The organism is Mesorhizobium sp. C399B, assembly GCF_030323185.1.
Classification (GTDB): Bacteria; Pseudomonadota; Alphaproteobacteria; order Rhizobiales; family Rhizobiaceae; genus Mesorhizobium.
The window spans coordinates 2,585,342-2,641,412 of the sequence record NZ_CP100472.1 but is presented as its reverse complement, the minus strand read 5'-3'; the positions used below and the strand labels follow the sequence as shown (position 1 = coordinate 2,641,412).

Below are 56,071 nucleotides of genomic sequence, written 5' to 3'. Positions count from 1 at the left end.
TCGGGGTGGGCAGAAACCGACATCGCCGTCAGCTTTTGCCGAAAAGGAGATAAGGATGGGCGAACTCCGTCCCAAGCCCGCCTTGTCATAAACAAAACCCGGGCGCATCGGCCCGGGTTGTATGACAACGGGAGGACTGCGCTCAGGCGGCCTGTTCGAGGCTCGCCGTCCATCGTCCCAGCGCCGCCAGATGGTTCATGTGGGCACGATGGGTGAAGGCGGCCTGGCCGGAGGCGACGTTCGATGCCTTGCCGCTCCAGGCCTTTTGTGGGGCGGCCTGCAAGGCGCGGCCATAGGAGAAGGTCAGCTTCCACGGATGCGGCCCGATGGCGTTGATGGCGTTGAGGTTGGCGGTCGCCTCCTCGTCCGACTGCCCGCCCGAAAGGAAGGCGATGCCCGGCACCGCTGCCGGTACGGTTTCGCGGAACAGTTTTATGGTCTTTTCCGCGACCTCTTCGGGGCTGCTCACCTTGCCCGACTTCCTGCCGGCCAGCACCATGTTCGGCTTCAGGATGGTGCCTTCCAGCACAACGCGCGCCGCATGCAGCTCGTCATAGAGCTTGATCAGCGTTGCCTTCGAGATGTCGTAGCAGGTGTCGATGTCGTGCGCGCCGTCCATCAGCACTTCCGGCTCGACGATCGGCACGATGCCGGCCTCCTGGCACAGTGCGGCATAGCGGGCCAGCGCATGGGCGTTGGAGCCAATCGAATTGACCGAGGGCACGCCCTTGCCGGTGTCGATGTCGATCACCGCGCGCCATTTGGCGAAGCGGGCGCCGAGCTTGTAATAATCCGCGAGCCGTTCGCGCAGGCCGTCGAGGCCTTCGGTAACGGTATCGCCGGGAAAGCCGGCCAGCGGCTTGGCGCCGGCATCGACCTTGATGCCGGGGATGGCGCCCGCCGCCTTGATGATGTCGACCAGAGGCGTGCCGTCGGCAGCCTTCTGACGGATGGTCTCGTCGTAGAGAATGACGCCGGAGATGTACTTCGTCATCGCGTCCGTGGCGCGGAACATCATCTCGCGGTAGTCGCGGCGGCTGTCGGCCGTCGATTCGACGCCGATGACGTCGAAGCGCTTCTTGATGGTGCCGGAGCTCTCATCGGCGGCCAGCAGGCCCTTGCCGCCGGCCACCATCGCGGCGGCAATGTCTTCGAGACGTTCGCTCATTTTGCTTCTCCTTGACGGCGTTGTTCCGCGCTTAACGGAACTCTACCGCCAAAGGAATGGCATCGGAAAGCTCGAATCGGTTGAAAGTTCCTGGCGTCCGTTTTTGTGCCCCCCAATCCGGTCAGGCTTGTTTCTTCAGCACGTCGACGCCGGGCAGCGGCTTGCCTTCCATCCATTCGAGGAAAGCGCCGCCGGCGGTCGAGACATAGGTGAAATCGTCGGCGACGCCGGCATGGTTGAGGGCGGCCACCGTGTCCCCGCCACCGGCGACCGAGACCAGCTTGCCGGCCCTGGTGCGGGACGCCGCGTGCTTTGCCGCAGCCACCGTGGCGTGGTCGAAAGGCTCGATCTCGAAGGCGCCGAGCGGGCCGTTCCAGACCAGCGTCGCGGCGCGGTCGATCCATTCACCGATCGTCTTCACGGTCTTTTCGCCGACATCGAGGATCATGCCGTCAGCCGGGACATCCGAAATGGCAACGGTCTCGCTGGCCGCACCCGCCTTGAATTCCTTGGCGACGACACCGTCGACAGGCAGGATGATGGCGCAGCCGGCCTCGGCGGCCTCGATCATGATCTGCTTGGCGGTCGCGGCAAGGTCATGCTCGCACAGCGACTTGCCGACAGCGGTGCCACGCGCGGCGAGAAAAGTGTTGGCCATGCCGCCGCCGATCACCAGCGCGTCGACCTTCTTCACCAGGTTCATCAACAGGTCGATCTTGGTCGACACCTTGGCGCCGCCGACAATGGCGACGACAGGGCGGACCGGATTGCCGAGCCCCTTCTCCAGCGCCTCGAGCTCGGCCTGCATGGTGCGGCCGGCATAGGACGGCAACAGCCGCGCCAGGCCTTCGGTCGAGGAGTGCGCCCGGTGGGCGGCGGAAAAGGCGTCATTGACGAAGATGTCGCCATTGGCGGCGAGCCGCTCTGTGAAATCAGGATCGTTCTTCTCCTCGGTCTTGTGGAAGCGGGTGTTTTCCAGCAGCAGCACATCGCCCTTGTTCATGGCGGCGACCGCACTGCCCGCCGTGTCGCCGACGCAATCGCTGGCAAAGCCGACCGGGCGGCCAAGCACCTCCGCGGTAGCCTTGGCGATCGGCCTCAGCGAGAATTCGGGCGAGGGACCATCCTTCGGGCGGCCGAAATGCGCGAGCAGGATGACCTTGGCGCCCTTGCCGGACAGTTCGGCGATGGTCGGTGCGATGCGTTCGATTCGGGTGGCGTCGGTGACCTTGCCATCGGCGACGGGAACGTTGAGGTCGACGCGCACCAGCACGCGCTTGCCGCTGATATTGCCGATATCGTCGAGTGTCTTGAAGGCGGCCATGCGGGTTCCTTTCCGTGGAAAATCGCCGGGACCATACCTCGCATCGATGACGATGCAAGGCTTGAGCCGGGGTGCGAGCTAAATTTTGAGATCAAGGCGAAGGCTGTCGTGATGATGCGGGACGTCAGCGTGAACCGATCGCTTGTCAGCCTTCTGTCGTTATCTTTTCCGCCGTCGGCTCAAGGGCCTTCTCATTGGCTGTCGCCTCTGCAGTCTGCGTCTCGGTCGGCTTGCGCCAGTTGCGGATGAAGGCGGAGACACGATCGCCGATCTCGCCGGCGCTCAGGAACACCGGAACCCGCGCCACCGGCGCGGTCGGCTCGAAGGAGAGGCCGAGACCGGTGATCTTGCCCTTGTCGTCGACGTCGCGGACGATCAATTCGATCGGGCCGATCAGCACCCGGTCGGCATATTCGGCATGGCCGCCAAGCCTTGCCGTCACCAGCGCGCCGACGGTGAGCTTCTGCTCGGCTTCGCTCAATCCCGGTGTGTATGCGGCCTCGAGCTCTGCGGCCGAGCGGGCGGGATCGACGGCGAAGGCGCCGAAGAAGTCGGCATCCTCGGGGTCGACTACGGCGCGGCTGGCAAACAGCTTGTCAAGCAGGCGCGGATAGCGGTCGGGCACGAAGATATAAACCTGGTCGCCGGCCGCGAGCCGGCCCATGTCCTGGAAACGCATCGAGCGGCCGTCGCGCAGCACCAACGAGGGCCGTGCCCAGCGCGGGATACGCTCGCCGCGCGCCACCGGGCTGCCGGGCGCCACGCGGTAGGCGAGCAGTTCGTGATGGGCGGAGCCCGGCAGTTCGAGTTCGACCTTGTCGAGCGGCCCGAGCCTCGCCGGCACGATCAGGCCGAGCCGGCGCGCCAGCGGACCGACCGACCAGCCCTGCACCACCAGCGATACCAGCACGATGATGAAGGCGACGTTGAAGATGGTGCGGCCGTTCTCCAGTCCGCCGAGCAGCGGGGTGATGGCAAGCAGGATGGACACGGCGCCGCGCAGGCCGACCCAGGAGACGAACGCGATCTCGGGACGCGGCAGGCGGAACGGAATCAGGCAGAGCCAGACGGCGACAGGGCGCGCGACAAACATCAGGAATAGGCCGAGCAGCACCGCCGGCACCATGATCGCCGGAAACTGCGAGGGTGTCGCGAACAGGCCGAGGATCAGGAACATGATGATCTGTGCCAGCCACGACATGCCGTCCTGGAAGCGCTTCAGGATGGTGACGGCGCGGATGTCGGAGTTGCCGGCAATGAGCCCGGCGAGATAGACCGCCAGGAAGCCCGAGCCCCCAATGGCGCCGGCCGCGGCGAACACCATCAGTGACAGGGTCAGCACGAAGATCGGCAGCAAGCCATGGTCAAGGTTGAGCCGGTCGACGAGGCGCACGATGCCGAGCCCGCCAAGCACGCCGACGACGGCGCCGAGCCCCATATTGAGCAGGAAGCCGAGGATCAGGTCGGTGACCAGCACATGGGTCTCGGGATTGGCGTGGGCGGCGATGATCTCGACCAGCGTGATGGTCAGGAAGATGGCGATCGGGTCGTTGGTGCCGGATTCGACTTCCAGTGTCGCGCGCACGCGTTCGCGCAGATTGATCTCGCCGGCGCGTAGCAGGAAGAAGACGGCCGCCGCATCGGTCGAGGCGACCGCGGCGCCGAGCAGGAAGGATTCCAGCCAGCTGAGGTCGAGCAGGTAATAGGCGGCGGCGCCGAACAGGCCAGTGGTCAGGATTACGCCGAAGGTCGCCAGCGACACCGCCGGTCCGGCCGCCTGGCGCAGCGCGTTGAGCGGCGTGCCGAAACCGGAATCGAACAGGATGACCGCCAGCGCCAGCGAGCCGGCAAAATATGCCACGCGCGCATTGTCGAATTCGATACCGAGACCATCGACGCCGCTGGCGAGGCCGATGCAGAGGAAGAGCAGCAGCAAAGGGGCGCCGAAGCGGAAGGCGATCAGGCTCGAGAACGCTGCGGCGACGACTAGCGCTGTGCCGACCAGCGTGACGAGATAGATCGCATGCTCCATCCGTGATTTGCCCCTCGAATTCCTCTTTCTACCGATTCACGGGAGAGTGGGGCGAAGGCATGGCCGGTGCAAGGCGCAAGGATGGCTTTTTGCCTTATGCCGCTGATTTTCCGGCGTTTGGCGGCTCGGCGCGCCTTGCCCGGCGCGCTGACGAAAAACGCCCGGGCACAGCCGGGCGTTCGAAGCTGCGAGACGATGCCTTCAGATCAGGCGATGGTCTTGCCAAAGGCGACCGAGGTGTCGGCCATGCGGTTGGAGAAGCCCCACTCATTGTCGTACCAGGACAGCACCGAAACGAAGTTGCCGTCCATGACCTTGGTCTGGTCGAGCGCCAGGATCGACGAGCGCGGATCGTGGTTGAAGTCGATCGACACATTCGGATGATGGGTGACGCCGAGAATGCCCTTCAGCTTGCCGTTGGAGGCGGCGATCACCGCTTCGTTTATCTCCTGCACGGTGGTGGCGCGCTTGGCGATGAACTTGAAGTCGACGACCGAGACGTTGGGGGTCGGCACGCGGATCGAGATGCCGTCGAGCTTGCCCTTGAGGTCGGGCAGCACCAGGCCGATCGCCTTGGCCGCACCGGTCGAGGTCGGGATCTGCGACAGGGCAGCCGCGCGGCCGCGGTAGAGATCCTTGTGCATGGTGTCCAGCGTCGGCTGGTCGCCGGTGTAGGAGTGGATCGTCGTCATCATGCCCTTTTCGATGCCGACGGTCTCGTGCAGCACTGCGGCGAGCGGCGCCAGGCAGTTGGTGGTGCAGGACGCATTCGAAATGACGATGTGGTCCTTGGTCAGCTTGTCGTGGTTGATGCCGTAGACGACGGTGAGGTCAGCACCTTCGGCAGGCGCGGAGACGACGACGCGCTTGGCGCCGGCGGTCAAATGCGCGGCAGCCTTGTCGCGGGCGGTGAAGATGCCGGTGCATTCGAGCGCGATGTCGATGCCGAGCTCCTTCCACGGCAGCTGCGCCGGGTCCTTGATCGCGGTGACCTTGAAGGTCTCCTTGCCGACGGTGATCTGGTCGCCCGAGACCGACACTTCGTGCGGGAAGCGGCCGTGCACGCTGTCATAGCGCAGCAGATGCGCGTTGGTCTCGACCGGGCCGAGATCGTTGACGGCGACGACGTCGATGTCCTTGCGGCCGGATTCATGGATGGCGCGCAGGATGTTGCGGCCGATGCGGCCAAATCCGTTGATGGCAACTCTGACGGTCATTTTACTCTCCCTGGGAGCTGGAGGCGGCAGATGGGTCCGCAGCTTCATAGCGGCGGATGGCACAAGAATCCAGCCGCAGAAGGCCGAATTTAAATCGATTAGGTTGGTCCAGCCCCGCGAATCCGCCTTGGAGGTGCGCGGGACTGACCCTGATCTTACTTGCCGTGCAGGCGGGCTTCCGCGGCCTTGGCCGCGGCTTCGGCGGTGATGCCGAAATGCGGGTAGAGCTGCTCGATGGTGCCGGAAGCGCCGAAGCCGGTCATGCCGATGAAGATGCCGTCGGAGCCGATCAGGTGATCCCAGCCCTGGCGGATGCCGGCCTCGATCGCCATCTTGATCGGCGCGTTGCCGATCGTCTCCTTGCGGTAGGCGTCGCTCTGCTGGTCGAACAGTTCGAAGCAAGGCACCGAGACGACGCGGGTCGGGTGCCCATGCTTTTCAAGCAAATCACGGGCGCCGAGCGCGATCTCGACCTCGGAGCCGGTCGCGAAGATCGTCACCGCCGCTTCGCCGCTCGCCGCGGCCAGTTCATAGGCGCCCTGGCTCGAGAGGTTCCTGGCCGAGTGCTCGGTGCGCACCGTCGGCAGGTTCTGGCGGGTCAGCGCCAGGGTGGACGGGGTCTTTTCCGATTCAATGGCAATCTGCCAGCATTCGGCGGTTTCCACCGCGTCGGCCGGACGGAAGACATTGTGGTTGGGGATGGCGCGGAGCGCCGCCAGGTGCTCGACCGGCTGGTGGGTCGGGCCGTCTTCGCCCAAACCGATCGAATCATGGGTCATGACGAAGATCGAGCGGATGCCCATCAGCGACGCCAGCCGCATCGACGGACGGGCATAGTCAGAGAAGCACATGAAGGTGCCACCGTAGGCGATGAGGCCGCCATGCAGCGTCAGGCCGTTGAGGGCGGCCGCCATGCCATGCTCGCGGATGCCGTAGTGGACATAGCGCTGGCCGTAATCGTCCGGCGTGATGTTCTTGGTCTGGCTGGTCTTGGTGTTGTTGGAGCCCGTCAGGTCGGCAGAGCCGCCGATGGTTTCCGGCACCGCGCCGTTGATGACTTCCAGCGCCATTTCTGACGATTTGCGGGTGGCGACCTTCGGCTTGTCGGCCGACAGCTTCTTCCTGTAGTCGGCAATGACGGCATCGAAATTCGACGGCAGCTTGCCGGCGAGGCGGCGCTCGAACTCGGCCTTCAGCTCGGGCTTGGCCTTGGCGAGCCGGCCTTCCCAGTCGGTGCGCGGCTTGACGCCGGCCTTGCCGGCGGTGCGCCAGGCGTCGAGAATGTCGGCCGGAATTTCGAAGGGCGGCGAGTCCCAGTTGAAGAATTTCCGCGCGCCTGCGATCTCGTCGGCGCCGAGCGGCGAACCGTGCGCCTTGTTGGTGCCGGCCTTGGTCGGGGCGCCGAAGCCGATGGTCGTCTTGCAGGCGATCATCGTCGGCTTGTCGGAATGGCGGGCGGCTTCGATGGCGTAGGCGATCGCCTCGGGGTCGGTGCCGTCAATGTGGCTGGCATTCCAGCCCGAGGCCTGGAAGCGGGCGACCTGGTCGGTGTTGTCTGCAAGCGAAACCGGACCGTCGATCGAGATGTTGTTGTTGTCCCAGAAGACGATCAGCTTGTTGAGCTTGAGGTGGCCGGCCAGCGCGATGGCTTCCTGGGAAACACCTTCCATCAGGCAGCCGTCGCCGGCCAGCACATAGGTGTAGTGGTCGACGAGGTCGTTGCCGAAGGCGGCGTTCATGATGCGCTCGCCGAGCGCGAAGCCGACCGAATTGGCGAGACCCTGGCCGAGCGGGCCGGTCGTCGTCTCGATGCCGGTGGCATGGCCGTATTCGGGATGGCCGGCAGTCTTGGAACCCAGCTGGCGGAAATGCTTGATCTGGTCGAGGGTCATGTCCTCGTAACCGGTCAGATGCAGCAGCGAGTAGAGCAGCATAGAACCGTGGCCGGCCGACAGGATGAAGCGGTCTCGGTCCGGCCAATGGGGGTTCTTCGGATCATATTTCAGAAAGCGGGTGAACAGCACTGTGGCGATGTCGGCGCAGCCCATGGGCAGGCCGGGATGGCCGGACTGGGACTTCTCGACGGCGTCCATGGAGAGAAAACGGATCGCATTGGCCATCCGGTCATGTTGTTCACGCGACGTCATGGTACCTCCGGGGTGGGGATTTGTGGGCTTGGCAGAGCCCAGGAAAGAGTGCGCGACACATAGCAGCCACGGGCTTTTAGTCAACAAATCGGCTGCACATTTGCCGGTCTTGTGATGGCTTTGAGACCTTATGGGGCGACCTACATTAGCGTTAGCGGGGGACAGTCGCGAGAGCTTTGTTGACGTTGCCTTCACCCGGTGCCTAATGTTTCCTTGTTAACGCGTTCTGAACGCGAAGCGATTCGGTGATGGGCAGGGCACAGGACGAAGGCCATGACCGGCGAAACCACACTCAAGGAAGTCATCCACAGGCTGGGCAAGGCCATCGAGGGGCTGGAAAACGCCGTCGCGGCCAAGCTCGAGCACGAGCGCGACTATTCCGAAGCCGAGGCTGAGGTGCAGCGCATGAACGCCGACCGTTCACGGCTGGCGCAGGAACTCGACAATTCCGAAGCCCGCGCCGAACGGCTGGAAGATGCCAACAAGGAAGTTTCGCGCCGCTTGGTGACCGCCATGGAAACCATCCGCGCGGTGCTGGACAGGTAGGAGCTGCAGGCCATGGCACAGGTCACGGTTTCCATCGACGGCAAGCAGTATCGCATGGCTTGCGACGAGGGTCAGGAAGAGCACCTGATCGACCTCGCCGAGCGGTTCGACCGTTATGTCTCGCATCTGAAGGATTCGTTCGGCGAGATCGGCGACCAGCGGCTGACGGTGATGGCCGGCATCATGGTGATGGACGAGCTTTCGGAGCTGCAGAAGCGGGTCAAGGGCATGGAGGCCGAAGTGCAGACGCTGCGCAAGACGCGCGACGAAGCGCTGACCAAGGCCGACAAGAACGACACCGTGCTGACCAGCGCGCTCGGCGCGCTCGCCCAGCGCATGGAAGACCTGGCCACGTCGCTGGCGGTCAACAAGGCCTGAGCCTTTCCCGCACAAACGAAAGATTGTCGGCCCAACGTCGGTCCGTAGAACGAAAGTGCTCGTTCCGTCGCCAATAATAGTTTCCTATTGTCCTGCAGCCGCGATTTTTGCGCTAAGATGCGGCAATGCCGGAGCGTTGACGCCGTCCACGGCCGCTCCTGACGAAATCTGTTGCTGGGGAATAATGCCATGAGCCTTCGTATCAACGACATCGCGCCTGACTTCACCGCCGAGACCACGCAAGGGCCGATCAAGTTTCATGACTGGATCGGCGACGGCTGGGCGATCCTGTTCAGCCATCCGAAGAATTTCACCCCGGTCTGCACCACCGAGCTGGGCACGATGGCGGGGCTCGAAGGCGAGTTCAAGAAGCGCAACGTCAAGGTCATCGGCATTTCCGTCGATCCCGTTGCGAGCCACGACAAGTGGCAGGCCGACATCAAGACGGCGACCGGCCAGACGGTGAACTACCCGCTGATCGGCGACAAGGATCTCAAGGTGGCCAAGCTTTATGACATGCTGCCGGCGGGCGCCGGCGAGACGTCGGAAGGCCGCACGCCGGCCGACAACGCCACGGTGCGCTCGGTCTATGTCGTCGGGCCGGACAAGAAGATCAAGCTGGTGCTGACTTACCCAATGACGACGGGCCGCAACTTCGACGAGATCCTGCGCGCGGTCGATTCCATGCAGCTGACCGCCAAGCACCAGGTGGCGACGCCGGCCAACTGGAAGCAGGGCGAGGATGTGATCATCACCGCCGCGGTTTCGAACGAAGATGCGGTCAAGCGTTTTGGCGCTTTCGAGACGATCCTGCCCTATCTCAGGAAGACCAAGCAGCCGTCAGCCTAGGTTTTGCTCCGTCGGAGCTATTTCGGGCTTCAGTCCTATTTGTGGCAAGGCGTGCTTGACCGGCGCGCTTTGCCAGATGACCATGCTCTTGTTCAGTCCCGACGGAGAAAACGGTTCCTGTCGGGCAAGGGGCAGGGGAGCCGGATATTGGACATCGCTTCGGCCAAACCTGAGGTCGCCGGCTTCTACGACAAGCCGACCGGCGCCATCCAGTATGTCGTCACCGACCCGGTGACGAGACGCTGCGCCGTCATCGACCCGATCCTCGACTTCGACGAAAAATCCGGCGCGACGGCGACGAAGAATGCCGACGCCTTGCTGGATTTTATCCGCGAAAACGGGCTGGAGCTCGAGTGGATCCTGGACACCCATCCGCATGCCGATCATTTCTCGGCGGCGCACTATCTCAAGGAAAGGACCGGCGCGCCGACGGCGATCGGCGACAGGATCATCGAAGTCCAGGCGCTGTGGAAGGCGATCTACAACTGGCCGGATTTCCCCGCAGACGGCTCGCAGTGGGACCGGCTGTTTGGGGAAGGCGAAACGTTCCTGATCGGCAACCTGCCGGTCAAGGTGCTGTTCTCGCCCGGCCACACGCTGGCCTCGATCACCTATGTCATCGGCGACGCAGCCTTCGTCCACGACACGCTGTTCATGCCCGACAGCGGCTCGGCAAGGACGGACTTTCCCGGCGGCAGTGCCGCGCGGCTGTGGCATTCGATTGAGGGCATTCTGGCGCTGCCGGACGATACGCGCGTGTTCGTCGGCCACGACTATCAGGCCGGCGGGCGCGAGCCGTACTGGGAGAGCACGGTCGCCGAGCAGAGGGCAAAGAATATCCACCTCGTTGCGGCGCGCAGCGAAGCCGAGTTCGTCGACTTGCGCGAAGCGCGCGACAAGACACTGCCGATGCCGCGGCTGATCCTGCATGCGCTGCAGGTCAACATGAATGGTGGACGGCTGCCGGAACCGGAGGCCAACGGCCGAAGGTATCTCAAGTTTCCGCTGGATGGGCTGTAGATCGGTTCATGCTGTTGGCGCCGTCGCCGAAGCTGCCAACCTCCCCACTTGAGGGGGAGATGCCCGGCAGGGCAGAGGGGGGTGCTGTCCCGCCGACCTTTGCTGTGTGCTCGAACAATTCCAGGTTGGGGATAGTTAAAATCGCAAGCTGCGATCCGTCACGCCCCCCTCTGTCCTGCCGGATATCTCCTCAAGGGGGGAGATCAGCTGTTGCCCGACTTTCGCTAACCGCCGACGGACGACAAAACAAAAAAGGCGGCGCCGGTTTCCCGACGCCGCCTTCTGTTCCTTAGCCGAACCCGGCTTTACGCCGCGGGCTGCGCCTCGATCGTGCGCAGCGCCTGCATCTGGCGCTTGGCGGCGGCCTTGACCGCGTCCTGCACCTTCTCGAAGGCGCGCACCTCGATCTGGCGCACGCGCTCGCGGCTGATGTCGAACTCGGACGACAGCTCTTCCAGCGTCAGTGGCTCCTCGGCGAGGCGGCGTGCCTCGAAGATGCGCCGCTCACGATCGTTCAGCACGGCCAAAGCACCCGACAGCATGCCGCGGCGGTTTTCCAGCTCGTCCTGTTCGATCAGCATGTCTTCCTGGCTTTCGTGGTCATCGACCAGCCAGTCCTGCCATTCGCCGGATTCACCTTCGCTGGCGCGGATCGGCGCGTTCAGCGACGCGTCGCCCGACAGGCGGCGGTTCATCGACACGACTTCGGCTTCCGACACGTTCAGCCGGGTGGCGATCTCGGTGATCTGGTCGGGCTTGAGGTCGCCATCGTCCAGCGCCTGGATCTTGCCCTTCACCTTGCGCAGGTTGAAGAACAGGCGCTTCTGATTGGCGGTCGTGCCCATCTTGACCAGGCTCCACGAGCGCAGGATGTACTCCTGGATCGAGGCCTTGATCCACCACATGGCGTAGGTCGCGAGGCGGAAGCCACGCTCGGGTTCGAATTTCTTGACGGCCTGCATCAGGCCGACATTGCCTTCCGAGATCACTTCGCCGATCGGCAGGCCGTAGCCGCGATAGCCCATGGCGATCTTGGCAACGAGCCGAAGGTGGCTGGTGACGAGCTTGTGCGCAGCGCTGGTGTCTTCATGCTCGGCGTAGCGCTTGGCGAGCATGTACTCTTCCTGCGGCTGAAGCATGGGAAAGCGGCGGATTTCTTCCAGGTAGCGGCTGAGGCCGCCTTCGCCGGAAACAATACTGGGTAGTGACTGGGCCATGATTGCGCCCCCTCTCTATTGGAGTGATGCCCCCGAAACGCGGCGGGCATGTGACGCGAGCACCGAAAGGCTCGCCCGCGGCAACTGATTTATATAGGAACAAAACCAGAAAAGACAGGCATTTGTTCAACACGAAACAGTGTGTCACGCTGAAGTGAACAATGCCGCTCAGGTTTTAGCTGGCTTGTTTAGACGCAATTCCGGACGGAAAACCGTTTCACACTTTTCCTGGAATTGCTCGGGTTCAGAGCTTGCGGAAGCCGCCGACGAGTTCCTCCATGTCCCCCGGTATCGGCGCCTCGAACCTCATCGATAAATGGGTAGCCGGGTGCCGAAATGCAAGAAGCCAGGCATGCAAAGCTTGCCTGGAAAATGCCTTGACCTGACCCTTCAGCAGTTCGGGCAGCCGGTTGGCCTTGGTGCGGAAGGCCTGGCCGTAATCGGGGTCACCGATGACGGGATGGCCGATATGAGCCATGTGAACGCGGATCTGGTGGGTGCGGCCGGTTTCCAGCCGGCATTCGACCAGGCTGGCGGTGGCGAACGCCTGCTGGCCCTCGCCGAAACGCTCCTTGACGGTGAAATGGGTCACGGCGCGGCGGGCATCGTCACGGCCTTCCGGCACGACGGCGCGGCGCACGCGGTCGGCAGCACGGCCAAGCGGCGCGTCGACCGTTCCGGTCGGCCGTGGAGGGATGCCCCAAACCAGCGCCAAATAAGCACGTTCGAGGTCGCCGGTGCGGCCGTGGTCGGCAAAGGCCTCCGACAGCGCCTTGTGGGCGCGGTCGGTCTTAGCCACCACCATGACGCCGCTGGTTTCCTTGTCCAGCCGATGGACGATGCCCGGCCGCCTGACGCCGCCAATGCCTGAAAGACTGTCGCCGCAGTGGTGGATCAGGGCATTGACCAGCGTGCCGGTCCAGTTGCCGGCGCCGGGATGGACGACGAGGCCGGCCGGCTTGTTGATGACGATCAGCTCGTCGTCCTCATAAAGCACGTCGAGCGCGATGGGCTCGCCTTGCGGTTCGGCCGGTTCGGGCTTGGGCATGACGACCGATACGCGCTCGCCGGCACTCATTTTGCGCTTGGTCTCGTCGACCGGCTTGCCGTCGATCGAAACGGCACCTTGCCGGATCAGCATCTGCACCCGGCTGCGCGACATGTCAGGCCCGAGGGCGCTCGCCAGCCACTGGTCGAGGCGCTGGCCGGCCGCTTCCGCGCCGGCTTCGAGCACGGTCGGCGCCGCCTCTATGAATTGTCCAGCCTCTATCAATTCAGGGGTCTCTTCGCTATGAGCGCTCATCGAAAAAAGTTCCGGAAAGTTCTGCCATGGCCCGGCCCGTTGCCGATGAAGAAGAAAAGCCGCTCGATCCCGAGATCGAAAAGGTGCGCGGCAGGCTCATCCGTTTCATGGCCATCAATCTCGGCCTGCTTTTGCTGGCCCTTATGGTGGTGATCGCGGCCATTGTCTACAAATCGCGCAAAGCGCCGCCCGCGAACCCGCCGCTCGCCAACGACATTCCAGTTCCGCCCGGCGAGCCGCTCGTGGCCGACATAGTGCTCCCGGTCGGAGCCAAGGTGATCAGCCAGGCTCTGTCGGGCAATCGCATTTCGATCGACGCCGAGATCAGCGACGGCAGCCGCACCATCTTCGTCTACGACATCGCCGAGCGCCGTATCATCGGCCGCTTCGCCATCCGCAACAAATGAGCGGGCCGAAACAATGACCGGGTTTGCCGACCATCGCCGCATCGCAACCATCACGCTCGTCGTCGCCGACTATGACGAGGCGATCGCCTGGTATGTCGGCAAGCTTGGCTTTGTCCTCTGCGACGACATCGAGCTCGGCGACGGCAAGCGCTGGGTGACGGTAACGCCGGCGGTCGGGCAAGGGCCCCGGCTGCTTCTGGCGGAAGCGTTGGACGATGTGCAGAAGAGCCGCGTCGGCGACCAGACCGGAGGCCGCGTGGTTTTGTTTCTCGAAACCGATGATTTTGCCAGGGACCATGCGACGATGCTGGAAAACGGCGTCGAGTTCCACGAAACGCCACGCCATGAGCCTTACGGCACCGTGGCGGTTTTCGCCGACCTCTATGGCAATCTGTGGGACCTGATCGAGCCGAAACGCTAGGTCCACGAACCGACATTGCACAGAAGCGGTCCGGCCGTTCGAAGCCAGTTGCTTTTTCCAAACCGTCAGCCTATATCGCCGGTTCTTGAACGCGCCCATCGTCTAGCGGTCAGGACACCGCCCTCTCACGGCGGGAACAGGGGTTCGATTCCCCTTGGGCGTACCAAGCAACGACTTTCCTTCCGCATCATCGAAAATTTCGGGCAGCAGCCGCGCGGATCGCGTGTGACCGCGAGGGTCGGCGGCATCAGCGAAATTCGGCAAGTCCGCGCACCCGAATACACCCAATTTAAGTCAGGCCGCGACGCTTGAAAGCGTAGCGATCTCTGTTACTTGCGGTGCGGGGATAGCATCTGCGGCAACGCGGATTTGGTTGGGCATAGCAAGTATGAGTTCGGCAAAAATGATATGCTCGCGCTGTCACGGCAGCGGGCAGGTTTTCGATTGCTTGAAATGGCGTGAGTCGAAAGGGCATTGCTGCCCGCAAGGTACGCATCGGGCCGGCTGTCCCGGGCAGACCATGGCATGCGCCGAATGCGCGGGCCTGGGCACGCTGGCGGAGGCCGAACTTAGAGCCGTCGCTTAGCCAAGATTCGACAACCTTGAGCGCTTGGCTCTCCACGCATCGTTAGCTATCGTCGCTTCTGGCGCGGCGCTGCCAATTGCACTAGCATCATTGTACGAAGCCTTTCCAAAGGGCTCGTTACGGCGCGCAAAACGCCGGGGAACAGATAGGGGGAAACGCCGCCAGGCATGCACATCGGCCACGCGCATGGCGTGCGGCGATGGTATGAGGTGGCGGGATCCAAGCTCGCCCCGGAAGGCGAGGGGTCGGCGAGGAGGAGACCGATGCAGAAACTGCAGTCGCAGGGCGTCCATCACATCACGCTCGTCGGCGCCGGCCGCCAGACCTCGATCGATTTCTGGGAGGGCGTGCTCGGCATGCCGTTCATTTTCGAGCAGCCCAACCTCGACAAGCCAAGCGAAAGCCATCTTTATTTCGATCCCGGCGACGGCAGGCTGATCACCGTCTTCACCGACGAGAGCCGCACGCCGGTCAAGCGGCGCACGCCGACCGAACCGGGCTGCGTCCATCATATTGCGTTCTCGGTGTCGCGCGTGACCTTCCTGCAGGCGGTCGCTCGGCTCGATGAGCGCGCCATCAAGCACAGCGGCGTCAAGGATCGCGGCTTCATGGATTCGATCTATTTCGAGGATCCGCTCGGCCTCTTGATCGAACTCGCCTCCTATCGCTTCGATCCGCCGGCAGGTTTCACCCATGCCGACGTGCTGATGCAGGCGCACAAGCTGCGCGTTGCGCGCGGCGACTACAACATCGCCGAAGTACACCTTGCCGACGCGATCCAGACGCTGGTCGAATGGTCGCGCGCGACCTTGTCAGACGACCGGACGCCGAAGAATCCATACCGACGGCCAGCAAAAGGGGAGGACCACAATGGCAAAGACAGTTAAGAGCGCTGGCAAACCAGCGGCCAAGCCAGCAGTAAAAGAGGCAGTGAAGCCGGCGGCAAAAGCGGCCGTAAAGGCCGCGCCGAAGGCAGCCGCAAAGCCGGCCGCGAAAACCGCGACGAGGCCGGCTGCCAAGAAATCCGCGCCGAAGGCCAAGGCGGCGAAAAAACCGGCGCTGAAGCTCTCGATGCTGAAGCCAAGCGTCAACAACATGACCGTTCGGGTGTTTGCCCGTGCGGCCGGGTTCGACGCCGCCGAGACCGACGCCTGGGGCCATACCCGGTCGCCGGAATATATGGCGCGCAATCCGGCGCATCTGACGCCGATGATCGAGGACAAGGGGCTGCCGCGCGGCGTGCTGTGGGAGAGCTGCGCCATCATGCAGTATCTCGCCAACAAGCACGGGCTGGAGAAATTCTATCCCAAGGCGCCGGCCAAGCGGGCGATGGTCGACAGCGCCATGTTCTACCTGATCGGCACGCTCTACCCGTATGTGGCGCGCGCCACCTATCCGGCGCTGGGTTTCCCGCACTATGCCGGCGAGGTCGGCCATAGCGACGCCCATCCGGAGAAGAAGTCCGAGGCGCAGAAGGCCGCCATGGCGGCAATTGCCGAGCCGCTGGAGGTGTTTCACTCCTTCTTCAGGGACGGCAAGCCGTTCATCGGCGGCAAGCACCCGTCGATCGCCGACATACGCCTGGCATCGACGCTGGAGTTCCTGGCCGTCATCGACTATGCGCTGCCCAAATGGGCCATGGAGTATGTCGCTGCGATGGAGAAGAAACTCGGCCAGGCCTATGCCGAGCCGGCCGGCGACGTGCGCGGCTACATTGCGTATGTGAAGTCGCAGGCCAACGCGCAACGCTAAGGATTCATTAACCAAAACGCTGTCTATTGAAGGCACCGCGCGACCACGGATGTACTGGCGCAAGGGTGAAGGGAAAGGTCGGCGCAATGCCGGCCTTTTGCTTTTCGCCGATGCGCCATCAGGCGCGTCTCATGCTGTAAGACATCAGGCATATTGCCATCGTCTGCTTCGACCCTACCATCATGGTCGGCGGACGACACACGAGGAGCTTTATGAAGGGCGTAGCGAGAGTGTTTGCGATTGCCGGTGTTGTGTTGGCCGGAGGCTACCCCTCCGATGCCGCGCCGCTCGACACGATGGCGGAGGTCGGCGATGCCATCCAGGCGTGCTGGACGCCGCCGGCGGGTGTTGGAAATGCCAGCGTCACCTTGAGCTTCAGCTTCAAGCGCGACGGCACGCTGATTGGTCCGCCGCGGCCGACGGCGATCAAGGTCGATGGCGATGCCGATACCAGGAAATCATTCGTCGACGCCGCAACTACTGCCCTGCAAAAGTGCTTGCCGTTGAGCTTCTCGCCGACGCTGGCGCAAGGCGTCGCGGGCAATGTCTTCACCGTGCAATTCGCTTCGCCCAAGCGGTAGGCGAGCGGGCGAGCGTTTCACGCGTTTCACAGAAACGGCGACCCGCTCTCTCGTTGTCTTGACGCAATTCCCAAGGGAAAGCGCTACGCGCTTTTCCCGGAAAAACGGCTCACACTTTTGCTGAAATTGCTCTGATCAGTTGTGCGGGCGTCTGATATCGACATGCCGCTGCAGTTCCGGCGTCTCGAAGACGTAGTCGGCCCAGGCGGATTCCGGAATCTGTCCGGCCAGATAGCATTCCAGCAGCAGGCTCTGTTCGGGATCGAGCGCTCTCGGCGCCCGCTCATGGTCCAGCCCCAGCGAGTGGAACAGGTTCCTGGTCAGGCCAGAGACAGTGAAGTGAATAGACATCTTCGGTCTCCTTTGCCCGACACAACGCGAGACACCGGAGAAAGGTTTCATCCGCAAGGGCCGATAACGCGGGATCGATGATTGCGGCGGCCTGGGTCGCCCGAGCCTGGCTACGTCTCAATCTTGAAACAAAAGTGTAATAGCGAATTTACAGGAACCTGCATAATACACTTGGCATAAAATACCTGGCGGTTGCTGGCGTCTCTTGAATTAGACTTGCCTCACGCATTGAGGCTCAATCGGCTGGAGCGGCGATCGGCTCCACAGGGGTACAAGGACCAGGTGTGGCCGATGATGCGTTTGTGGCTTGTCGTGACCTTTGCACTGGTGTCGGTAGCGGCAAGCGTCCTCGGCATTTCGGCTTCCCTTGCCGATCCATGCGCCGCGCTCAGGAGCCAGCTGGCACCGTCCGGCCGCAGCGGCGGGATCAGCCCCGAGCTTGCGCAGCTGCGTCGCCAGCTTGCGGCGATCCAGGGGCTGGAGAGGCAACGCCGGTGCACGGCGCAAAGTGCGGTGGGGGGCTTCTTCAATGCTTGCGCCGACCTCGCCAAAAGCCGCACACAGGTGCAACGCCAGATCGCCGGCGCCGCGATTTCGCGCCGGGATACGTCCGGACTGCAGGCCAGGCTCGTCGCGCTCGGCTGCACGCCCGCCGCCGGGCAACAAAGACAGCGTCCGGCTGGCGCCATGATCGGCAGCAATTCGATGCTGTTTTGCGTTCGTCTCTCCGACGGCTATTTCTTCCCGGCGCCGAAATCGCAGTTCGTGAAAGGCGGCGATGTCAAGGAGATGGTCGACCAGTGCCGCTACATCTGCGACGATGCCGGCGTCGACCTGTACACGCTCAGTGACCCAAGCCTTGAAACCGAAGAGATGGTCGCGCTCGATACGCGCACATGCTACAAGGACCTGCCGACGGCCTTCAAATATCGCGGTGATGCGAACTTCAGGGCCTGCGACCTCAAGCGCTATCACCGGCGCGTTGCCGAGCTGAGAGCGCGCACGGTGACGCCAGCCAATATGGCCAACGCGATCATTCCTTTGCCGTCAGCGAAGCCGGATCTTGGCACCGTGGCGCAAATTCCCCAGCCTGGCGCAGACGCTGCAGAGGCCAGGGGCGCCGCCCAGCGACAGTCGGTCGAGCTATTGGCAGGCTCGCGGCCGGTCAGGGTGGTCGGGCCGGCTTTCTTCCCGGCGGAGTAACCTGCGCCTAGAGCGTTTCACCGTTTCACCGAAACGGCGAACCGCTCTATGTCTTTGTTTTACGCAATTCCGGACGGAAAACCGTTTCACACTTTTCCTGGAATTGCTCTAGTACCAGCTATTCGCAAACCATCCTGTAGCGTTTGCCTGGTTCGCTGACATTCTTGCAGGTGAGCGGATTGGCCGGTTCGGAAGCCATGCTGGGCGGGCTGGACCTGACGTGCCGCCTTGGCGCAGCTATTTGTGTTGTGTGCCTGCGTGCCGCGGGCCGGTAGGGCTCCTGCGGCGGCGGCGTCGGAAACACACCGGCTGCCGCCTGCATCCGGCTGGCCTCAGTCTGCGACGGATCGCGATCCCAGACCCGCCTGATATCGAGCGGCTTCGGGATCACCACCGTGCCGTCATAGCTGCGTGCGCAGCCGCTGCCCGCAAGCAGCGCCAGGCACAGGAAACAAGGCACGATCCAACCGGTCATCAGCAACACCCCCGCCGACTTATAGCCCGGCCGGGGTTCCGCCGACAACCGGCGGAATACCGCAGGGCAATGTGGCTCTGGCCGCAGTCTGGATTGGTTATGGTTAGCGGATCATTAATGCTTCTCGGGCACATTCCGCCGGCGAACCGCTGAGGGGGTTCGGCCTTGGCTTTCGGGGTGGGAACGGGATGGCTGACGGGACTGTTGGAACACGCGGCGGACGCGGTTCCCGAAAAGGGGTGGTGAACGGCGAGGATACGTCCGTCGGGGGTTCGCCCGAAGCGCTGCGCGAACTGGTCGGGGCCGGCGCCGACTGGGTCTGGGAGACCGACGCCGAGCTGCGCTTTTCCTGGCTTTCGGAGAACTACCAGGCCGCCACCGGCATCGATCCCGCCAGCATTCTTGGCCGTTTCCGCTTCGATTTCCTCAAGCAGATGGTGCACGGCAATCGACACGCCGCCGCGCATCTGGAGGATCTGCAGGCGCATCGGCCGTTTCGCGACTTTGTTTATGAGTTGAAGGGCGGCCGTCCCGGCTGCCGCTGGGTTTCGATCACCGGTTCCCCGCGGTTCGACGGCGAAGGCGAATTTATCGGCTATCGCGGCATCGGCCGCAACGTCACGGCACTGGCCGGTGCGCTGGACGAACTGCGGCAGGACGAGAGCGATCCGCCGGCCGGCGAGGCTACGCAGCACCTCGCCGATCTCGAGCGGACAATGGATGCCATGCATATGGGCGTCGTGGTGCTTGACGCGAAGTTCGACACGCTCATCGTCAACAAGGCCTATCGCGAGCTCTCCAGGATTCCCGACGGCGCCGTCACGGTCGGCGCGCCGTTCAGCCTGTTGATGGAACTCAACCGCCGCAACGGCATCTACGGCGATCTCGATGGACAGCAGTGGCAGCACTACCTCGCCACCCGAATCGAGGAGATCAGCGCCGGCTCGGTTGCGCCACGCGAATTTCTCCATGCCAATGGCAGGACGATGATGTTCTCCGTGACGGCATTGTCCGGCGGCAAGCGGCTGTTGACCTACTACGACGTCTCCGAGCTCAAGCGTCGCGACGCAGAGATCGAGAGTGCCAACGCCAAAATTACGGAGACCTTCGCCAATCTTCGCACGATGGTCGACCAGATGCCGATCGGCGTGCTCGTCCTTGATGCGGACATGCGCGCGGAGGTGATCAACCGCGCCTTCTATGATTTCTGGGAAATCGATCCCCGACGCGCCGGCATCGGCTGCGGCTTCCGCGAACTGATGCAGGCCAGCCGCGATATGGACCCGTACGGTGCTGACGATGCCGAATGGCAGGGCCACATCGCCGAGCGCGAAGCAGAAATCTCGGCCGGCCTGGTGGGCTCCAGGCAATTGCCACGCAATGACGGCCGTACGCTGATTGCATCGCTGGCGCCGCTCGCCGGCGGCAAAAGGCTGATCTCCTATGTCGACGTCACCAACATGAAAGATCGCGAGGCTGAACTCGCCCTAGCGCTGGAGAAATCGCGGCTGGCCGAGGCGGTGATCAACGGCGTCAAGGATCCGATCTTCGTCAAGGACGACAATCTGCGTTTCGTCTTCGTCAATGAGGCGTTTTCGGCACTGTTCGGACAGAGCCCGCAAGCGATGCTGGGCAGGCCCGGCGGCGACTTCCTCAAGCAAAAGGACGCCGCCCAATTCGAAGACAGCGAACGCGCCGTGCTGGCGACCGGCACGCCCTACGAGGTCGAGGAGACTTTCGACGCCGAGGGCGCCAGCCGCTCGCGCATCGTGCGCAAGAACCGCGTCGGCATGCCCAGCGGCCGCAACTATGTCGCCGGTTTCCTGTTCGACATCTCCGACATGAAGCGCCGCGAGACCGAAGCCGAGGACGCCCGCAAGAACCTCACCACGGTGCTGGAGTCGCTGCCGGCGGCCGTCATCATCTATGACCGCGACGACAAGTTCGTCTTTGCAAACCGCAAGCTGCAGGACACGCTGCCGGAGCTGAAACCGGCATGGCAGCCCGGCCGCAGCTTCCGCGAGGCCCTGGAACTCGGACATTCGGTCGGCTATTTCCGATCGAGCGGCGATCGAGAAATCGATAGGCTCTATGAAGGCGACCCCGATGTCTGGCTCAATGCCATCCTCGCCCGCTATCGCCTGCCCAACTCGTCCTATGAGCGCCTCAATGCGGACGGCCGCTGGTATCAGGTCTACGATATGCGCACCGAGGACGGCACCTTCATCGGCGTGCGCGTCGACATCTCGGAGATCAAGAGCCGCGAAAAGGCGCTGCAGGAAAGCATGCGCCAGATCGACCTGTTCCGCCACGTCATGGACGAACTGCCGGTCGCCGCCTTCATCAAGGCGCAGGATCTGAGCATGGAATTCGTCAACAAGGCCTGGTGCGCGCTGACCGGCATCCCCAAGGAGGAAGTCATCGGCCGGACCGATCTCCAGCTTTTCGGCATCGACGACGCCGAAACCTACACCCATGACGACACCGAGGTCGTCGTCACCGGCCGCGGCCGCGAGATCGAGGAGCCCGTTACCCATCGCGACGGCACGGTGCGGCAATTGATGACGCGCAAGAGCCGGCTGGTGGCGCTCGATGGGTCGGTGCACCTTGTCGGCTCCAGCACCGACATCACCGACGTCAAGGCGCGCGAGCAGGCGCTGGAAGAGAGCATGCGCGAGAACGAGGTGTTCCGCAATCTCATCGACAACGTGCCGGTGTCGATCTACGCCAAGCGCTCCGACCTCAGGCAGTTCTACGTCAACAAGGGCTGGTGCGACCTCACCGGCCTCCGCAGGGAAGACGCGATCGGCAAGACGGACATCGAGATTTTCGGCGAAGACGGCGAAGCCTTCGTCAACAGCGATCTCGCCGTGCTGCGCACAGGCGATACACAGGAGATCGAGGAAACGGTGACGCTTGCCGACGGCAGCGTGCGCCACCAGTTCGCCCGCAAGGGCGCGATGATCGCGTCCGACGGTTCGCTCTATCTGATTGGGTCGACCACCGACATCACCGAACTGAAGCTGCGCGAGGCCGAACTGCGCGAGGCGCGCCAGCGCGCCGTGCTGGCCGACCGCGCCAAGTCGGAATTCCTGGCCAATATGAGCCACGAGATCCGCACGCCGATGAACGGCGTACTCGGCATGGCCGAGTTGCTGGCCAAATCCGACCTCGATCCCAAGCAGAAGACGTTCACCGATATCATCGTCAAGTCGGGTAACGCGCTCTTGACCATCATCAACGACATACTGGACTTCTCCAAGATCGATGCCGGACAGCTGGTGCTCGACCCTGCGCCCTTCAACCTGCCCGAAGCAATCGAGGATGTGGCGACGCTGATATCGACGCGCGCCAAGGAGAAGGACCTCGAGCTCATCGTGCGCGTCGAGCCGGGCCTGGAAAGCCTGTTCGTCGGCGATGTCGGTCGCATGAGGCAGATCGTCACCAATCTGGTCGGCAACGCGGTGAAGTTTACCGACGAAGGCCACGTGCTGGTCGACGTGACCGGACAAAGGGGGCCGACGGGGACAAAGCTTACCGTTTCGGTCACCGACACCGGCATCGGCATTCCGCAGCAGAAACTGAAGCTCGTCTTCGAAAAATTCAGTCAGGCCGACACCTCGTCGACCAGACGCCACGAAGGCACAGGGCTCGGGCTCGCCATCACCTCGCGGCTGGTCGAGTTGATGGGCGGCGAGATCGGTGTCGAGAGCGCCGAAGGCAAGGGCTCGACCTTCTGGTTCACCGTGACATTGCCCAGGGCCGAGGAACAGACCGGACGGCGGATCATGCCGGTCGACGTGACCGGCTCACGGGTGCTGATCGTCGACGACAATGCCGTCAACCGATCGATCCTGAGCGAGCAGATGGCGTCATGGACCTTCGATTCCTGCGCCGCCGAAAGCGGACCCGAAGGGCTCAAGGTGCTGGTCGCCGCGGCAGCCTACGGCGTGCCGGTCGATTGCGTCGTGCTCGATTATCAGATGCCGGGGATGAGCGGCGCCGAGATGGCGCGCGTCGTGCGCAACACCGCAGGGCTGGCCGACACGCCGATCATCATGCTGACCTCGGTCGACCAGTCGCTCGCCAACACCAGCTATCGCGATCTCGGCATCGACGCCCAGCTGATCAAGCCGGCGCGTTCCTCGGTGCTTCTGGAAACGCTGGTCGCCACCATCCAGCGGCACCATCACAATATCACGGACGGCCGTGTGCTGCCGGCGGCAAGCAGCGGTTCCGGCGGCGGCAGGAACGAACCGTCGCCGGCAAAGCCGCCGCTCGCTGCATCGGAACGCGCCTTGCTGCAACCGCCGCCGGTTCGTGCCCGCGCCCGGGCCGCCGGGGATGAACGCCGGCTCGACATTCTCGTTGCCGAGGACAATGAGGTGAACCAGATGGTGTTCACCCAGATAATCGGCGAAACCGGCTACAGTTTCGAAATCGTCGGCAACGGCCGCAAGGCGCTCGACGCCTTCGGCCGGCTTAATCCGCGCATGATCCTGATGGACGTCTCGATGCCGGAGATGAACGGGCTCGAGGCCACCGCCGCAATTCGCCGGCTGGAAGAACATACGGGTATGCATATCCCGATCGTCGGCGTCACCGCGCATGCCTTGAAGGGCGACCGTGAGCGCTGCCTGGAAGCCGGCATGGACGACTATCTGCCCAAGCCGATCAGCCCCAGGGCGCTGCTCGAAAAGGTCGAGCGCTGGGTCGGCATATCAGGCGAAGCCCAACGAGACGCTGGATAGCAACCTGCGGCGCCGCCGGGATTCGGCCGCGCCGCAACAGCCAAGGATATGGTGCGATCGCACCATATCAAAGCTGGCGCCCAGTCAGGACAATGGTCGCAACGAAACCGCTCATTCAGTTACGGGCGGGAGCAAGCGACCGCCGACAAGAAACAGCGTCGAATCTACCCCAACGGACCTGTTTTTGGCGATGGCTCGGCCAAGATTCGCTCTGGTCACGGGCAACGCGCTCCCGTCCGGTTTTTCTTTCTCGGCATCGCGGCCTGCGGTGTGCCGGGACTTGATGCCAGCACGAATTGCGCAAGCGTCTGATTCCAGCGGCAACTTCCATTCCCACAAACCGGCTTAAAGGGTGCGGCCCACAAGACGTCTGTGCGACGTTACCGGGCTGACACGAAACTGTCATGCGACTGTAATAATCGAAGGCTATTGGCCTCAGCGGGCGCCGGTTTGAAGAGGGCGCCAAGAGACCATCTTCCGAACAGGAGCAGGCCACATGAAGAAATTCCTCGTTACGGCATTGGCCGTGGCGGTAGCGTTCGCCGCATCGTCCGGTGTCGCCGCTGCGCGTGACCAGATCCAGGTCGCCGGTTCGTCGACCGTGCTGCCTTACGCCAAGATCGTCTCCGAGCAGTTCGGCGAAACCTTCACCAACTTCAAGACCCCGGTGGTCGAGTCCGGCGGCAGCGGCGCCGGCATCAAGGAGTTCTGCAAGGGCGTCGGCGAAGACACGATCGATATCGCCAACTCCTCGCGCCCGATCAAGAAGGACGAGCTGAAGTCCTGCGCCGACGCCGGCGTCAAGGACGTCCAGGAAGTCCGCATCGGCTATGACGGCATCGTCTTTGCCACCGACATCAAGGGTCCGGACTGGGCGCTGGTTCCCGCCGACATCTACAAGGCGCTCGCCGCCAAGCTGGTGGTCGACGGCAAGCTGGTCGACAACCCGAACACCAAGTGGAACCAGGTCAATCCGAAGCTGCCCGACTGGGATATCGCCGCCTATATCCCGGGTGAGAAGCACGGCACCCGTGAAGTGTTCGAGACCAAGCTGCTCGACGCCGGCTGCGACAAGGCCGCTTTGAAGGCTGCCGGCATCGCCGACGACAAGGAAATCGGCAAGACCTGCATCGCCATCCGCAAGGACGGCAAGGCTGTCGACATCGATGGCGACTACACCGAGACGCTGGCCCGCATCGACTCCAACAAGACCGGCGTTGGCGTGTTCGGCCTCGCCTTCTACGAGAACAATGCCGACAAGCTGAAGGTCGCTACCGTGGAAGGCATCGTGCCTTCGACGCAGACCATCGCCGATGGCACGTACCCCGTGTCGCGGCCGTTGTTCTTCTACGTCAAGAAGGCGCATCTGGGCGTCGTTCCCGGCCTCAAGGAATATGTCGAGTTCTTCCTTGATGACCAGATGATCGGCCCGGAAAGCCCGCTCGCCCAGTACGGCCTGGTTTCCGCTCCCGACGCCGAACGTCAGGGCCAGCGCGACGCCTTCGCCGCCGGAAAGACGATGTAATCAACCGACCGGATCAGGGCGCGGACCAAATCCGCGCCCTGATTTCGCCGCTTGCCGCAACGGTGGCGGCGATCTGAATTTTCCCTGGGGTGGGTGATGTCGTCCTTGCTCGTACTCGCCATAGTCATCGCCATAGGCGTGGTCGCTTTTGTGATCGGCCGCCAGCGCGCAGCGGCGCAGGATACCGGCAAGGTCAAGCCGCATTCGCGCGCGCATTATCATGGCTGGTGGGCCTTTCTGCTCGCGGTCCTGCCTGCCGTCCTGCTGCTCGCCGTCTGGGATATCGGCTCTTCCTTCTATCTCGACCGGCACATCCATGCCGCTTTGCCCGAGCGCACCGCCGACACAAAGGTGGCCAGCGAAGCGCTCGACGCCAGCCTGGTGAAGAGCCTGGCCAAGGGCCTGCGCCGGCTCGATGGCGATACCGCACTTCCCGCTACTTTCGCCGAATTGCAGCCGCTGCTCGCCGCCAAGGGCGTGGCACTGGCCAGCGACACCCAGGACTATATGATCCCGATCGCGGTCGAGGCGAACCAGGTCCAGGACCGGCTCGGCCTGTTCGGCGCCGTGCTGACCTTCGCGCTGTCGGTCGCCGGCGCCTTCTATGCGCTGAGGCAGATCGCGCCGCGCGCCAGGGCGCGCAACAATGTCGAGAAGCTGATGCTGTGGGGGCTGCTTGCGGCCTCGACCATCGCCATCCTGACCACGGTCGGCATCGTGCTGTCGATGCTGTTCCAGACGATCACCTTCTTCGAGAGCGTATCGCCGATGAGCTTCTTCTTCGGCACGGTGTGGGATCCGCGTTTCGCCGCCGCCGGTTCCGGCGGCAGCCAGGGTCAGTTCGGCCTGATCCCGCTACTCGCCGGCACGCTCTACATCGCCGCCGTCGCGCTTCTGGTCGCAGTGCCGGTCGGGCTGATGTCGGCGGTCTACATGTCCGAATATGCCTCGCGCGGTGTGCGCTCGGTGGTCAAGCCGGCGTTGGAACTGCTGGCCGGCATTCCGACCATCGTCTACGGCATCTTCGCCGTTGTCACGCTCGGACCGTTCTTGCGCGACCTGTCGGCGGCACTCACCGGCGGCTCGCCCTTCATCCAGGGCCAGAGCATCTTCACCGCCGGTCTGGTGATGGGCGTCATGCTGATCCCGGTCGTGTCCTCTTTGTCCGACGACATCATCACCGCGGTGCCGCGCGCAATGCGTGACGGCTCGCTCGGCCTCGGCGCCACCCGCTCCGAGACGATCAAGCGGGTGATCCTGCCGGCGGCACTGCCCGGCATCGTCGGCGCCATCCTGTTGACGGCGTCGCGCGCCATCGGCGAGACGATGATCGTCGTGCTGGCGGCGGGCGTCGCCGCCAATCTGACGGCCAATCCGTTCGAGGCGATGACGACCATCACCGTCAAGATCGTCAACCAGCTGACCGGCGACCTCGAGTTCAACTCGCCGCAGACGCTGGTCGCCTTCGCGCTCGGCCTGACGCTGTTCGCGCTGACGCTGGTGATGAACATCGTCGCCCTCTACATCGTGCGCAAGTACCGGGAGCAGTACGAATGACCGACATCCCCCTGGACACGATGGCGGGCGCCGTCGCGCGACCGCGCCGCGACATCGGGCTGAAGGCGCGCTATGCCGCCGAACGCCGGTTCCGCATCTATGGCGTGATTGCGATCTCGGTGGGCCTGGCGTTCCTGGCCATCATGCTGATCACCATCGTCTCGAAAGGCTACACCGCCTTCTGGCAGACGACGGTGACGCTGCCGGTCACCTTCGACGAGAAGGTGATCGATCCCTCCGGCAAGCGCGCGACCGACCCTACCGTGCTGATCAAGGCGAACTATCCCAAGCTCGCCGAAAACGCGCTGGTGGCCAAGCTCGGCATCGATCCGGCCAACAAGCCGATGATGCTGAAGCTCAAGGGCTTCCTGTCGGAAGGCGCCCGCGTCCAGCTGCGCGACATCGTCTCCGCCGATCCGTCGGTGATCGGCAGGACGCGTGACGTCGACATCCTGGCTGCCGCGAACCTCGACTCGGCCTTCAAGGGCCAGATCGACCTCGGCGTCGATGAAGCGCGCCGCAAGGTGTCCAACCAGCAGATCGACTGGATGAACAAGCTTAAAGCCGACGGCGTGATGGCCGAGCATTTCAACACCGGCCTGTTCACCTATGGCGCCTCCAGCCGGCCCGAAACGTCGGGCATGGGCGTGGCGATCATCGGCTCGTTCTACATGATGGTGATCGTGCTGTTGCTGGCGCTGCCGATCGGCGTCGCCGCCTCCATCTATCTGGAGGAGTTCGCCAAGAAGAACCGCTTTACGGACCTGATCGAAGTCAACATCAACAATCTCGCGGCGGTGCCGTCGATCGTCTTCGGTCTGCTTGGCCTTGCCGTGTTCATCAACTTCCTCGGCATGCCGCGCTCGGCTTCCTTCGTCGGCGGCCTGGTGCTGACCTTGATGACATTGCCGACCATAATCATCGCCACGCGCGCCGCCCTCGCCGCGGTGCCGCCGTCTATCCGCTCGGCGGCCCTAGGTCTCGGCGCCTCCAAGATGCAGATGGTGTTCCATCACATCCTGCCGCTTGCCGCCCCAGGCATCCTTACCGGCACCATCATCGGCCTGGCGCGTGCGCTCGGCGAGACAGCACCGCTGCTCTTGATCGGCATGGTCGCTTTCGTCGCCGATTATCCGACGACGCCTTTCGATCCGGCGACCGCGCTGCCGGTTCAGATCTATATGTGGGCAAACGAGGCTGAGCGCGCTTTTGTCGAGCGCATGTCCGGCGCCATCATCATCCTGCTCGTCTTCCTCATGGCCATGAACATCACCGCGATCGTGCTCCGGCGCCGGTTCGAGCGGCGCTGGTAGAAAAAAGGCAATTTGGTATGAACATCATGACCGAACAGTCCCTTGAGAATGCAGTGGGCGACAAAATGAACGCCAAGTCGAACGAAGTCATCAAGATGCGCGGCGACAAGGTCGGCGTGTTCTATGGCGAGAAGCAGGCGTTGTTCGACGTCAATCTCGACGTCCGCCAGAACCAGGTGACGGCGCTGATCGGCCCGTCCGGCTGCGGCAAGTCGACCTTCCTGCGCTGCCTCAACCGCATGAACGACACCATCGATTCGGCGCGGGTGACCGGCAAGATCACGCTCGATGAAGACGACATCTACGACAAGAACATCGATGTCGTCGAACTGCGCGCCCGCGTCGGCATGGTGTTCCAGAAACCCAACCCGTTCCCGAAGTCGATCTACGAGAACGTCGCCTACGGCCCGCGCATCCATGGGCTGGCCAAGCGCAAGTCCGACATGGACCAGATCGTCGAGCAGAGCCTGAAGAAGGCTGCGATCTGGAACGAGGTCAAGGACCGCCTGCAGGAGCCCGGCACCGGCCTGTCCGGCGGCCAGCAGCAGCGCCTGTGCATCGCGCGCGCCATCGCCGTGTCGCCGGAGGTGATCCTGATGGACGAGCCCTGCTCGGCGCTCGATCCGATCGCCACCGCCCGTGTCGAGGAGCTGATCGACGAACTGCGCCAGAACTACACGATCGTCATCGTCACCCATTCGATGCAGCAGGCGGCGCGCGTCTCGCAGCGCACGGCGATGTTCCATCTCGGCTATCTCGTCGAGGAGGGCGCCACCGACAAGATGTTCACCAACCCCGACGACAAGCGCACCCAGGACTACATTACCGGCCGCTTCGGCTGAGCCGTCCGGCGGGTGAATTTTCAGGCACGAGGACCAAGATCATGGGTGAACATACCGTCGCCTCCTTCGATGAAGAGCTCGGGCAGATCAGCAAGCTGATCCGCGACATGGGCGATCTGGCAGGCTCGATGGTCAGCGGCTCGACCAGGGCGCTGCTCAATTCGGACAATGCGCTGGCACAGCGTGTCGTTTCCGACGACGCCATCATGGATGCGCGCCAGCGCGAACTGGACGACCGCGCCATCACGCTGATCGCCAAGCGCCAGCCGATGGCCAACGATCTGCGCGCCGTGGTCGGCTCGATCCGCATGGCGGGCGACCTCGAGCGCATCGGCGATCTCGCCAAGAACATCGCCAAACGCGTCGGCACCGTGGGCTTGAGCGTCACGCCGCGCGACCTCTCGCACTCCATCGATGCCATGGCGCAACTGGTGCTGATCCAGGTGCAAGGCGTCGTCGAGGAATATGCCGCCACCGATGCGGCAGCTCTTGCAAAACTCAGGAATGACGACGAGCGCATCGACGTCAAATACACGTCCGTGTTTCGTGAGCTTTTGACCTACATGATGGAAGACCCTCGCAACATCACCGCCTGCACGCATCTCTTGTTCTGCGCCAAGAATCTTGAGCGCATCGGCGATCATGTCACCAACATCGCCGAAAATGCGTATTATGTGCTGACCGGCCAGCAATTGCCCGCCAATCGTCCGAAGCAGGACGAGACGGCGATGGCCACGCCGGCCTGATGAGGGTGAACTGCCTATGATCGCGCCACGCATCATGGTCGTGGAGGACGAGGAGCCGCTAGGCGTGCTCCTCCGCTACAACCTCGAATCCGAAGGCTATCAGGTCGAGGTGGTGACACGCGGGGACGAGGCCGAGATCCGCCTGCAGGAAAACGTGCCCGATCTCCTGGTGCTCGACTGGATGGTGCCGGCTGTCTCCGGCATCGAGCTCTGCCGGCGGCTTAGAGTGCGGCCCGAAACCGAGCGGCTGCCGATCATCATGCTGACCGCGCGCGGTGAGGAAAGCGATCGCGTGCGCGGCCTGTCCACCGGCGCCGACGACTATCTGGTCAAGCCATTCTCGACGCCGGAGTTCATGGCGCGCGTGAAGGCGCTGCTGCGCCGGGCCAAGCCGGAAGTGCTGTCCAGCGTGCTCAAGGTCGGCGACATCGTGCTCGACCGCGAGTCGCACCGTGTCTACCGCAAGAAGAGCGAGATCAGGCTCGGACCGACCGAGTTCCGGCTGCTCGAATTCATGATGCGCCATCCCGGCCGCGTGTTCTCGCGCAGCCAACTGCTCGACAATGTCTGGGGCGAGACGATCTATATCGACGAGCGAACCGTCGACGTCCATGTCGGGCGCTTACGCAAAGCGGTCAACAACGGCCGCATGCCGGATGTCATCCGTACCATTCGCGGCGCCGGCTACGCGATCAGGGAAGACTAGGATGCTGCGCGTCGCGCCGTTGCCGGCCATTCAGGCGACATGCTTGCCGGATTTGGCCTGAATGCCCGGCGCGAAAATCTCCTGATCGACGAAGCCGAGCGCGCGCATGGCACAGCCTTCGCGGATCAGCGGCAGCTCGTTGGGCTCGGTGTCGAAGGAGATCGATTTCGAGTGCTGGCCGCCGGCGGTCTGGGCGATCGCTTCGCGCAATGCCGGCTCGATCAGGTCGAAGGCGGCGGCGCTGACGCCGACCATGGCGACGGGTGCCGGATCGATCAGCGCAAACAGGCTGCCGAGGCCGAAGCCGAGCGCCTCGCCGGCCTTGCGATAGGCTTCGCGCTCCGGGCCGTCGGTTTCGCGGGCGCGCGCGGCGAGTGCGCGCATATCAGCGTCGCTGATATCGACCGGCTCGGCATCCTCGCCCATCATTTTGGCGCTGCGCCAGATGGCGTAGTTTCCGGCATAGGCTTCCACGCAGCCGCGCCGCCCGCAGCGGCAGAGCGCGCCGCCCGGACGGTGGATCATGTGGCCGAACTCGCCGCCCGAGGAATGGGTGCCGGTGAACAGTTCGCCTTTCAGCACCAGGCCCATGCCGATGCCGTGCGATAAGAGGATGGCGATAAAATTGTCGCGGTAGCGCTCGGGCTGGCGCCATTGCAGCGCCACCGCCATCATGTTGCAATCGTTCTCCATGGTGGCAGGAATGCCGAATTCCGCTTCCAACATGTCGGCGAAGGCAATGTCGGTCAGTGGCGTGATCGGCGACCACAGCATGGCGCGCGCCTGCGAATCGGTGATGCCCTGGATGCCCATGGCAATGCGGGCGATGCTCTGGACATCGAGGTCGGGATCCTCAAGCCGCCGCCGGACGATTGCTACGCATTCGCCAATCAGCTCGTCGCGCGGCTTGGTCAGCGTGTCCAGCCGGCGCTGTTCCTCGGCGACGACGTGGCCGGCATAGTCGATGACGGTGACGGACAGGAAATTGAGCGACAGCACGACGGTCATCACCGCCGCCGCTTCCGGGTTGAGACCAAGGCCCACCTGCGGCCGGCCGCGTTTCAGTGCGCCGGTCTCGCCAGGTTTGCCTTCAATCAGGATGCCTTCTTGAATCAGATCAGACGAGATTGCCGATATGGTCGAGTGGCTGAGGCCGGTGGTCGCCGCAATCTCGGTCCGCGACGGCTGGCCGGCCCGGCGCACGGCTGAAATCACCATCGCACGGTTGCGACGGCGCAGATCGTCGTGGCGGATTCCAACCGACATTTGTTTCCTCCCGGCCTCCTCGCGCCTCATGATAGTGAAGGCGTTCGACGGCACCAGCCAAATATTGGCAGACGCCGGCAGCCCTGTCATTGTTTATTGCGGACCTCGAAAAAATTCGGCACGGCCATCAGAATCCATCAGAATCGATGTTGACAGCGCGTTATCATTGAACCAGTATTTTTTCGAGGCTCGAAAAAATAGCGCCTCTGTGTGCCGGCCCTCGGGCCAGTTTTGTCGCGCCGCACGCGGCGCAGGGAGGATTATGATGAACAGATTTGCAGCCGCCATGCTGGCGGGTGTCGCCATGTCGCTGGCGCTGATGTCGGTCGCGCAGGCGAAGGACAAGGTCATCGGCGTGTCGTGGTCGAACTTCCAGGAAGAGCGCTGGAAGACCGACGAGGCGGCGATGAAAACGGCGATCGAAGCCGCCGGCGACAAGTACATTTCGGCCGACGCGCAGTCCAATCCCGGCAAGCAGCTGACCGACGTCGAAAGCCTGATCTCGCAGGGCGCCAACTCGCTGATCATCCTGGCGCAGGACGCCTCGGCCATCGGCCCGGCGGTGCAGAAGGCGCTGGACGAAGGCATTCCGGTCGTCGGCTATGATCGCCTGATCGAGAACAAGGACGTCTTCTACCTGACCTTCGACAACAAGGAAGTCGGCCGCATGCAGGCCCGCGAAGTGTTCAAGGCGAAGCCCGAAGGCAACTATGTCTTCATCAAGGGCTCGGGCTCGGATCCGAATGCCGATTTCCTGTTCTCGGGCTCGATGGAAGTGCTCAAGGAAGCCATCGACTCGGGCAAGATCAAGAATGTCGGCGAGGCCTATACCGATGGCTGGCTGCCGGCCAACGCCCAGAAGAACATGGAACAGTTCCTGACCGCCAATGACAACAAGGTCGATGCCGTGGTTGCGGCCAATGACGGCACCGCCGGCGGCGTTGTCGCCGCGCTGACGGCGCAGGGCCTTGCCGGAACGGTTCCGGTCTCGGGCCAGGACGGCGACCATGCCGCCCTGAACCGCATCGCGCTCGGCACGCAGACGGTGTCGGTGTGGAAAGACGCGCGCGAACTCGGCAAGAACGCCGCCGAGATCGCCTCGCAGCTTGCCGATGGCAAGAAGACGGGCGACATTGCCGGCGCCAAGGACTTCACCACGCCTGGCGGCAACACCGTCAAGTCGCTGTTCCTGACCCCCGTCGCGATCACCAAGGACAACCTCAACGTCGTCATCGACGCCGGCTGGATCAAGAAGGACGAAGTCTGCACAGGCGTCGCCGCCGGCAGCGTCGCGGCTTGCAACTGATCTCGACGACTTGAAGAAATGAGGCGCCGCGGCTGTCAAGCCGCGGCGTTTTCTCTACGAGAATTGTGTGTTTCCGCCATCGGCGGCAAACTTCTAGGCTGTGGTCCGGCATCCGCGCCAGACGGCAAGCCGCTGGAGGACATCATGACCGACACGACCTCAAATCCGCAGGCCGATACGGCACGAGCGTCTGAACTCGGCGCGGTCGCCCGGTTCCTGAAAGCGACCGAGCTCGACACGCGCATGCTCGGCATGGTCGGCGCGCTGCTGGTCATCTGGGTCGGCATACATATCCTGTCGGGCGGGCTTTTCCTGACGCCGCGCAATCTTTGGAACCTGTCGGTGCAGACGTCCTCGGTCGCGATCATGGCGACCGGCATGGTACTGGTCATCGTCATGCGCAACATCGACCTTTCGGTGGGCTCCGTCGAAGGCGTGATCGGCATGATCATGGGCGTGGCACAGGCCGAATTCCTGATTCGCGTCATCGGCTTCCAGCTTGGAAACCCCTGGCTCTGGGTCGTCGCGCTTGCCGCCGGCGTGGTGCTTGGTCTGCTGATCGGCGCGTTCCAGGGCTTCATCATCGCCTATATGCAGGTTCCGGCCTTCATCGTGACGCTTGGTGGCCTGCTGGTCTGGCGTGGCATGGCATGGCTCATCACCAGCGGGCGCACGGTCGCGCCACTCGACGCCACCTTCCAGCTGATGGGCGGCGGACCACGCGGCTCGATTGGCGCCGCTGCCAGCTGGATCGTCGGCATCGTCGCCTGCGCGGCGGTCGCCTTCGCGCTGCTCAACGGTCGCTCACAGCGCAAGCGCTTCAGCTTTCCACTGCGCCCCGTCTGGGCCGAGACCCTGCTTGGCGTGGTCACTTGCGCGGCCATCCTCGGCGCCGTGTGGATCGCCAATTCCTATCCATGGCCGATCGGCATCGTGCGCCAGTACGCACAGCAGAACGGCATCACCGTTCCCGAAGGCGGGCTGTTCATCGCGCATGGCATCGCCATACCGGTGCTGATGGCGGTGATTGTCGGCATCATCATGACGTTCATCACCAAGCGCACGCGTTTCGGCCGCTATGTCTTCGCCATCGGGGGCAATCCGGAGGCAGCGGAACTCGCCGGCATCAACACGCGCTGGGTGACCATGAAGGTGTTCATGATCATGGGTGTGCTGGCTGCAATCAGCGCGGCGATCTCGTCGGCCCGTCTCAATGCGTCAACCAATGCGCTGGGCACACTGGACGAGCTTTTGGTGATCGCGGCCGCTGTCATCGGCGGCACGTCGCTCGCGGGCGGCGCCGGAACGGTGATGGGCGCCATGCTCGGCGCGCTACTGATGCAGTCGCTGCAATCCGGCATGGTGCTGCTCGGCATCGACTCGCCGCTGCAGAGCATTGTCGTTGGCGCTGTCCTGGTCATCGCCGTCTGGCTCGACACCGTCTACCGCAAGCGCGTCTAGGGAGGAACGATTATGGAAAAAACTGCTCCCACCGGTACGCCACTGATCGACATGCGCAACATCTCGATCGCGTTCGGTGGCATTCGCGCCGTCGACGATGCGTCCATCGATCTTTTCCCGGGCGAAGTGGTGGCGCTGCTTGGCCACAACGGCGCCGGTAAGTCGACGCTGATCAAGATCCTGTCGGGCGCCTACAAGCGCGATGCCGGCCAGATCTTGGTCAACGGCCAGGAGGCCTCGATCTCCAATCCGCGCGACGCCAAGAAATACGGCATCGAAACGATCTACCAGACGCTTGCGCTGGCCGACAATGTCGACGCTGCCGCCAACCTCTTCCTCGGCCGCGAACTGATGACCGCGTGGGGGACACTCGACGATGTCGCCATGGAGGCCGAGGCGCGCAAGGTGATGGGCCGGCTCAATCCGCGCTTCCAGCGCTTCAAGGAGCCCGTGATCAAGCTATCGGGCGGCCAGCGCCAGTCGGTGGCGATCGCACGCGCCATCCTGTTCAACGCCCGCATCCTGATCATGGACGAACCGACGGCCGCGCTTGGGCCGCAGGAGACGGCGCAGGTCGGCGAACTGGTAAAGCAGCTCAAGGCCGACGGCATCGGCATTTTCCTGATCAGCCACGACATTCACGACGTGTTCGAGCTTGCCGACCGGGTCTGCGTAATGAAGAACGGCCAGGTCGTCGGCACCGCGCTCACCACCGATGTGACGCAGGACGAAGTGCTCGGCATGATCATCCTGGGAAAGTGCCCGCCCGGCGCCATTCCCGGTCCGGGTGCGCTGAAGATCGCGGCCTGAGACCACGCTATCGTCAGCTGTCATGTTCACTGATGCTCGAGATCGATAAGCCGGCTAAATATGCATGATATGCCAGCTGTCATTATGGCTTGGCCGCGCCATTGTCTTGCCGCGGCGACTTGCCCATAAAGGTCCCGAACCGTCCATGGGCCTGCGTTGAAGAAGTTTTTCCCGATCCTTGCCTTCATTGCCGTTGCACTGATCAGCCTGACGATGGCGGGCTTCGCCTATTTCGCGACCCAGGAAGCGGCGCGCATCAAGTTCGAGGCGACGGCCGACGACGCGCTCAACCGCATCGAAAGCCGTATCGATCTGCATCTGTCACTGCTGCGCTCGACGCAGGCGCTGTTCGACGCCCGCAATGGCGAGATTTCAGGTAGCGAATTCAAGGCCTTCTTCAGCGCCCTCGATGTCGATAACAATTTCGCCGGCCTGCGCGGCATCGGCTATCTCAGGCTGGCCAAGACCGGTGACGAAGCGGCGGTCGAGCGCGACATGTTGCGCGACCGCGGCGCCGCCCACACGGTCTATCCGGACACGACACAGCCATGGCGCACGCCCGTCGTGCTGTTCGAGCCGCTCGACCCTGCCAACGAATCCACCATCGGCTACGACATGTTCACCGAGCCGGTGCGGCGCGAGGCGATCGAAAAAGCGATGGCCGATGACGCACAGCACGCAAGCGGTCTGGTCCAGCTCGGCCAGGACACTGGCGCGGCGCAGACCTTTACCGGTTTCCTGGTCTTCGTCAGGCTCAATGTCGAAACCGCGCCGGATGGTATCAATGCGTCCAGATCATCGACATCAGGCCTTCTCTACGCGGCCTTCCGCGCCCGCGACCTGTTCCAGACCGCGCTCAGCCGCACGCCTTTGCTGCCGGTCAACACCGCGGTCTATGACGGCACGGCCGACGCCGACAATCTTCTGTTCCAGTCGGAAACGCCGCCGGTTGCGAGCTTTGGCGACAGGCTGTTGGTGACGCGCAAGATCATCGTCGCCGGTCGGCCGTGGACGGTGCTGTTTCGGCCGACAAGTGCATTTTCGCAACCGTCCTCGCGCGCCATTCCGGTCATGCTCGGGCTGTTCGGCCTGCTTCTGGCGGGGGCCATCGCGTTGGTGGCGCGCTACCAGGAGCGCGCCTACGACGCCAAGTCGCTGCTGCATGAAACGACGGAAAAAAGCCTGCTCGAAAAGGATTTGATGCTGCAGGAGATGAAGCATCGGATCAAGAATTCGATCACGCGGGTGCTGGCGATTGCGCGCCAGACGGCAGCGCAAGCAACCGACGTGAAGGAGTTCTCAACTTCCTTCTCAGCCCGCCTGCAGGCAATGGCGGCTTCCCAGGATATGCTGACGCGTTCGCGCTGGCAGAAGGCCGATCTTGGCGACCTGCTGCGCATCGAGCTCGGCCAGGTGTTCGGCAAGGAGCTTCCGGAAGGGATATTGTCAGGGCCTCAGGTGCTGCTCGACGAGAGGACGACGCAGGCGCTTGGCCTGACCTTTCACGAACTGGCGACGAATGCGCTGAAATATGGCGAGGCCGGCAATTCCCTGGGTGCGCTCAAGGTCGACTGGTCGTTCGAGGGGCGCGGGTCCGAGCGGATGCTGGTTCTGAACTGGCGCGAGGCCGGGCAGAAGGAACTCGAAGCGCCGGCGAAGACCGGCTTCGGCACCAAGCTGATCGACCTCAATGTCACGCGCGAATTGCGCGGCACGATTGCCCGAGATTTTCGCATCGATGGGCTTACGGTGGAAATCAGGATCCCGCAGCCTGATGCAGTCAAACAAACGGAGACCGGCTGACCGGTCTCCGTCGCGATTGTCTGACGCTTTTGAAGCGGATCAGCAGCGAGCGGTGTAGAGCCGGCCGCGATTGTCGCGATACTGGCAATAGCCGTTGCGCAGGTTGCGCACCAGCAGGCCGGAACCGGCGCCAACGGCTGCGCCGATCAGCGCACCCTTGCCGCCGCCGATCAGTCCGCCGGCCAAAGCACCGACACCGGCGCCGACACCGACATCCTGCTCGGTCGTGCTGCAGCCGCTGACGGCGACCACCGTAACCATGGCAATAATCAATTTCCGCATAGAATCTCTCCTCACTTTTGTCCTCACTTTAGTAAGCTCCAGCCGCTATTTAGCACGAAACAGCAGCCTTTGCCCGCTCGATCTTATTGTTGGCTAAGAGAGTCTTTTTCGCGGCGCGTGGCGTTCGACGCGACCACGACACTGGAAATCTGCAAAGACGCGTCGAGGGTGCCGTCCGGGCGCACGTTCCAGACGATCTGGTCGTAATCATCCTCCAGCGCGGGGTCGACCGTAAGACATTTGGCAACGACGTGCTCGGCCTGACCCTGCACGTCGCCGGCAGCGAATGGACGTTCTGCCGTGCATGCTTCGGCGGTTTCGAAAACACTGACCGGCACCGGCAGTTCACGACATTCGGTCATGTTGTTCGAACAGCCAATTACCAAAAGCAAAGCGGCGATGTGTTCCACGGCGATACGTCCTCTCGCCATAAGAACGGTCCACAGCCGTCAAAGTTCCTGTGCCGAAAGGGGCGTTAATAATTGGTCGGCTACGAGCTGGACAGCTTCTGAGCCAGGCTGCTTGGGAGCAGCGTGAACCTGAGCATCTGGCTCAGGCCAATTGCGACGCCACGATCAGCACAACAGCGGCGACGAGCGCGACAGCGGCGACGCGAAGCAAGGGATGCCAGGCGTGCTGCAAAGGCGAGGCTGAAGCGTCAGGATCCTGAAAGCCGCTCATGGACACCCGGGCGGCCTGCTCCAGCCTGTTCATATCGGCAACCGTCATGATCATTCCTCCCATACTCGCGTTGCAGGCTGCGGCCGAAACATCGGTTGAATCGGTCAAGATCCAGCAATCTCTGGGAACCACAGCATCGGATTTTATGGTGAACAGCCGGTTAAGGAATCCCGCCGCTCATTCGGTTTCGAAATTGCCGTGCGGAACGACGAGGCGATATTCGAGGCGGTCACTGGTGATCTCCAGCGTCGCCGTGCCGTTCAGCGATGCCGGCACGACACGTTCGAGGGCAACGCTGCCGAAGCGTTTCTCGGTGCGCCTGTTATCATTGGCGACAATGGCCTCGACCCAGGTCAGCGACAAAGCCGGCTTGTCTGCGGCCTCTGCGACGTTCGACAGATCGGCGGTTACCTCGACAAAGCCGTCCGGCCGCGCCAGGGCGCCGTAGCTGAATGAATTGACGGCGAGTTCGTGCATTGCCAGTCCAATATGAATGGCCGCGTTGGGATTGAGGTAGGGGTTGACGCCATTGAAGCGCAGGCTCTGCGCGGGATCGGCGCCGTAGCGAACGACCTGGCCGCGGATAAGCTCGCGAAGTGCTGCACCCCGCCAGTTCGACGACGTTACCAGATCCTGGGAGGAAGCCAGTGACTGCAGGCGGCCGCGAAAGCGCTTCAGGAAATCGTCGGGTGTCTCGGAATAGCGGCCGGTCTGGGTGGCAATACTCTGGATGATGGCCAACAGGTTCTTGGAGCGGTGGCTGACTTCGCGCAACAGCGTCTTCAGCGTCTGTTCGCGGCGTTTCTGCTCGGTGGTTTCCACCATCGTGGTGACGACGCCCTGCACGTCGCCGCGATGGCCCCGATCGGCATCGACCCATACCTGGAACCAGCGCATGCCATCACCGGTGGGAACACTCAGTTCAAGGCGTTCCGGATTGCCGGAAGCGATCACATTGCTTTTGGCGGCGGCGATTTGCTCAGCTTGCGCCGGTGGCAACGCGCCGTTGCTGTCGGCTGTGTCGGAAACCCACGGCGCACGCATGTTGCGGGCCCATACAGTCTTCAATTCACGATCCTGATAGAGGACGGAAATGCCGGCATTGTGCAGAGCGTGAAGCAAGGCCCGGCCAAGCTGCATTCCGCTTTCAGCCGGGTGCAGTGCGATCACCTCGTCGCCCTGTCCGCTCTCGCCTCCGCCAATGGAACGCATCAATCACCTGTCCACCTGATCAGGACCGAACGATTCACTTGGACTCAGTTCCTGAGTAGGTCCCCAGAAAAGGTCCGCCGGACGATGTCCCGTTGGAGGACATCGCCCGGCGGTGGCTGGAAACCGTTTGAGGGGTGCGGCTTCCAGTGTTCTTCGCCCGCTCCTACGATGCCCGTCTGAACAGGCCGGCCAGAAGCGAAATGACGAGGAAGGCGAGAAAGATGAAGAACAATATTTGCGCGATACCGGCCGAGGTACCGGCGATGCCGCCGAAACCAAGCGCGCCGGCGATGATCGCCACGACGAGAAATACGAGCGCCCAGTAGAGCATGATCTGTCTCCTTCCGATACTGGATCAAGAACGTGAGTGATTGCTGTTTGTTCCACCATTTGCCGAAAAAGAAGGTCTTTGGAAGAGGCCCGGACGCGAATTGATTCGCGCGCGTGAGCGCGATACGGCGCGACGGGCAGCCGCCGATCGCCGGGTTAGGCGATCGCCAGTGCCGCCAACGCTGCGAGGCGGCGAAAAGTTGGAGATTGAAGGCCCTACTTCACGCGGCGGCCTTGGCCTGCCGGTCGAAGAACAGCGCTTGGCTGATCAGCGCCTTGACCATGTCGGGATTGAACGGCTTGGTGACGAGGAAGGCCGGTTCAGGCCGCTCGCCGGTCAGCAGACGTTCGGGGAAGGCGGTGATGAAGATTACCGGCACCGAAGTCGACGACAGGATTTCGTTGACCGCATCGATACCCGAGCTGCCATCGGCAAGCTGAATGTCGGCCAGCACCATCTTCGGCCTTGTCTTGCCGAACATCGCCACCGCCTCGGTATGGGTGCGCGCGGTTCCGACCACGTGGTGGCCGAGGCTCTCGACCATTTCCTCGATGTCCATGGCGATCAGCGGCTCGTCCTCGATGATCAGCACATCGGTCGCCACCTGGCGAGAGATCTCGTTGCTCGCCTGGGCAAGCAGTTCGGAGAATTCCTTGGCGTCGACATCGAGAATTTCAGCTGCCTCGTCTTCACCGAAGCCTTCGACCGCGACCAGCAGGAAAGCCTGGCGTGGCCGTGGCGCAATGGCGTTCAGATTGGCGGCGGCGCGCTGCTCCCATGCCGATTGCGCCTGCTCCTGCGGAACGCGGATGGCAATGGAGGTGAACAGTTTGGCGAATACCTTGTAGAGCGCGATGCGGTCGCTTGACGCTTGCGGGAAGATGTCGACGTCGGCGATGATGGCTTCGAGCATCGCGGCGACCAGCGCATCGCCACTCTCCTGCGATCCGGATACGGCGCGTGAAAAGCGGCGCAGGAACGGCAGGTGCGGAGCGATGGTTGCGGAAAGGCTCATGGTAGACGTCTCCCTCAGATGACGTGATTGCATAGATTGCAGGTCAAGCTGATTGCAAGCCCCAACACCCAAACGCGGGTTTTGCGAAAAAGTTCCGACACTTGTGGAACGAAACTGCACGGGCGACGTTTGTGGTGCGATGGGCAACCAGACGAGGGGGCCGCTTTGCGTTGTGTAATGGGGCGGCTCGGGGCGGCTGGATTTAAGGGCGAAATGAAGGACATGAATAAAGAAACGCTGGCTGGCGCCGCTGACAGGCGCCGGGCCAATTCCGGCGACCCGCTCGGGGCGAATTCGGAAATTGGCCGTAAACTCAAACAGTATTATGACGAGCTGGTCTCGGACAATGTGCCGGATCGCTTTGCCCAGTTGCTCAGCCAACTGGAAAAGGCCGAACCCGCACAGAAGAAGGACTGAGGCATGGCAGCTGTCTCACAAGGGTTCAAGACCGACCTGCTCGGCTCGATCCCGAGCCTGCGGGCTTTTGCCGTGTCGCTGACGCAGAATGCCGACAAGGCCGACGATCTCGTGCAGGAGACGCTGGTCAAGGCTTGGGACAAGCATGAGAGCTTTCAGCCCGGCACCAATCTCAAGGCATGGCTGTTCACCATCCTGCGCAACGAGTTCTATTCCCAGATGCGCAAGCGCGGCCGCGAGGTGCAGGACAGCGACGGCATCATGACGGCCAGGCTTGCCGTTCATCCGGCTCAGCACGGCCAGCTTGACCTCAAGGATTTCCGCGGCGCGCTCGAGCAACTCCCCGAGGACCAGCGCGAAGCCATCATCCTCATCGGCGCTTCAGGCTTTTCCTATGAAGAGGCCGCCGAAATCTGCGGCTGTGCGGTCGGAACGATCAAGAGCCGGGTCAGCCGGGCCCGCACGCGGTTGCAGGAGATCCTCAAAATCTCCGGCGAAGACGAATACGGGCCGGACGCGATCTCGTCCCAGGTGACGGGTTCAAACGCTGCCTGACGGCGGAGGCCCCGTTTGCGGGCCTGGGCTCTCTACACATACGCATCGAAGATATCTCAGACTGGCGCGCGGCCGCAGGCCGCCGCCAGAGCCTCGACGAGATCGGTCCCCGAATAGGGCTTGGTGACCAGGCGGATGCCGGGAAAAGACCCTTTGATCTCATCGGGGTCCGAATAGCCGGAGGCAAAGACAAACGGCAGGCCCGATTGGCGCAGCCGCGCGGCGAAATCGAGTGTGGACGTTCCGCCCAGCATGAGGTCCACGATAGCGGCGTCGAACTCGCCAACGACCTTCTGCTCATCGATCTCGGCCAGAGCGCGGGCAATCACTACGTCGTTCGCGCCATGGTCGCGGCAAAGCTGCTCGACATCCATGGCGATCAGGAATTCATCCTCCAAGACAAGAATTCGCAATCCCTCAAGCAATGGCGGCACTTGGCAATCTCTCCTCAATTCTTGCAGCATCGGGTACCGTGACTCCAGTCAACCGCATCGTGGACCTTGGGGGATCGGTCAGGCCTTAATCCGAAAAGTTCGCCCACCGGCTCTACTCCACAAGCGAGCTTCGAATTCGCCTCAGTGGAGTGTAGCGAGTCATGATCGCTATTTGCCATCCTGTCATTTAAAAAAGACATGCCATCGGCAGCGGAACCGCGGCCTTGCAAAGGCGTAGCACTCAGTCTCTGGCAAGAGACTTTCGAAAGAGGGATCGAAATGTCTGGCCAGAATGGTCGTTCGTTTTCCAGCCGTCAGTACCCATGCGAGATCTGCCCGCTTCGGCCATTGCCGGTGTTCCGGGAATTCGAGAAGCAGGAGCTTGCCTATGTCAGCATGTTCAAGAAGGGCGAACTGGCCGTCGACAAGGGCGCCACAGTGCTGGTCGAAGGCAGCCAAAGTGCTCATCTCTACACCGTGCTTTCGGGCTGGGCCTTCCGCTACAAACTATTGTCGGACGGCAGGCGCCAGATCCTGAACTACTCCATGCCCGGCGATCTTATCGGGCTGCAGGGCAGCCTGATGGGCGAAATGCAGCACTCGGTCGAGGCGCTGTCGCCCATGCTGTTGTGCGTCTTCGAGCGTGAAAACCTGCACGAGCTCTACCGCAACCATCCGGGCCTTGCTTACGACATTACCTGGCTGGCGTCGCGCGAGGAGCGCATGCTGGACGAGAACCTGCTCAGCGTCGGTCGGCGCACGGCGGTCGAGCGCACCGCCTATCTCATTGCCTTCATCGCCAGCCGCGCGGCGGCAGTCGGGCTCAACGGCAAGGCGCCGGTGCAAATCCCGATTACCCAGCAGCATGTCGCCGATACGCTCGGCCTGTCGCTGGTCCACACCAACAAGACGATCCGCAAGCTCATCGATCGCAAGCTGATCGCTTGGCGCGACGGCGGTTGCGAAGTGATCGACGGGGAGGGGCTGAAGGATCTCGCGCGCTGGGAGGGCCTAAGCGAAGGCCGTCGGCCGCTGATCTGACAGGCAGGCCTCCATCTGGGGCTGGACTCGCACTTGCAAACACCCTTTCATGGATACGGTCTCCGATTTCGGAACCATGATGTGTGTCGGGCGTTTGAAGCCAAGCAAACGCAAGGAGTTTAGAATGGCAACTGCCGCAGGAAAAACCGCCAACGAAAGTCAGACGAACGCCGACCTCGAGGCCGACATTCGGCAGTTGAAGGCGGATATCGAAAAATTGACCAAGCAATTGGCCAAGACCGGCGAACATGGTTACGGCACGGCGCGGCGCGCTGCTGCCGAAGGCGTCGACCAGTTGCGCGCGCAGGGCGAAGCCGTCTTCGACAGCCTGCGTGGCAACGCCAAGGATCTTGAGGCCCAGATCACGGCCAATGTGCGCGAGAAGCCGGTAACTTCACTGGCGATCGCGGCCGGCGTCGGCTTCCTGTTTGCGCTTCTTGCCCGGCGCTAGTTTCGACAGAGATGGGCATGCTGGCACCGCTTATCTCGGCCTTGGCCTCGGGTGAAGCCATTGCCGCCATGCGCCGCGCGCGCACGGCGGCAATCGTCTATGGGCTCGCCGCCGTGGCTGCCCTGTGCGGCCTCGGGTTTCTCCTGGGGGCGGCCTACATCTGGGCGGCTGACCGTTACGGCTCGATGGCCGCCTGTCTCGGCTTCGCGGCCGGTTTCCTGGTAACGGCCGGGCTTATCGTGCTCATTCATCAACTTGCGGCCGGAACGCGTGCGCGCCGACGTGCGCGAAGGCGCAATGCCGACCTGAAGGCGCTCGGTATCACCGCGGCGCTTGCCGTGCTGCCGGCCTTGCTCAAGGGGAAAGGCGGGAAGGGCGTCATTCTCGGCCCGATGATCGCGCTCGCGGCCTATGCCATCTACCGCGAGAACGTCAAACCGGATCCGGGCGATCCAGACAGCGAAGCCGACTAAAGCGCGTCGCGCTGATACGCTGTTCCCGGGAAAACCGCTTCGCACTTCTGAAATTGCTTTAAGCCGGCAGATCTTCAAGCGGCATCGATATTTCGGCGAACACGCCTTCGCTGCGGAATTCGTGGGTCACTTCGCTCGATAAAACCTTGGCGAGGCTGCGGCGGATCAGGATAGAGCCGAAGCCCTGGCGTTCCGGCGGGTCGACTTTCGGCCCGCCGCTTTCGCTCCAGGTCAGCACAAGGCGGCGCGCGCCTTTCTTGCCCGCCGCCTTCCAGTCGACATCGACCTTCCCCGAGCCAACCGACAGCGATCCGTATTGCAGCGCGTTGCTGGCCAGTTCGTGCATGATCAAACCGAGCCCCACCGCCTGGTCGGGCGAAAGCAGCAGCTCCGGACCGGAGATCACGATGCGCGGCCGTTCTGCCGAATCGAACGGCTTCACCTCGATCTGCATCAGTTCGCGAATACCGATGCCGCGCCATTCGCGATCCGACAGCAGGTTATGGGCAGCGCCCAGCGCCTGCAGCCTGGCGCCGAAGGCTTCCAGGAATTCGCTTGGGCGGCGAGCGTGGCGAACGGTCTGTGTGGCCAGCGCCTGCACGGTCGCCAGCGTGTTCTTGACCCGATGGTTGAGCTCGCGCAGCAGCAGCCTTTGCCGGTCCTCGCCGAGCTTGCGTTCCGAGATGTCGTAGTTGACGCCAAAGATAAGCGTCGGCTTGCCTTCGCCGTCGCGCTCGATGACGCGGCCGCGGGTGACTATCCAGCGCGGCGGATCGAAGCCTTTGACCCGGTATTCGCCGAAATAGTCGTCGCTGCCGGTCAGGGCATCGCGAAAGCGCGTCTCGGTCTGGTAGACGTCGCGCGGGTCGATGGCGGCCAAAATGTCGCGCGCCCGCAGCCGGTTCGAACGCGGCAGGTTGAACAGCTCCGACAAACGCACGTCGCATTCGATCATGTCGGTGCGGATATCCCAGGCCCAACTGGCGAGCGAGGCGGCATCGAGCGCTATGGCTCGGCGCTTTTCCTCCTGCGCCAAAGCAGCCGTGGCAATGGCGCCGCTGCGGGTGGCGTCCTTGAGGGTAAACAGGCTGGCGGCGAGGCTGGCCAGCGATTTCAAATGATCGAGCGCGGCAGCGGACGGAAATTCATGCGGCTCCCGGTCGAGCACGCACACCGTGCCGACGCGCGCGCCGGCGACCACCATCGGCGCGCCGACATAAAAGCGGACATGGTGTTCGCCGGTGACCAGCGGGTTGCGGGAGAAGCGAGGGTCGATGCTGGCATCCGGCACCACCATGGGCTCGTCGCCGGCGGCAATGGTATGGGCGCAGAACGATATGTCGGTCGCGTTTTCGGTCTCGTCGAAGCCGACACAGGATTTGAACCACTGTCGTTCGGTGTCGAGCAGCGTGACGAGCGCGATCGGCGCCTGCATCACGGCTGCGGCAAGGCCGGTGATGCGATCGAAGTCGGGATCGGAGTCGGTGTCGATCGCGTCAAGCCTATGCAGTACGGCAAGCCGCTCCGGCGCCGCCACGGCGCGGCGGACCTCAACCGGCAAACCAGCCTGCTTCGCCACCTTGCTATCCACCAAGCCCCCTCGCTTGCAGGCCCCACCTGCGGTGGCGCGCATCTCGCGCGGCCGTCGTCGCGCGCCGGAACTTTTGTAGCAAGCAATCGTTACCCCACCATGCTTCGCTGGCGATGGTTTTATCCACCATCCCGGTTGCGCGACAGGAACGCCGCCAATGACCAAGATCGCCCCTGAAAACAAAGCCCGTCAGGGGCGCTGGGGTTGGCACGGCCTGCGCATATTGGTCGCCGGGTTGCTCCTGGCTTTCATTGCTTGGGGAGCGGCCGAGATTTATGGCCAAAAGATCGATCCAGATACCCCTGAAAGCCAGGGGCAGCCCACCGGCCAGAGCGCGCCGGCCAACCAGAGCGCGCCAGCCGGCGAGGGGCAGTCGGGCGGCTAGGGTTTTCCGCGTCATTCGTAATCGCATCAGGCGGCCTTCGCCTGGGCGGCTTGCGCCGGAACCAGGACGTTCAGTGCGCCAGGGTGGATCTGGATTGTCGTTTCGCGCTCCAGCTTGACCAGTTCGCCGTCGATGACGGCGCCGAATTTCTTGCTCCCGGTATGGATCGTCACGATTGCCTTGTCGGCCTGATGAGTTTCGACATGATCGCTGTCGCGCCACCTGCCTCGAGCCATGTCGAAGAGCGCCCTGACCAGCTCGCCACGCTGCCGCGCCACGGTTACATAGATGCCGAGCACGCCGCCGGCAGGATTGTCGGCATAAGGCAGATGGCCTTCGCCAAACAGATTGTTGGAAATGCCGATGCCGCTGATGCGGGTCACGATCTCGGCTTCGCCGACCGTCAATGTCACCTTCATGGCGGGAGGATTGTTGATCGTCGTCCAAGCGGCCTTGGCCGAAGCGCGAATCTTTCCCAAGCGCGAGGCGAATTCCATATTGTCGCGCAGCTTTACCATCCTGGCGTGCAGGCCGATCGAGAACTGATGCACGAACGGCCGGCCATTCGCGCTCGCGATATCGACCGCCATGATCTCGCCGTCGGCAAAGGACTTCAGCGCGCCATCGATGGTCTGCGGAATTCCAAGGCCGCGGGCGAACAGGTTCATTGTTCCTGCAGGCAGGACGGCCAGCGCCTTCTTGCCATTCATCAGCCGCCCCGCGGCGGCCGAAATGGTGCCGTCGCCGCCACCGGCCAGCACGACGTCGATGTCGCGCCGCGCGGCGACCTTATCGAGCGCCGCGACAATCTCTTTGCCGGCGACGATGTCGATATCGATGGAGTGACCAGCCGCCTCGAGCGTCTGGCGCATGCGGTCCGTTAGCGCGGAAAGATCGGTGGTCCGCAAGGTGCCGCCGTCCCGGTTCAGCACCGCTGCAAATCGCATGCCCCGCTCCGTATTCTTTTTTAAAGGCCGGAATGCCAGCCGCAGGCTGAAACGGGCAAGCTTGGCAAAGGTTCCATCGGCCGGGCGGGAATGTCGGGCGATTCCGCGGACTTGCCCAGGGTATTTCGATGCTCCCGTTTTTTCGGAACAAGCGCCTTGTCACAACGTTGTGATCCCATTGGAGGCGCCGCCTTCGGTCTCCCGGCAAGTGGTTTGCCGATTGCGGCGCGCATGAGATCACGCAAGAGGAGACTTAATCATGATCCGCACACTGTTCGCGACGACTGCACTCGCAACGCTGATCGCTACCGGTGCGTTTGCGCAGTCAACGACGACCCCGGCGACGACCCCAGCGCCGGCTGAAGCCCCTGCCACCATCGCGCCGGCGCCGCAACAGGCCGACGGCGCGCTGATGACCAATATCATCGGCGAGTCCGTGTACAATGGCACCGGCGACGATGCGCAGAAGATCGGTGACGTCAGCGACGTCGTCCTCGATGAAAACGGCCAGGCGAAATCCGCCATTATCGGCGTTGGCGGCTTCCTCGGCATAGGCAGCAAGAACGTCGCCTTCGACTACGGCAAGTTGCAATGGGTCGAGAGGAATGGTGACCGCTGGCTCGTCGCCGAGACGACGAAAGAAGCGTTGACGGCGCTGCCCGACTTCGACCGTAAGCCCTACGATCCGGCCTCGGCGCCTGCTTCCACGGCGCAGAACGACCCGCAGAAGCCGGTTGATCTCAACGCCGCGCCGTCAGATCCGGCGGTGAAACGCGCTGACGGCAATCTCGCAACCAACATCATCGGCGAGAATGTCTACAATGGCACTGGCGACGATGCCCAGAATATCGGCGACGTCAACGACATCGTGCTGACCAAGGATGGCAAGGCGCAGTCGCTGGTGATCGGCGTCGGCGGCTTCCTCGGTATGGGTGAAAAGAACGTCACCTATGATTTCGCCAAGGCGCGGTGGGCCGAAAAGAACGGCGATCGCTGGCTGGTGGCGCAGACGACCAAGGAGGAACTGCAGGCGCAGCCTGATTTCGACCGGAAGCCCTATGATCCGGCGCCCGTGACGACAACCTCCGACGCGACGCAGCCGACTGCTCCGGCTGCCCCGACGGCCGTTGCACCGGCTGACAATGCTCAGCCAGCGGACAAGACCGCGGAAGCTCCGGCCGGGACAAAGGCTACCGATCCGACGCAAACGGCAGCGATCGACAAGTCCACATTGACCGAAATGCCGGTCGGTAACATCAGAGGCGACGACCTGAAGGGCACCACCGTCTATGGCGCCAACGACGCCAAGGTCGGCGAGATCGGCGACGTCGTGCTCACGCCCGACAGCAAGCCGGATGCCGTCATCATCGATGTCGGCGGCTTTCTAGGCATCGGCGCCAAGGAGGTCGCGGTCGGCATGGACAAGCTCAAATTCATGACCGACAAGGACGGGAACAAATATCTCTACACCAACTTCACCAAGGAGCAGCTGCAGGCGCAGGCCGCCTATGACAAGGGCAGCTATGCTGAGAAGCGCGACCAGCAGCGGATGGTGGTACAGTAAGGGAATAGGCAGTAGGGATTAGGCAGTAGGCGAAAAACCAAGCGACTAGGCATCAGGCCGCCGGAAACATTCTGCTGCCTGCTGCCTGCTGCCTGCTGCCTACTGCCTGCCCACATACCCCACCACCCCCTGGCCCGTCAGCTCTGCAAGCGCCAGCGACTGGTCGAGATGCTCGGCGCGCCAGGCAAGCAGCCGCTCGGCAAATTCAAGCCGCACGCTGAGATAGGCCGGGTCGGCGGCAACGTTGGCCAGTTCGCCCGGATCCTTCTCCATGTCGAAGAGCAGCGGCGGCAGGCCGCCGCCGAAATGCACGTATTTGAATTTTTCCGTACGGATGACGGCGAGGTTGCACTGGCGCGAGCCGATGCCGAAATGCCGTTCGGCCTCACCGCTGGCACTCGAGCGGAAGTCGAACTCCCAATGCGCCGCGTCGCGCCAATCCTTAGGCGGTTCATCTTGCAGGAACGGTTTTAGCGAGCGGCCGTCGAGATGCAGCTGGGCGTCGGCGTCAAGCAGATCGAGCAAAGTCGGAAAGATGTCGACTGCCTCGGTGAAGTGGTTGACGATCGAGCCGGCTGCATTGCCGCGTCGTGGGTCGCGCACGATCAATGGGATGTGATAGCTGCCGTCGAAGAAGCCGCCTTTGCCCAGCATGAAATGGTCGCCCATCATCTCGGCGTGGTCCGAAGTCAGCACGATGATGGTGTCATCCCATGCATTCGCCGTCTTGATCGCTTGCCAGATGCGGCCAAGCTGCGCGTCGACCTCCGAGATCATGCCGTAATAGATCGCGCGGATGGCCCGGATGTTGTCGTCGCCCCAGTCGCGCACGTGGCCGTCGGTGCCGGGGCGGAAGCTTCTCCGCTTCTGGCGACCAAGGTCGTAAGCCAGATAGGGATGCCTTTGCGCCTCGGCCTGCCAAGTCTCGACATGGCGGAAGGGCGGTCCGTCCGCCGGATCATACAGCGTGTTGTAGGGCTGCGGTACGACAAAGGGCGGATGCGGGCTGATGAAGGAGACATGCGCGAACCATGGCGAATCCTGTTCGTCCAGCCAGCGAATGAATTCGCCGGCAAGAAAAGCGGTCGGCGTCTCGTCCCTGGAATAGACGGGCGGCGCGCTGGTCACGGCGTCGCCCGCTTCCCCGCCCATGGGACGGTGAATGCCGGGAGAGCCCGCGCTGGTGTCGACGCCACGTGCCTTCAGCCATGACAGCCATGGTTTCTGATGCTCAGGCAGGAACTGGCGCACGCTGAAGCCGGGCAGCACGCCCTCATAGCTTTTCAGCCGGGGATCGCCCGGCGCCATCGTGCGCGGATCGGGCGAGACGTCGGTGTAGCCGAACAAAGTCGGATCATAGCCGAGGGCGCGGGCCGAAAGCGCGATGTTGCCGTGGCGGGCGTCGAGCGGCGTGCCGTTGCGGCAAACGCGATTGTTCATCTGGTAGAGGCCGGTGTAGAGGCACGCACGGGCCGGCGAGCAGGGCGCCGCGCCGCCGTAATGCCGCTTGAAAAGGACGCCTTCGGCGGCGAGCGCATCGGCATTCGGCGTCTTCACCACGGGATGGCCGGCAGCCGACAGGCAATCGCCCCGCCATTGGTCGCAGGAGATCAATAGGATGTTTGGGCGTCTGCTTTTCGCGGCCAATGCTCTATCCTGTCACGTCGGGAAGACGTTCAATGAACCGGAATTTGGCTGCGGCGCAAGCCTGTCGGTCTTGCTTAAATGGTGAACGAAAATTTCCTGCTGTTCACTATTAGGATACAGTCCATTCTGAGTTTGCCGCCTTTGCCATTGCCGGGCGGCCCCTCATATAGGCGTGGACAGCGGCAAGGGCCGCAAACCGAAGGGAAGGAGCAAGACAATGCTCGACCAGATCAAGGGCCTGCATCACGTGACGTCGATGGCCGGCGATGCGCGCCAGAACAATGATTTCTTCACGCACAAGCTCGGCCTGCGCCGGGTCAAGAAGACCGTCAACTTCGACGCGCCAGATGTCTATCACCTCTATTATGGCGACGAGCACGGTACGCCCGGCTCGGTGATGACCTATTTTCCGTTCCCCGACATTGCCAGGGGCCGCCACGGCGTCGGCGAGGTGGGTACCACGGCCTATTCGGTGCCGGCCGGCACGCTCGGCTATTGGGAAAAGCGCTTCGCCGATGAAGGCGTTGCGGGTGTCTCCCGCGAAGAGACGTTCGGCGAGAAGCGGCTGGCCTTCGCCGGTCCCGACGGCGACGGTTTCGCGCTGGTCGAAGACAAAGCGGACAGCCGCGCGCCATGGTTGAAAGGCGGCATTCCCGCTGATGAGGCGATACGCGGCTTCCACTCGGTCTCGCTCAGATTGAAGGATGGCGGCGCCACGGAAGAGCTGTTGAAGTTCATGGGCTATGAGCAAGTGGACAAGTCCGGCAGTGTCAGCCGGCTCGCCATCAAGAACGGCAACGGCGCTGATGTCGTCGATATCGAATCGCTGCCTACCGCGGGCTTTGCCAATCTCGGCGCCGGCTCGGTCCACCATGTCGCCTTCGCGGTGGAGAACCGCGCCCAGCAACTCCAAGTGCGCAAGGCGCTGATCGATACGGGTTATGGCGTAACGCCGGTGATCGACCGCGACTATTTCTGGGCGATCTATTTCCGCACGCCGGGCGGCGTGCTGTTCGAAGTCGCCACCAATGAGCCGGGCTTCGACCGCGACGAGGACACCGCCCATCTCGGCGAAGCCCTGAAACTGCCGACGCAGCACCAGCATCTGCGGCCCTATCTTGAAGAGCATCTGCAGAAGCTGGAAGGCTGAGACGATGAGCAAGGAAGCTTACATCCATAAGGCGCTGCCGGGTTCGCCCGGCGGCCCGCTGCTCTTCGTCTTTCACGGCACCGGCGCGGACGAGAGCCAGCTGCTGTCGCTCGGGCGCGACCTCGCGCCACAGGCGACGATCGTATCGCCGCGCGGCGATGTTTCCGAGCATGGTGCGGCGCGTTTCTTCCGCCGCACCGGCGAGGGCGTCTACGACATGGACGACCTCGCGCGGGCGACCGGCAAGATGGCCGGTTTCATCAAGGCGCAGGTGGCAGCGGCAAGGCCATCTTCGGTCTTGGGTCTCGGCTATTCCAACGGCGCCAACATCCTGGCGTCCGTAGTGTTCGCCGCGCCCGAGCTGTTCGATGCGGCGGTGCTGTTGCACCCGCTGATCCCGTTCGAACCGCAGGTGCAGGGCAGCCTTGCCGGACGCCGCATCCTGGTCACCGCCGGCAAACGCGATCCGATTTGCCCGCCCAATCTGACGTCGCGGCTGGAAGCCTATTTGCGTGCCGATAGCGCCGATGTCACAGTGGAGTGGCACGATGGCGGCCACGAAATTCGGCCAAACGAGATCGAAGCGGCAAGGCGGCTTTTCGCTGCCGTGCCGGTTGAAGGAGCAAGCGATGCCTGACGAATTGCCTAAGATCGAACTCGAGGACCGCGGCTCGAAGGGACGTTATGTGCTGCGCGGACCCGGCGGCGCCGAGGCGGAGATGACCTTTACCAAGGTCGGCGAGCACCAGATCATCATCGATCACACCGAAGTGCCGGACGTGTTTCGCGGCCAGGGCGCCGGCCTTCGGCTCGTCACCCGCGCCGTCGAGGATGCGCGGGCAGTGGGCAAGAAGATCATCCCGCTCTGCCCCTTCGCCAACGCCCAGTTCCGCCGCCATCCGGAATGGGCGGATGTGCTGAAGCAATAGACCTTTTTCCCTTCTTCCCTTGTGGGGTGAGTTGTCGGTCGCCGAAGGCGAATTCATCGTGCCGGTGGCACGATGAAAGGCCGGCGAACGCCGGGACGCTGCGAAGCAGCGGGGACCCGGCAGGTGGTCGGAGTCGCTCAGCCACAAGAGCGAACACCTCTCTGGCATTTGCGCAGTTCGGCCTTCTTGCCTAAGTACACAGTTCGCCGCGGTTCGTCCGCTCCTGCCAATTGACCGAATGGCTTCCTAATGACCGAACCCGATCTCGTCCCCGTCTTCGACGGCCACAACGACACGCTGCTGCGACTTTACCAGTCGAAAGACACAGACGTCGAAAAGCTGTTCATCGAGGGGACGCAGGGCGGTCATATAGATCTGCCGCGCGCCAAGAAGGGCGGCTTTGCCGGCGGCATGTTCGCGATCTTTCCACCGCCGGTCGAGAAGAGCAAACGCTCTGCGGTGCCGCCGGCGCCGAGCGACAATGAGCCATTGCCGCCGGAACTGCCACGCGCTGATGCGCTCAATTCCACCATCGGCATGGCCTCGATCCTGTTTCGGCTGGAGCGAGCGGGGGCGCTGACCGTCTGCCGCAGTGCCGGTGACATTCGCGAGGCGATGGCGAAAGGTTCGATCGCAGCGGTGTTTCACATCGAAGGCGTCGAGGCGATCGATCCCGAACTTACCTTGCTCGACGTGCTCTACGAAGCCGGCCTGCGCTCGCTCGGCATTGTCTGGAGCCGACCCAACGCCTTCGGCCATGGCGTCCCGTTCCGCTTTCCGTCGTCGCCCGATACCGGACCGGGGCTGACCGATGCCGGCAAGGCGCTGGTCAAGGCCTGCAATCAGCTCAAGATCATGGTCGACCTGTCACATCTCAACGAAAAGGGCTTTCGCGATGTCGCCGCGCTCAGCGATGCGCCGCTGGTCGCCACTCATTCCAACGTGCATGCGCTGTGCACCCATTCGCGCAACCTGACGGACTGGCAGCTCGGCGCTATCCGCGAGACCGGCGGCATGGTCGGGCTCAACTTCGCCACCGGCTTCCTGCGTGAAGACGGACGGATGAATTCGGACACCAGCCTCGACATCATGGTGCGCCATGTCGACTCGCTGCTGCAGGCGCTGGGCGAGGACGGCGTCGGTCTCGGCTCGGATTTCGACGGGGCGATGATTCCGGCCGTCATCGGCGACGTTGCCGGTCTGCCGAAGCTGATAGATGCGCTGGCCGCGCGCGGTTTCGGACGCGCGTTGATCGAGAAGATAGCCTATCGCAACTGGCTGAGCGTTCTCGAAAGAACCATAGGCTGAGGCTTAAGCGCCCATGCGCTTCAGCCAATCCTGGCCGCCGCGATCCCTGATCATCGGCAGCGGGTTCTCCCAGTCCAGCCGCGCGCAGATGCGGTAGACTTCGAGCGTCTCGGCGCTCATTTCGCCGCGCTTGTAGAAGTACATGGCGGCGGCATAGCGGGTACGACCCGACCATTTTTCGCCGAGCGGCGTGTTGACCAGCTGCCACTGTTCGGCGGCTTCCGTCTCATCATCCGGTTCGTCGGCCATGATCAGAAATCCGCCGGCGGATTGGCGGTGCGGCGGTCGAGCTTGATGAAAGGACGGGCCACCACCTTGGCCCGCTTCATCAGCTTCTGGTACTGCAACTCGCGCATGGCGTAGATCTCGACCCAGAGGTCTTCCACCATCGTATCACCATAGGGACGCGTCAGCGAGGCGATGGCGATATTGCGCTTGGCCATCGGCGACCAGATGGCGGCGCTGACCAGCCCGACCTCCTGATGCTTCTTGTGGTAGACGATGGCGTGCTCGGCCGGGATGTTGCCTTCGATCTCCAGCCCGACCAGCATGTGGCGCAGCTTGCGTTTGGCGCGCGCTTCGAGCATGGCGCGGCGGCCATTGAAATGGCCTTTTCCCAAATCGACCATAAAGCCGAGACCGATCTCGTCCGGCATGCGCAGACGGTCGGCGCGAATGGCATGCTCGGCGGTGGTGAAGTCGGCATTGGCGACGATGAGGCCGGCTTCCAGCCGGGCGCGGTTGAGGGCGGCGTAGCCGATGGCGCGGATGCCGCGCAGTTCGCCTGCCGTCATCAGGCGGTCCCAGAGGCTGAGCGCTTTTTCGGCCGGCACGAACAGTTCGTAGCCGAGATCGCCGGTGAAGCCGGTGCGTGAGATGGTGACGGTGCTACCGTCATGCGGGAACTCGGCGAGATCGAACACTTTGAGTTTTTCAACGCCGGCAAAGCCGGCCTCGCGCAGCACGGCGAAGGAGGTTGGGCCTTGCAGAGCGAGACCAGCGACGCTTTCAGTCTCTTCTTCGACGGTCACTTCGAAACCGATGGCGCTGTCGAGCAGCCAAGGCAGGTGCCGCTCCTGCGAACACAGGCGGAAGCGGGTCGGTGACAGCCGGAACAGCGTGCCGTCATCGAGGACAAAACCTTCGTCGTCGCACCATGCGGTGTAGTGGACGCGGCCCGGTTTCAGCTTGGTGACATCGCGCAGCGTGACGCGATCGAGGAAGGCTTCGGCATCCGGCCCCTCGATGCGGTATTTGGTCATCGGCGAGATGTCGAACAAAGCCGCCTGGCTGCGGATGGCGAAATATTCGAGTTCCTCGTCCCACAGCGAACGCGGCGCGCGATAGCCGGCCCAATTGTACCAGTCCTGAGTTTTGGCCAGCGCATCGATGCGCGGCTGGAACGGCGTGCCGAGACGCAGTGTGCGGAAATGCGACTGCGCTGTGGTGCGGGCGGCGTTGTTGATCGGACTCGTCATGACGGCATTCCTTCGCCGTAAAGTGCGGCGTTGACTGGCTGAAACATCCGATCATCCCTTCATCGCGATGATGCGCCGCGCCGCATTCAAACCGGGAGCACCCGAAACGCCGCCGCCCGGATGCGAACCGGCGCCGGCCAGGAACAGCCCCTCGATCGGCGTGTCGTAGCCCGACCAGCCGGAGACGGGCCGCGACATCAACATCTGGTCGGCCTGCAATTCGCCGTGGTGCCAATGGCCGCCCGGCATGCGGCAATTGGCTTCGATATCGGCTGGCGTCAAAAGCTCGGCATGCAGCACGGACTTGCCGATACCGGGGGCGTACGCTTCGAGCTGCGCCATAACAGCCTTGAGGAATTTCGGCTTGCCGGCATCCCAACCCTCTTTCAGCGCATAAGGCGCGTATTGCACGATCGCCGACAGCACGCAGGCGCCGCTTGGCGCGAGCGACGGGTCGGAGAGCGACGGCAGTGTGATCTCCATCACCGGTTCGGCTGAGAACTCGCCATATTTTGACGGGTTGAAGGCGCGCTCGACATGGTCGGCCGAGGGCGCGATGACCAGACGGCCCTTGTGATTATCGGCGCCGACGCCGGAAAATTGCGGTTGCCGTTCGAGCGCCAGATGGAGCTTCGCCGCGTCGCCCCTCATGCGGATGTTCTTTACCTTGCGCACGAAACCCGTGTCGATCTCGCGCGGGCCGACGAGATCGAGCATGGTCGTCGCCGGGTTGATGGCGGAGACGATCGTTCTGGCGTGCAGCACCTCGCCGCCGTCGAGGGTCACGCCGAGGGCGCGCCCTTTCTCGACGACTATTCTGGCCACGGGCGCTGCCGTGCGGATGGTGACGCCGGCTTTCTCCGCCGCCGCGCGAATGGCGGCAACGACCGCACCCATACCACCTTTCGGCAGCATCTGTGCCCCGGCCGCACCGTCAGTCTCGCCGGCCAGCCGGTAATAGAGGCCAAGCAGCGAGGTCGGCGAACGCGGGCCGAGGTGGCTGCCAAGCGTGGCGTCGAAGGCAAGCAGGCCCTTCAGCCTGAGATCGGCAAGCTGTTCGTCGAGCAGGTCGGCGACGTTCAACAGGAGCACCCGCAGGAAATCGCGCATGTCTTCC

At 63.1% G+C, this 56,071-nt stretch carries 55 protein-coding genes and 1 tRNA gene (1 of these 56 only partly in view); 33 read left to right on the top strand and 23 right to left on the bottom strand.

Annotated elements, in window-relative coordinates:
- Positions 1–142: 142 nt before the first annotated feature.
- The 5 genes from NLY36_RS12525 to tkt all read right to left on the bottom strand — a co-directional run bounded on the left by NLY36_RS12525 (position 143) and on the right by tkt (position 7,888).
- On the bottom strand, positions 143–1,168 hold the full coding sequence (locus tag NLY36_RS12525) for a class I fructose-bisphosphate aldolase (RefSeq protein ID WP_023727302.1): 1,026 nt from the start codon (positions 1,166–1,168) through the stop codon (positions 143–145).
- Between the two features lie 121 nt (positions 1,169–1,289).
- On the bottom strand, positions 1,290–2,492 hold the full coding sequence (locus NLY36_RS12520; RefSeq protein ID WP_023735226.1) for a phosphoglycerate kinase: 1,203 nt from the start codon (positions 2,490–2,492) through the stop codon (positions 1,290–1,292).
- Between the two features lie 145 nt (positions 2,493–2,637).
- Positions 2,638–4,524 carry a potassium/proton antiporter gene (locus NLY36_RS12515; protein WP_023683985.1) on the bottom strand — a complete coding sequence of 629 codons (1,887 nt, stop codon included), beginning with the start codon at positions 4,522–4,524 and terminating at the stop codon, positions 2,638–2,640.
- Between the two features lie 206 nt (positions 4,525–4,730).
- The gene (gap, locus tag NLY36_RS12510; protein ID WP_023683984.1) at positions 4,731–5,741 is read right to left on the bottom strand and encodes a type I glyceraldehyde-3-phosphate dehydrogenase; all 1,011 of its coding nucleotides are present in this window, start codon (positions 5,739–5,741) and stop codon (positions 4,731–4,733) included.
- A gap of 155 nt (positions 5,742–5,896) precedes the next feature.
- Positions 5,897–7,888: a transketolase gene (tkt, locus tag NLY36_RS12505; protein ID WP_023683983.1), complete on the bottom strand. Its 1,992-nt coding sequence runs from the start codon at positions 7,886–7,888 to the stop codon at positions 5,897–5,899.
- Positions 7,889–8,161: 273 nt separating this feature from the next.
- Here tkt and NLY36_RS12500 point away from each other — a divergent pair, with 273 nt between their 5' ends.
- From NLY36_RS12500 to NLY36_RS12485, 4 genes are all read left to right on the top strand, one after another.
- Positions 8,162–8,434 carry a DUF4164 domain-containing protein gene (locus NLY36_RS12500; RefSeq protein WP_023670128.1) on the top strand — a complete coding sequence of 91 codons (273 nt, stop codon included), beginning with the start codon at positions 8,162–8,164 and terminating at the stop codon, positions 8,432–8,434.
- A gap of 12 nt (positions 8,435–8,446) precedes the next feature.
- Complete coding sequence (locus tag NLY36_RS12495) at positions 8,447–8,812, top strand: cell division protein ZapA (RefSeq protein WP_023735225.1); 366 nt, start codon at positions 8,447–8,449, stop codon at positions 8,810–8,812.
- 189 nt (positions 8,813–9,001) lie between these two features.
- Positions 9,002–9,661, top strand: a complete 660-nt coding sequence (locus NLY36_RS12490; protein ID WP_023727298.1) for a peroxiredoxin — start codon at positions 9,002–9,004, stop codon at positions 9,659–9,661.
- Between the two features lie 147 nt (positions 9,662–9,808).
- The gene (locus tag NLY36_RS12485) at positions 9,809–10,681 is read left to right on the top strand and encodes an MBL fold metallo-hydrolase (RefSeq protein ID WP_031249046.1); all 873 of its coding nucleotides are present in this window, start codon (positions 9,809–9,811) and stop codon (positions 10,679–10,681) included.
- Between the two features lie 305 nt (positions 10,682–10,986).
- On the opposite strand, the gene rpoH is transcribed toward NLY36_RS12485, so the two are convergent.
- Positions 10,987–11,898 carry an RNA polymerase sigma factor RpoH gene (gene rpoH / locus NLY36_RS12480; RefSeq protein ID WP_023670124.1) on the bottom strand — a complete coding sequence of 304 codons (912 nt, stop codon included), beginning with the start codon at positions 11,896–11,898 and terminating at the stop codon, positions 10,987–10,989.
- A gap of 244 nt (positions 11,899–12,142) precedes the next feature.
- A complete protein-coding gene (locus NLY36_RS12475; protein ID WP_023735223.1) occupies positions 12,143–13,201 on the bottom strand; it encodes an RluA family pseudouridine synthase in 1,059 nt (352 codons plus the stop codon).
- A 26-nt stretch (positions 13,202–13,227) separates the two neighbouring features.
- Here NLY36_RS12475 and NLY36_RS12470 point away from each other — a divergent pair, with 26 nt between their 5' ends.
- From NLY36_RS12470 to tolA, 6 genes are all read left to right on the top strand, one after another.
- Positions 13,228–13,608 (top strand): hypothetical protein, encoded by a 381-nt coding sequence (locus tag NLY36_RS12470; RefSeq protein ID WP_023735222.1) that lies wholly within the window; start codon positions 13,228–13,230, stop codon positions 13,606–13,608.
- A gap of 13 nt (positions 13,609–13,621) precedes the next feature.
- The gene (locus tag NLY36_RS12465) at positions 13,622–14,029 is read left to right on the top strand and encodes a VOC family protein (protein ID WP_023735221.1); all 408 of its coding nucleotides are present in this window, start codon (positions 13,622–13,624) and stop codon (positions 14,027–14,029) included.
- A 91-nt stretch (positions 14,030–14,120) separates the two neighbouring features.
- Positions 14,121–14,195: transfer RNA gene (locus NLY36_RS12460), tRNA-Glu, on the top strand.
- 683 nt (positions 14,196–14,878) lie between these two features.
- Entirely contained in the window at positions 14,879–15,502 is a 624-nt protein-coding gene (locus NLY36_RS12455; protein WP_023696434.1) for a VOC family protein, read from the top strand.
- Positions 15,486–16,367 (top strand): glutathione S-transferase family protein, encoded by an 882-nt coding sequence (locus NLY36_RS12450; RefSeq protein ID WP_023735220.1) that lies wholly within the window; start codon positions 15,486–15,488, stop codon positions 16,365–16,367. Before NLY36_RS12455 ends, NLY36_RS12450 begins: the two co-directional genes overlap by 17 nt.
- Before the next feature lie 212 nt (positions 16,368–16,579).
- Positions 16,580–16,948, top strand: a complete 369-nt coding sequence (tolA, locus tag NLY36_RS12445; RefSeq protein ID WP_023735219.1) for a cell envelope integrity protein TolA — start codon at positions 16,580–16,582, stop codon at positions 16,946–16,948.
- Between the two features lie 135 nt (positions 16,949–17,083).
- Here tolA and NLY36_RS12440 read toward each other — a convergent pair whose 3' ends face one another.
- Positions 17,084–17,299 (bottom strand): hypothetical protein, encoded by a 216-nt coding sequence (locus NLY36_RS12440; RefSeq protein ID WP_023690098.1) that lies wholly within the window; start codon positions 17,297–17,299, stop codon positions 17,084–17,086.
- Positions 17,300–17,590: 291 nt separating this feature from the next.
- Here NLY36_RS12440 and NLY36_RS12435 point away from each other — a divergent pair, with 291 nt between their 5' ends.
- A complete protein-coding gene (locus tag NLY36_RS12435) occupies positions 17,591–18,502 on the top strand; it encodes a DUF2865 domain-containing protein (RefSeq protein ID WP_023735218.1) in 912 nt (303 codons plus the stop codon).
- A gap of 118 nt (positions 18,503–18,620) precedes the next feature.
- Here NLY36_RS12435 and NLY36_RS12430 read toward each other — a convergent pair whose 3' ends face one another.
- Positions 18,621–18,977, bottom strand: a complete 357-nt coding sequence (locus NLY36_RS12430; protein ID WP_023693676.1) for a hypothetical protein — start codon at positions 18,975–18,977, stop codon at positions 18,621–18,623.
- A 242-nt stretch (positions 18,978–19,219) separates the two neighbouring features.
- On the opposite strand from NLY36_RS12430, the gene NLY36_RS12425 reads away from it, so the two are divergent.
- From NLY36_RS12425 to phoB, 7 genes are all read left to right on the top strand, one after another.
- Complete coding sequence (locus NLY36_RS12425) at positions 19,220–23,728, top strand: PAS domain-containing hybrid sensor histidine kinase/response regulator (RefSeq protein ID WP_023735217.1); 4,509 nt, start codon at positions 19,220–19,222, stop codon at positions 23,726–23,728.
- Between the two features lie 496 nt (positions 23,729–24,224).
- Complete coding sequence (locus tag NLY36_RS12420; RefSeq protein ID WP_023735216.1) at positions 24,225–25,253, top strand: substrate-binding domain-containing protein; 1,029 nt, start codon at positions 24,225–24,227, stop codon at positions 25,251–25,253.
- Positions 25,254–25,349: 96 nt separating this feature from the next.
- Positions 25,350–26,810, top strand: a complete 1,461-nt coding sequence (gene pstC, locus NLY36_RS12415; RefSeq protein ID WP_023706293.1) for a phosphate ABC transporter permease subunit PstC — start codon at positions 25,350–25,352, stop codon at positions 26,808–26,810.
- Positions 26,807–28,123: a phosphate ABC transporter permease PstA gene (pstA, locus tag NLY36_RS12410; protein WP_023683971.1), complete on the top strand. Its 1,317-nt coding sequence runs from the start codon at positions 26,807–26,809 to the stop codon at positions 28,121–28,123. Before pstC ends, pstA begins: the two co-directional genes overlap by 4 nt.
- Before the next feature lie 17 nt (positions 28,124–28,140).
- Complete coding sequence (gene pstB, locus NLY36_RS12405; protein WP_023670110.1) at positions 28,141–28,965, top strand: phosphate ABC transporter ATP-binding protein PstB; 825 nt, start codon at positions 28,141–28,143, stop codon at positions 28,963–28,965.
- 41 nt (positions 28,966–29,006) lie between these two features.
- Positions 29,007–29,711, top strand: a complete 705-nt coding sequence (phoU, locus tag NLY36_RS12400) for a phosphate signaling complex protein PhoU (protein ID WP_023670109.1) — start codon at positions 29,007–29,009, stop codon at positions 29,709–29,711.
- A gap of 16 nt (positions 29,712–29,727) precedes the next feature.
- Positions 29,728–30,417 carry a phosphate regulon transcriptional regulator PhoB gene (phoB, locus tag NLY36_RS12395; RefSeq protein ID WP_023822590.1) on the top strand — a complete coding sequence of 230 codons (690 nt, stop codon included), beginning with the start codon at positions 29,728–29,730 and terminating at the stop codon, positions 30,415–30,417.
- Positions 30,418–30,447: 30 nt separating this feature from the next.
- Here the strand turns inward: phoB and NLY36_RS12390 are convergent, their stop codons facing one another.
- Positions 30,448–31,683: an ROK family protein gene (locus NLY36_RS12390; protein WP_023735215.1), complete on the bottom strand. Its 1,236-nt coding sequence runs from the start codon at positions 31,681–31,683 to the stop codon at positions 30,448–30,450.
- A gap of 265 nt (positions 31,684–31,948) precedes the next feature.
- On the opposite strand from NLY36_RS12390, the gene xylF reads away from it, so the two are divergent.
- The 4 genes from xylF to NLY36_RS12370 all read left to right on the top strand — a co-directional run bounded on the left by xylF (position 31,949) and on the right by NLY36_RS12370 (position 37,063).
- Positions 31,949–32,989, top strand: a complete 1,041-nt coding sequence (xylF, locus tag NLY36_RS12385) for a D-xylose ABC transporter substrate-binding protein (protein WP_023683968.1) — start codon at positions 31,949–31,951, stop codon at positions 32,987–32,989.
- Positions 32,990–33,133: 144 nt separating this feature from the next.
- A complete protein-coding gene (locus NLY36_RS12380) occupies positions 33,134–34,450 on the top strand; it encodes a sugar ABC transporter permease (RefSeq protein WP_023683967.1) in 1,317 nt (438 codons plus the stop codon).
- Between the two features lie 12 nt (positions 34,451–34,462).
- Positions 34,463–35,260: an ATP-binding cassette domain-containing protein gene (locus tag NLY36_RS12375; protein WP_023683966.1), complete on the top strand. Its 798-nt coding sequence runs from the start codon at positions 34,463–34,465 to the stop codon at positions 35,258–35,260.
- 156 nt (positions 35,261–35,416) lie between these two features.
- On the top strand, positions 35,417–37,063 hold the full coding sequence (locus NLY36_RS12370; protein WP_023735214.1) for a CHASE domain-containing protein: 1,647 nt from the start codon (positions 35,417–35,419) through the stop codon (positions 37,061–37,063).
- Between the two features lie 39 nt (positions 37,064–37,102).
- On the opposite strand, the gene NLY36_RS12365 is transcribed toward NLY36_RS12370, so the two are convergent.
- The 6 genes from NLY36_RS12365 to NLY36_RS12340 form a co-directional block, all read right to left on the bottom strand.
- Positions 37,103–37,345: a YMGG-like glycine zipper-containing protein gene (locus tag NLY36_RS12365; RefSeq protein ID WP_023683965.1), complete on the bottom strand. Its 243-nt coding sequence runs from the start codon at positions 37,343–37,345 to the stop codon at positions 37,103–37,105.
- A gap of 83 nt (positions 37,346–37,428) precedes the next feature.
- On the bottom strand, positions 37,429–37,755 hold the full coding sequence (locus NLY36_RS12360) for a hypothetical protein (RefSeq protein WP_023670101.1): 327 nt from the start codon (positions 37,753–37,755) through the stop codon (positions 37,429–37,431).
- A gap of 142 nt (positions 37,756–37,897) precedes the next feature.
- Positions 37,898–38,074: a hypothetical protein gene (locus NLY36_RS12355; RefSeq protein WP_023670100.1), complete on the bottom strand. Its 177-nt coding sequence runs from the start codon at positions 38,072–38,074 to the stop codon at positions 37,898–37,900.
- 129 nt (positions 38,075–38,203) lie between these two features.
- Positions 38,204–39,238, bottom strand: coding sequence for a sensor histidine kinase (locus NLY36_RS12350; protein ID WP_023670099.1), 1,035 nt, complete (start codon positions 39,236–39,238; stop codon positions 38,204–38,206).
- 163 nt (positions 39,239–39,401) lie between these two features.
- Positions 39,402–39,569, bottom strand: a complete 168-nt coding sequence (locus NLY36_RS12345; protein WP_023670098.1) for a DUF1328 domain-containing protein — start codon at positions 39,567–39,569, stop codon at positions 39,402–39,404.
- 220 nt (positions 39,570–39,789) lie between these two features.
- Positions 39,790–40,584, bottom strand: a complete 795-nt coding sequence (locus tag NLY36_RS12340) for a response regulator (RefSeq protein ID WP_023670097.1) — start codon at positions 40,582–40,584, stop codon at positions 39,790–39,792.
- 213 nt (positions 40,585–40,797) lie between these two features.
- On the opposite strand from NLY36_RS12340, the gene NLY36_RS12335 reads away from it, so the two are divergent.
- Both NLY36_RS12335 and NLY36_RS12330 read left to right on the top strand, forming a co-directional pair.
- Complete coding sequence (locus NLY36_RS12335) at positions 40,798–41,001, top strand: NepR family anti-sigma factor (protein ID WP_023670096.1); 204 nt, start codon at positions 40,798–40,800, stop codon at positions 40,999–41,001.
- A gap of 3 nt (positions 41,002–41,004) precedes the next feature.
- A complete protein-coding gene (locus NLY36_RS12330) occupies positions 41,005–41,556 on the top strand; it encodes a sigma-70 family RNA polymerase sigma factor (protein ID WP_023670095.1) in 552 nt (183 codons plus the stop codon).
- 56 nt (positions 41,557–41,612) lie between these two features.
- Here the strand turns inward: NLY36_RS12330 and NLY36_RS12325 are convergent, their stop codons facing one another.
- Positions 41,613–41,990, bottom strand: a complete 378-nt coding sequence (locus NLY36_RS12325) for a response regulator (protein WP_023670094.1) — start codon at positions 41,988–41,990, stop codon at positions 41,613–41,615.
- 279 nt (positions 41,991–42,269) lie between these two features.
- On the opposite strand from NLY36_RS12325, the gene NLY36_RS12320 reads away from it, so the two are divergent.
- The 3 genes from NLY36_RS12320 to NLY36_RS12310 all read left to right on the top strand — a co-directional run bounded on the left by NLY36_RS12320 (position 42,270) and on the right by NLY36_RS12310 (position 43,955).
- Complete coding sequence (locus NLY36_RS12320; RefSeq protein ID WP_023670093.1) at positions 42,270–43,031, top strand: Crp/Fnr family transcriptional regulator; 762 nt, start codon at positions 42,270–42,272, stop codon at positions 43,029–43,031.
- Positions 43,032–43,155: 124 nt separating this feature from the next.
- Positions 43,156–43,482 (top strand): ElaB/YgaM/YqjD family protein, encoded by a 327-nt coding sequence (locus tag NLY36_RS12315; protein WP_023670092.1) that lies wholly within the window; start codon positions 43,156–43,158, stop codon positions 43,480–43,482.
- A gap of 11 nt (positions 43,483–43,493) precedes the next feature.
- Complete coding sequence (locus tag NLY36_RS12310; RefSeq protein WP_023706299.1) at positions 43,494–43,955, top strand: hypothetical protein; 462 nt, start codon at positions 43,494–43,496, stop codon at positions 43,953–43,955.
- 58 nt (positions 43,956–44,013) lie between these two features.
- On the opposite strand, the gene NLY36_RS12305 is transcribed toward NLY36_RS12310, so the two are convergent.
- Entirely contained in the window at positions 44,014–45,588 is a 1,575-nt protein-coding gene (locus NLY36_RS12305) for an HWE histidine kinase domain-containing protein (RefSeq protein WP_084026157.1), read from the bottom strand.
- 115 nt (positions 45,589–45,703) lie between these two features.
- Here NLY36_RS12305 and NLY36_RS12300 point away from each other — a divergent pair, with 115 nt between their 5' ends.
- Positions 45,704–45,931, top strand: a complete 228-nt coding sequence (locus tag NLY36_RS12300; protein WP_023735212.1) for a hypothetical protein — start codon at positions 45,704–45,706, stop codon at positions 45,929–45,931.
- A 26-nt stretch (positions 45,932–45,957) separates the two neighbouring features.
- Here NLY36_RS12300 and NLY36_RS12295 read toward each other — a convergent pair whose 3' ends face one another.
- Positions 45,958–46,878: a diacylglycerol/lipid kinase family protein gene (locus NLY36_RS12295; protein WP_023735211.1), complete on the bottom strand. Its 921-nt coding sequence runs from the start codon at positions 46,876–46,878 to the stop codon at positions 45,958–45,960.
- 259 nt (positions 46,879–47,137) lie between these two features.
- Between NLY36_RS12295 and NLY36_RS12290 the strand changes: the two genes are divergently transcribed.
- A complete protein-coding gene (locus NLY36_RS12290) occupies positions 47,138–48,442 on the top strand; it encodes a PRC-barrel domain-containing protein (protein ID WP_023696422.1) in 1,305 nt (434 codons plus the stop codon).
- A gap of 99 nt (positions 48,443–48,541) precedes the next feature.
- Here NLY36_RS12290 and NLY36_RS12285 read toward each other — a convergent pair whose 3' ends face one another.
- On the bottom strand, positions 48,542–50,089 hold the full coding sequence (locus NLY36_RS12285) for an alkaline phosphatase family protein (protein WP_023696421.1): 1,548 nt from the start codon (positions 50,087–50,089) through the stop codon (positions 48,542–48,544).
- 217 nt (positions 50,090–50,306) lie between these two features.
- Between NLY36_RS12285 and NLY36_RS12280 the strand changes: the two genes are divergently transcribed.
- The 4 genes from NLY36_RS12280 (at position 50,307) to NLY36_RS12265 (ending at position 53,476) form a co-directional block, all read left to right on the top strand.
- Positions 50,307–51,239 (top strand): VOC family protein, encoded by a 933-nt coding sequence (locus tag NLY36_RS12280; RefSeq protein WP_023696420.1) that lies wholly within the window; start codon positions 50,307–50,309, stop codon positions 51,237–51,239.
- A 4-nt stretch (positions 51,240–51,243) separates the two neighbouring features.
- The gene (locus tag NLY36_RS12275) at positions 51,244–51,876 is read left to right on the top strand and encodes an alpha/beta hydrolase (protein WP_023696419.1); all 633 of its coding nucleotides are present in this window, start codon (positions 51,244–51,246) and stop codon (positions 51,874–51,876) included.
- Positions 51,869–52,168, top strand: coding sequence for a GNAT family N-acetyltransferase (locus tag NLY36_RS12270; protein ID WP_023696418.1), 300 nt, complete (start codon positions 51,869–51,871; stop codon positions 52,166–52,168). Before NLY36_RS12275 ends, NLY36_RS12270 begins: the two co-directional genes overlap by 8 nt.
- A 249-nt stretch (positions 52,169–52,417) precedes the next feature.
- Positions 52,418–53,476 carry a dipeptidase gene (locus tag NLY36_RS12265; RefSeq protein WP_023696417.1) on the top strand — a complete coding sequence of 353 codons (1,059 nt, stop codon included), beginning with the start codon at positions 52,418–52,420 and terminating at the stop codon, positions 53,474–53,476.
- 3 nt (positions 53,477–53,479) lie between these two features.
- On the opposite strand, the gene NLY36_RS12260 is transcribed toward NLY36_RS12265, so the two are convergent.
- The 3 genes in view from NLY36_RS12260 to NLY36_RS12250 are tightly spaced (at most 51 nt apart) and all read right to left on the bottom strand, a layout consistent with a single transcriptional unit that may run on beyond the window.
- On the bottom strand, positions 53,480–53,725 hold the full coding sequence (locus NLY36_RS12260; RefSeq protein WP_023690115.1) for a hypothetical protein: 246 nt from the start codon (positions 53,723–53,725) through the stop codon (positions 53,480–53,482).
- Positions 53,726–53,727: 2 nt separating this feature from the next.
- The gene (locus NLY36_RS12255; RefSeq protein WP_023696416.1) at positions 53,728–54,954 is read right to left on the bottom strand and encodes an aminomethyl transferase family protein; all 1,227 of its coding nucleotides are present in this window, start codon (positions 54,952–54,954) and stop codon (positions 53,728–53,730) included.
- 51 nt (positions 54,955–55,005) lie between these two features.
- Positions 55,006–56,071: the 3' portion of a phytoene desaturase family protein gene (locus tag NLY36_RS12250; protein WP_023751671.1), read on the bottom strand. The gene runs 500 nt beyond the window's last position; 1,066 of the gene's 1,566 nt are visible here — the last part of the coding sequence; its start codon lies off the right edge, out of view — the gene reads right to left on this strand; the stop codon is at positions 55,006–55,008.

Bases quoted from the DNA above. Each gene is read 5' to 3' on its own strand.
- NLY36_RS12525 (WP_023727302.1), bottom strand. From the start codon at position 1,168: ATGAGCGAACGTCTCGAAGACATTGCCGCCGCGATGGTGGCCGGCGGC.
- NLY36_RS12520 (WP_023735226.1), bottom strand. From the start codon at position 2,492: ATGGCCGCCTTCAAGACACTCGACGATATCGGCAATATCAGCGGCAAG.
- NLY36_RS12515 (WP_023683985.1), bottom strand. From the start codon at position 4,524: ATGGAGCATGCGATCTATCTCGTCACGCTGGTCGGCACAGCGCTAGTC.
- gap (WP_023683984.1), bottom strand. From the start codon at position 5,741: ATGACCGTCAGAGTTGCCATCAACGGATTTGGCCGCATCGGCCGCAAC.
- tkt (WP_023683983.1), bottom strand. From the start codon at position 7,888: ATGACGTCGCGTGAACAACATGACCGGATGGCCAATGCGATCCGTTTT.
- NLY36_RS12500 (WP_023670128.1), top strand. From the start codon at position 8,162: ATGACCGGCGAAACCACACTCAAGGAAGTCATCCACAGGCTGGGCAAG.
- NLY36_RS12495 (WP_023735225.1), top strand. From the start codon at position 8,447: ATGGCACAGGTCACGGTTTCCATCGACGGCAAGCAGTATCGCATGGCT.
- NLY36_RS12490 (WP_023727298.1), top strand. From the start codon at position 9,002: ATGAGCCTTCGTATCAACGACATCGCGCCTGACTTCACCGCCGAGACC.
- rpoH (WP_023670124.1), bottom strand. From the start codon at position 11,898: ATGGCCCAGTCACTACCCAGTATTGTTTCCGGCGAAGGCGGCCTCAGC.
- NLY36_RS12475 (WP_023735223.1), bottom strand. From the start codon at position 13,201: ATGAGCGCTCATAGCGAAGAGACCCCTGAATTGATAGAGGCTGGACAA.
- NLY36_RS12470 (WP_023735222.1), top strand. From the start codon at position 13,228: ATGGCCCGGCCCGTTGCCGATGAAGAAGAAAAGCCGCTCGATCCCGAG.
- NLY36_RS12465 (WP_023735221.1), top strand. From the start codon at position 13,622: ATGACCGGGTTTGCCGACCATCGCCGCATCGCAACCATCACGCTCGTC.
- NLY36_RS12455 (WP_023696434.1), top strand. From the start codon at position 14,879: ATGCAGAAACTGCAGTCGCAGGGCGTCCATCACATCACGCTCGTCGGC.
- NLY36_RS12450 (WP_023735220.1), top strand. From the start codon at position 15,486: ATGGCAAAGACAGTTAAGAGCGCTGGCAAACCAGCGGCCAAGCCAGCA.
- tolA (WP_023735219.1), top strand. From the start codon at position 16,580: ATGAAGGGCGTAGCGAGAGTGTTTGCGATTGCCGGTGTTGTGTTGGCC.
- NLY36_RS12440 (WP_023690098.1), bottom strand. From the start codon at position 17,299: ATGTCTATTCACTTCACTGTCTCTGGCCTGACCAGGAACCTGTTCCAC.
- NLY36_RS12435 (WP_023735218.1), top strand. From the start codon at position 17,591: ATGATGCGTTTGTGGCTTGTCGTGACCTTTGCACTGGTGTCGGTAGCG.
- NLY36_RS12430 (WP_023693676.1), bottom strand. From the start codon at position 18,977: ATGACCGGTTGGATCGTGCCTTGTTTCCTGTGCCTGGCGCTGCTTGCG.
- NLY36_RS12420 (WP_023735216.1), top strand. From the start codon at position 24,225: ATGAAGAAATTCCTCGTTACGGCATTGGCCGTGGCGGTAGCGTTCGCC.
- pstC (WP_023706293.1), top strand. From the start codon at position 25,350: ATGTCGTCCTTGCTCGTACTCGCCATAGTCATCGCCATAGGCGTGGTC.
- pstA (WP_023683971.1), top strand. From the start codon at position 26,807: ATGACCGACATCCCCCTGGACACGATGGCGGGCGCCGTCGCGCGACCG.
- pstB (WP_023670110.1), top strand. From the start codon at position 28,141: ATGAACATCATGACCGAACAGTCCCTTGAGAATGCAGTGGGCGACAAA.
- phoU (WP_023670109.1), top strand. From the start codon at position 29,007: ATGGGTGAACATACCGTCGCCTCCTTCGATGAAGAGCTCGGGCAGATC.
- phoB (WP_023822590.1), top strand. From the start codon at position 29,728: ATGATCGCGCCACGCATCATGGTCGTGGAGGACGAGGAGCCGCTAGGC.
- NLY36_RS12390 (WP_023735215.1), bottom strand. From the start codon at position 31,683: ATGTCGGTTGGAATCCGCCACGACGATCTGCGCCGTCGCAACCGTGCG.
- xylF (WP_023683968.1), top strand. From the start codon at position 31,949: ATGAACAGATTTGCAGCCGCCATGCTGGCGGGTGTCGCCATGTCGCTG.
- NLY36_RS12380 (WP_023683967.1), top strand. From the start codon at position 33,134: ATGACCGACACGACCTCAAATCCGCAGGCCGATACGGCACGAGCGTCT.
- NLY36_RS12375 (WP_023683966.1), top strand. From the start codon at position 34,463: ATGGAAAAAACTGCTCCCACCGGTACGCCACTGATCGACATGCGCAAC.
- NLY36_RS12365 (WP_023683965.1), bottom strand. From the start codon at position 37,345: ATGCGGAAATTGATTATTGCCATGGTTACGGTGGTCGCCGTCAGCGGC.
- NLY36_RS12355 (WP_023670100.1), bottom strand. From the start codon at position 38,074: ATGACGGTTGCCGATATGAACAGGCTGGAGCAGGCCGCCCGGGTGTCC.
- NLY36_RS12350 (WP_023670099.1), bottom strand. From the start codon at position 39,238: ATGCGTTCCATTGGCGGAGGCGAGAGCGGACAGGGCGACGAGGTGATC.
- NLY36_RS12345 (WP_023670098.1), bottom strand. From the start codon at position 39,569: ATGCTCTACTGGGCGCTCGTATTTCTCGTCGTGGCGATCATCGCCGGC.
- NLY36_RS12340 (WP_023670097.1), bottom strand. From the start codon at position 40,584: ATGAGCCTTTCCGCAACCATCGCTCCGCACCTGCCGTTCCTGCGCCGC.
- NLY36_RS12335 (WP_023670096.1), top strand. From the start codon at position 40,798: ATGAAGGACATGAATAAAGAAACGCTGGCTGGCGCCGCTGACAGGCGC.
- NLY36_RS12330 (WP_023670095.1), top strand. From the start codon at position 41,005: ATGGCAGCTGTCTCACAAGGGTTCAAGACCGACCTGCTCGGCTCGATC.
- NLY36_RS12320 (WP_023670093.1), top strand. From the start codon at position 42,270: ATGTCTGGCCAGAATGGTCGTTCGTTTTCCAGCCGTCAGTACCCATGC.
- NLY36_RS12315 (WP_023670092.1), top strand. From the start codon at position 43,156: ATGGCAACTGCCGCAGGAAAAACCGCCAACGAAAGTCAGACGAACGCC.
- NLY36_RS12310 (WP_023706299.1), top strand. From the start codon at position 43,494: ATGGGCATGCTGGCACCGCTTATCTCGGCCTTGGCCTCGGGTGAAGCC.
- NLY36_RS12305 (WP_084026157.1), bottom strand. From the start codon at position 45,588: ATGCGCGCCACCGCAGGTGGGGCCTGCAAGCGAGGGGGCTTGGTGGAT.
- NLY36_RS12300 (WP_023735212.1), top strand. From the start codon at position 45,704: ATGACCAAGATCGCCCCTGAAAACAAAGCCCGTCAGGGGCGCTGGGGT.
- NLY36_RS12295 (WP_023735211.1), bottom strand. From the start codon at position 46,878: ATGCGATTTGCAGCGGTGCTGAACCGGGACGGCGGCACCTTGCGGACC.
- NLY36_RS12290 (WP_023696422.1), top strand. From the start codon at position 47,138: ATGATCCGCACACTGTTCGCGACGACTGCACTCGCAACGCTGATCGCT.
- NLY36_RS12280 (WP_023696420.1), top strand. From the start codon at position 50,307: ATGCTCGACCAGATCAAGGGCCTGCATCACGTGACGTCGATGGCCGGC.
- NLY36_RS12275 (WP_023696419.1), top strand. From the start codon at position 51,244: ATGAGCAAGGAAGCTTACATCCATAAGGCGCTGCCGGGTTCGCCCGGC.
- NLY36_RS12270 (WP_023696418.1), top strand. From the start codon at position 51,869: ATGCCTGACGAATTGCCTAAGATCGAACTCGAGGACCGCGGCTCGAAG.
- NLY36_RS12265 (WP_023696417.1), top strand. From the start codon at position 52,418: ATGACCGAACCCGATCTCGTCCCCGTCTTCGACGGCCACAACGACACG.
- NLY36_RS12260 (WP_023690115.1), bottom strand. From the start codon at position 53,725: ATGGCCGACGAACCGGATGATGAGACGGAAGCCGCCGAACAGTGGCAG.
- NLY36_RS12255 (WP_023696416.1), bottom strand. From the start codon at position 54,954: ATGACGAGTCCGATCAACAACGCCGCCCGCACCACAGCGCAGTCGCAT.